44 protein-coding genes, 3 tRNA genes and 2 pseudogenes (2 of these 49 running past the window's edge) are annotated in these 57671 nt (G+C 55.4%); 15 read left to right on the forward strand and 34 right to left on the reverse strand.

Going from position 1 to position 57671, the window contains the following annotated elements; all coding sequences use genetic code 11:
* From mazG to rlmD, 3 genes are all read right to left on the reverse strand, one after another.
* Positions 1-495 carry the 5' portion of a nucleoside triphosphate pyrophosphohydrolase gene (gene mazG, locus N2K86_RS17330; protein WP_260659425.1) on the reverse strand. It extends 297 nt beyond the left edge of the window, so the window shows 495 of its 792 coding nt (coding positions 1-495); the start codon lies at positions 493-495; its stop codon lies beyond the left edge, outside the window.
* A 67-nt stretch (positions 496-562) separates the two neighbouring features.
* Positions 563-2794, reverse strand: coding sequence for a GTP diphosphokinase (gene relA, locus N2K86_RS17335; RefSeq protein ID WP_126544893.1), 2232 nt, complete (start codon positions 2792-2794; stop codon positions 563-565).
* 51 nt (positions 2795-2845) lie between these two features.
* Positions 2846-4144, reverse strand: a complete 1299-nt coding sequence (gene rlmD / locus N2K86_RS17340) for a 23S rRNA (uracil(1939)-C(5))-methyltransferase RlmD (protein ID WP_260659426.1) — start codon at positions 4142-4144, stop codon at positions 2846-2848.
* Positions 4145-4202: 58 nt separating this feature from the next.
* Between rlmD and barA the strand changes: the two genes are divergently transcribed.
* Positions 4203-6962, forward strand: coding sequence for a two-component sensor histidine kinase BarA (barA, locus tag N2K86_RS17345; RefSeq protein WP_260659427.1), 2760 nt, complete (start codon positions 4203-4205; stop codon positions 6960-6962).
* An 89-nt stretch (positions 6963-7051) separates the two neighbouring features.
* Here the strand turns inward: barA and N2K86_RS17350 are convergent.
* The 10 genes and pseudogenes from N2K86_RS17350 to syd form a co-directional block, all read right to left on the reverse strand.
* Positions 7052-7363 (reverse strand): annotated as a pseudogene (locus N2K86_RS17350) (glycerate kinase); the annotation flags it as partial.
* A 55-nt stretch (positions 7364-7418) separates the two neighbouring features.
* A complete protein-coding gene (locus N2K86_RS17355; RefSeq protein ID WP_260659428.1) occupies positions 7419-8552 on the reverse strand; it encodes a DDE-type integrase/transposase/recombinase in 1134 nt (377 codons plus the stop codon).
* Between the two features lie 102 nt (positions 8553-8654).
* Positions 8655-9488, reverse strand: a pseudogene (locus tag N2K86_RS17360) (glycerate kinase); the annotation flags it as partial.
* A 77-nt stretch (positions 9489-9565) separates the two neighbouring features.
* Positions 9566-10903, reverse strand: coding sequence for a glucarate dehydratase (gene gudD / locus N2K86_RS17365; protein WP_260659429.1), 1338 nt, complete (start codon positions 10901-10903; stop codon positions 9566-9568).
* A gap of 15 nt (positions 10904-10918) precedes the next feature.
* Entirely contained in the window at positions 10919-12259 is a 1341-nt protein-coding gene (locus tag N2K86_RS17370) for a glucarate dehydratase family protein (RefSeq protein ID WP_260661713.1), read from the reverse strand.
* Positions 12259-13614, reverse strand: a complete 1356-nt coding sequence (gene gudP / locus N2K86_RS17375) for a galactarate/glucarate/glycerate transporter GudP (protein WP_260659430.1) — start codon at positions 13612-13614, stop codon at positions 12259-12261. The genes N2K86_RS17370 and gudP overlap by 1 nt, the downstream gene beginning before the upstream one ends.
* Positions 13615-13950: 336 nt before the next feature.
* The gene (locus N2K86_RS17380; RefSeq protein ID WP_260659431.1) at positions 13951-14400 is read right to left on the reverse strand and encodes a flavodoxin; all 450 of its coding nucleotides are present in this window, start codon (positions 14398-14400) and stop codon (positions 13951-13953) included.
* 15 nt (positions 14401-14415) lie between these two features.
* Positions 14416-15201, reverse strand: a complete 786-nt coding sequence (truC, locus tag N2K86_RS17385; protein ID WP_260659432.1) for a tRNA pseudouridine(65) synthase TruC — start codon at positions 15199-15201, stop codon at positions 14416-14418.
* Positions 15198-15527, reverse strand: coding sequence for a YqcC family protein (locus N2K86_RS17390; protein ID WP_260659433.1), 330 nt, complete (start codon positions 15525-15527; stop codon positions 15198-15200). Before N2K86_RS17390 ends, truC begins: the two co-directional genes overlap by 4 nt.
* 632 nt (positions 15528-16159) lie before the next feature.
* On the reverse strand, positions 16160-16705 hold the full coding sequence (gene syd / locus N2K86_RS17395) for a SecY-interacting protein (protein WP_260659434.1): 546 nt from the start codon (positions 16703-16705) through the stop codon (positions 16160-16162).
* Positions 16706-16774: 69 nt separating this feature from the next.
* On the opposite strand from syd, the gene queF reads away from it, so the two are divergent.
* The 5 genes from queF to xni all read left to right on the forward strand — a co-directional run bounded on the left by queF (position 16775) and on the right by xni (position 23201).
* On the forward strand, positions 16775-17617 hold the full coding sequence (gene queF / locus N2K86_RS17400; RefSeq protein ID WP_260659435.1) for an NADPH-dependent 7-cyano-7-deazaguanine reductase QueF: 843 nt from the start codon (positions 16775-16777) through the stop codon (positions 17615-17617).
* A 116-nt stretch (positions 17618-17733) separates the two neighbouring features.
* The gene (ppnN, locus tag N2K86_RS17405; RefSeq protein WP_100166313.1) at positions 17734-19098 is read left to right on the forward strand and encodes a nucleotide 5'-monophosphate nucleosidase PpnN; all 1365 of its coding nucleotides are present in this window, start codon (positions 17734-17736) and stop codon (positions 19096-19098) included.
* Between the two features lie 514 nt (positions 19099-19612).
* Positions 19613-20902: an HAAAP family serine/threonine permease gene (locus N2K86_RS17410; RefSeq protein WP_260659436.1), complete on the forward strand. Its 1290-nt coding sequence runs from the start codon at positions 19613-19615 to the stop codon at positions 20900-20902.
* A 63-nt stretch (positions 20903-20965) separates the two neighbouring features.
* Positions 20966-22333, forward strand: a complete 1368-nt coding sequence (locus N2K86_RS17415; RefSeq protein WP_260659437.1) for an L-serine ammonia-lyase — start codon at positions 20966-20968, stop codon at positions 22331-22333.
* A gap of 112 nt (positions 22334-22445) precedes the next feature.
* Complete coding sequence (gene xni, locus N2K86_RS17420; RefSeq protein ID WP_260659438.1) at positions 22446-23201, forward strand: flap endonuclease Xni; 756 nt, start codon at positions 22446-22448, stop codon at positions 23199-23201.
* A 62-nt stretch (positions 23202-23263) separates the two neighbouring features.
* On the opposite strand, the gene rlmM is transcribed toward xni, so the two are convergent.
* The 4 genes from rlmM to N2K86_RS17440 form a co-directional block, all read right to left on the reverse strand.
* Complete coding sequence (gene rlmM, locus N2K86_RS17425) at positions 23264-24364, reverse strand: 23S rRNA (cytidine(2498)-2'-O)-methyltransferase RlmM (protein ID WP_260659439.1); 1101 nt, start codon at positions 24362-24364, stop codon at positions 23264-23266.
* On the reverse strand, positions 24357-24752 hold the full coding sequence (locus tag N2K86_RS17430; protein WP_260659440.1) for a DUF423 domain-containing protein: 396 nt from the start codon (positions 24750-24752) through the stop codon (positions 24357-24359). Before N2K86_RS17430 ends, rlmM begins: the two co-directional genes overlap by 8 nt.
* A gap of 39 nt (positions 24753-24791) precedes the next feature.
* The gene (gene gcvA / locus N2K86_RS17435; protein ID WP_010435102.1) at positions 24792-25709 is read right to left on the reverse strand and encodes a glycine cleavage system transcriptional regulator GcvA; all 918 of its coding nucleotides are present in this window, start codon (positions 25707-25709) and stop codon (positions 24792-24794) included.
* Positions 25710-26058: 349 nt separating this feature from the next.
* Positions 26059-26286: a YgdI/YgdR family lipoprotein gene (locus N2K86_RS17440; RefSeq protein WP_010435104.1), complete on the reverse strand. Its 228-nt coding sequence runs from the start codon at positions 26284-26286 to the stop codon at positions 26059-26061.
* Between the two features lie 192 nt (positions 26287-26478).
* Here N2K86_RS17440 and csdA point away from each other — a divergent pair, with 192 nt between their 5' ends.
* Positions 26479-27684: a cysteine desulfurase CsdA gene (gene csdA, locus N2K86_RS17445; RefSeq protein WP_260661714.1), complete on the forward strand. Its 1206-nt coding sequence runs from the start codon at positions 26479-26481 to the stop codon at positions 27682-27684.
* Positions 27684-28130, forward strand: coding sequence for a cysteine desulfurase sulfur acceptor subunit CsdE (gene csdE / locus N2K86_RS17450; RefSeq protein ID WP_260659441.1), 447 nt, complete (start codon positions 27684-27686; stop codon positions 28128-28130). The genes csdA and csdE overlap by 1 nt, the downstream gene beginning before the upstream one ends.
* On the opposite strand, the gene tcdA is transcribed toward csdE, so the two are convergent.
* A complete protein-coding gene (tcdA, locus tag N2K86_RS17455; RefSeq protein WP_006811804.1) occupies positions 28121-28927 on the reverse strand; it encodes a tRNA cyclic N6-threonylcarbamoyladenosine(37) synthase TcdA in 807 nt (268 codons plus the stop codon). The two genes, csdE and tcdA, sit on opposite strands and share 10 nt — an antisense overlap.
* A gap of 75 nt (positions 28928-29002) precedes the next feature.
* The gene (gene mltA, locus N2K86_RS17460) at positions 29003-30100 is read right to left on the reverse strand and encodes a murein transglycosylase A (RefSeq protein ID WP_010435113.1); all 1098 of its coding nucleotides are present in this window, start codon (positions 30098-30100) and stop codon (positions 29003-29005) included.
* A gap of 208 nt (positions 30101-30308) precedes the next feature.
* Here mltA and N2K86_RS17465 point away from each other — a divergent pair.
* The 3 genes from N2K86_RS17465 (at position 30309) to N2K86_RS17475 (ending at position 30627) form a co-directional block, all read left to right on the forward strand.
* Positions 30309-30385 (forward strand) — tRNA-Met (locus N2K86_RS17465).
* A 44-nt stretch (positions 30386-30429) separates the two neighbouring features.
* Positions 30430-30506, forward strand: a tRNA-Met gene (locus N2K86_RS17470).
* A gap of 44 nt (positions 30507-30550) precedes the next feature.
* Positions 30551-30627 (forward strand) — tRNA-Met (locus N2K86_RS17475).
* Positions 30628-30714: 87 nt separating this feature from the next.
* Here N2K86_RS17475 and amiC read toward each other — a convergent pair.
* On the reverse strand, positions 30715-31968 hold the full coding sequence (amiC, locus tag N2K86_RS17480) for an N-acetylmuramoyl-L-alanine amidase AmiC (protein ID WP_089601161.1): 1254 nt from the start codon (positions 31966-31968) through the stop codon (positions 30715-30717).
* Between the two features lie 227 nt (positions 31969-32195).
* Here amiC and argA point away from each other — a divergent pair, with 227 nt between their 5' ends.
* Positions 32196-33527, forward strand: coding sequence for an amino-acid N-acetyltransferase (argA, locus tag N2K86_RS17485; RefSeq protein ID WP_260659442.1), 1332 nt, complete (start codon positions 32196-32198; stop codon positions 33525-33527).
* Positions 33528-33562: 35 nt separating this feature from the next.
* Here argA and recD read toward each other — a convergent pair whose 3' ends face one another.
* The 12 genes from recD to rppH all read right to left on the reverse strand — a co-directional run bounded on the left by recD (position 33563) and on the right by rppH (position 51906).
* A complete protein-coding gene (gene recD / locus N2K86_RS17490; protein WP_260659443.1) occupies positions 33563-35383 on the reverse strand; it encodes an exodeoxyribonuclease V subunit alpha in 1821 nt (606 codons plus the stop codon).
* Complete coding sequence (gene recB / locus N2K86_RS17495; RefSeq protein ID WP_260659444.1) at positions 35380-38922, reverse strand: exodeoxyribonuclease V subunit beta; 3543 nt, start codon at positions 38920-38922, stop codon at positions 35380-35382. Before recB ends, recD begins: the two co-directional genes overlap by 4 nt.
* Positions 38919-41801: a pitrilysin gene (gene ptrA, locus N2K86_RS17500; RefSeq protein WP_260659445.1), complete on the reverse strand. Its 2883-nt coding sequence runs from the start codon at positions 41799-41801 to the stop codon at positions 38919-38921. Before ptrA ends, recB begins: the two co-directional genes overlap by 4 nt.
* Before the next feature lie 139 nt (positions 41802-41940).
* Entirely contained in the window at positions 41941-45315 is a 3375-nt protein-coding gene (recC, locus tag N2K86_RS17505; RefSeq protein ID WP_260659446.1) for an exodeoxyribonuclease V subunit gamma, read from the reverse strand.
* A gap of 12 nt (positions 45316-45327) precedes the next feature.
* Entirely contained in the window at positions 45328-45651 is a 324-nt protein-coding gene (locus tag N2K86_RS17510; protein ID WP_260659447.1) for a prepilin-type N-terminal cleavage/methylation domain-containing protein, read from the reverse strand.
* On the reverse strand, positions 45636-46037 hold the full coding sequence (locus tag N2K86_RS17515; protein WP_260659448.1) for a DUF2509 family protein: 402 nt from the start codon (positions 46035-46037) through the stop codon (positions 45636-45638). Before N2K86_RS17515 ends, N2K86_RS17510 begins: the two co-directional genes overlap by 16 nt.
* A complete protein-coding gene (locus N2K86_RS17520; protein ID WP_260659449.1) occupies positions 46034-46594 on the reverse strand; it encodes a prepilin peptidase-dependent protein in 561 nt (186 codons plus the stop codon). The genes N2K86_RS17515 and N2K86_RS17520 overlap by 4 nt, the downstream gene beginning before the upstream one ends.
* Positions 46585-47049 carry a prepilin peptidase-dependent protein gene (locus N2K86_RS17525; RefSeq protein WP_260659450.1) on the reverse strand — a complete coding sequence of 155 codons (465 nt, stop codon included), beginning with the start codon at positions 47047-47049 and terminating at the stop codon, positions 46585-46587. The genes N2K86_RS17520 and N2K86_RS17525 overlap by 10 nt, the downstream gene beginning before the upstream one ends.
* 184 nt (positions 47050-47233) lie before the next feature.
* A complete protein-coding gene (thyA, locus tag N2K86_RS17530) occupies positions 47234-48028 on the reverse strand; it encodes a thymidylate synthase (RefSeq protein WP_042715869.1) in 795 nt (264 codons plus the stop codon).
* A 6-nt stretch (positions 48029-48034) separates the two neighbouring features.
* Complete coding sequence (lgt, locus tag N2K86_RS17535) at positions 48035-48910, reverse strand: prolipoprotein diacylglyceryl transferase (RefSeq protein ID WP_010435139.1); 876 nt, start codon at positions 48908-48910, stop codon at positions 48035-48037.
* A 206-nt stretch (positions 48911-49116) separates the two neighbouring features.
* Entirely contained in the window at positions 49117-51363 is a 2247-nt protein-coding gene (gene ptsP / locus N2K86_RS17540; RefSeq protein ID WP_108416347.1) for a phosphoenolpyruvate--protein phosphotransferase, read from the reverse strand.
* Positions 51364-51375: 12 nt separating this feature from the next.
* Complete coding sequence (rppH, locus tag N2K86_RS17545) at positions 51376-51906, reverse strand: RNA pyrophosphohydrolase (RefSeq protein ID WP_089601146.1); 531 nt, start codon at positions 51904-51906, stop codon at positions 51376-51378.
* A 684-nt stretch (positions 51907-52590) separates the two neighbouring features.
* On the opposite strand from rppH, the gene mutH reads away from it, so the two are divergent.
* From mutH to N2K86_RS17565, 3 genes are all read left to right on the forward strand, one after another.
* On the forward strand, positions 52591-53283 hold the full coding sequence (gene mutH, locus N2K86_RS17555) for a DNA mismatch repair endonuclease MutH (protein WP_260659451.1): 693 nt from the start codon (positions 52591-52593) through the stop codon (positions 53281-53283).
* Between the two features lie 129 nt (positions 53284-53412).
* Positions 53413-53631, forward strand: a complete 219-nt coding sequence (locus N2K86_RS17560) for a YgdI/YgdR family lipoprotein (RefSeq protein ID WP_010435144.1) — start codon at positions 53413-53415, stop codon at positions 53629-53631.
* Positions 53632-53763: 132 nt separating this feature from the next.
* A complete protein-coding gene (locus N2K86_RS17565) occupies positions 53764-54804 on the forward strand; it encodes an NADP(H)-dependent aldo-keto reductase (RefSeq protein ID WP_010435145.1) in 1041 nt (346 codons plus the stop codon).
* Positions 54805-54898: 94 nt separating this feature from the next.
* Here N2K86_RS17565 and lplT read toward each other — a convergent pair whose 3' ends face one another.
* Both lplT and aas read right to left on the reverse strand, forming a co-directional pair.
* Entirely contained in the window at positions 54899-56092 is a 1194-nt protein-coding gene (lplT, locus tag N2K86_RS17570) for a lysophospholipid transporter LplT (RefSeq protein ID WP_260659452.1), read from the reverse strand.
* Positions 56085-57671, reverse strand: the 3' portion of a protein-coding gene (gene aas, locus N2K86_RS17575) for a bifunctional acyl-ACP--phospholipid O-acyltransferase/long-chain-fatty-acid--ACP ligase (RefSeq protein WP_260659453.1). It continues 573 nt past the right edge of the window; 1587 of the gene's 2160 nt are visible here — the last part of the coding sequence; its start codon lies beyond the right edge, outside the window; the stop codon is at positions 56085-56087. Before aas ends, lplT begins: the two co-directional genes overlap by 8 nt.

Below are 57671 nucleotides of genomic sequence, written 5' to 3' on the forward strand. Positions count from 1 at the left end.
CACCGGTCCCAGGGAGTCCCAGTCAAAACCCACGGCGGAGCAGCGTTTCTGGATTTTATGCGCGCGCATCAGCGCGGGCAGACTTAACGGAATATCATCCAGCGCCGAGTGCTGGGATTTTTCGGCCCGCTCGGCGCTTTTTATCTGCTCCCAGCGAGCCAGCACTTCGGCGCTGTTGCCTGCGGTGGCATCGCCAAAAATATGCGGATGGCGGCGCTCAAGCTTGTCGCTGATGGCAGCGCAGATGTCGTCAAAGTTAAAGCGCCCTTCTTCCTGCGCCATCTGCGCATAAAATACCACCTGGAATAACAGGTCGCCCAGCTCGCCGCGCAGGTCGTCAAAATCCTCGCGTGAAATGGCGTCCAGCACTTCATAGGTTTCTTCGAGGGTGTACGGGGCGATGGTGGCGAAAGTCTGCTCCTTGTCCCACGGGCAGCCGTTTTCCGGGTCGCGCAGGCGTTTCATGATGCCGAGCAGGCGGTCGATTTGAGTCATAGTTCTGTCCTGATGAAAAAAACGCCGGGTGGCGACGAAGCCTTACCCGGCCTACAGAAGAGTGTGTTTAACCGCCGTGCAGACGTCGCGCGTCTATCACATCCGGCACCTGGTTCAGTTTACCGAGCACGCGGCCCAGCACCTGCAGGTTGTAGATTTCGATGGTCATATCGATGGTGGCAAGCTGCTCGCGGGTATCGCTGCGGCTGGCTACGCCCAGCACGTTGACCTTCTCGTTAGCAAGAATGGTGGTGATGTCGCGCAGCAGACCGCTGCGGTCATTGGCGGTGACGCGCACCACCAGCGAGTAACCTGCGGAGTAACTTTCGCCCCAGACCGCTTCTACGATACGCTCCGGCGCATGTGACTGCAGCTCTGCAAGCTGGTCACAGTCTGAACGGTGGATCGAAATCCCCCGCCCCTGAGTGATAAAGCCGACGATATCGTCACCGGGGATCGGCTGGCAGCAGCGGGCAATGTGGTGCATCAGATTGCCCACACCTTCCACGACCACGCGGCCGTTATCTTTGCTGCGCTGCTGCGGCACATGGGTTTTCTGCTGCAGCTGCTTCAGCGCTGCCGCATCCTGCTCCGCCGCACTTGGCTTGTTGAACTGCGCCTGCAGGAAGTTCACCATCTGATTCAGACGGATATCTCCGCCGCCAATGGCCGCTAACAGTTCGTCAAGCTCGTTGAAGTTGTAGCGTGGCAGCAGGAATTTCTCCGCCTCTTTCAGGCTGATCCCCACATGCTCCAGTTCGTCATCCAGGATCTGGCGACCGGCAAGGATGTTTTTATCGCGATCCTGCTTGCGGAACCAGGCGTGGATCTTGGAGCGCCCGCGGCTGGTGGTGACGTAGCCCAGGTTCGGGTTCAGCCAGTCACGGCTCGGGTTGGGCTGCTTCTGGGTGATGATCTCAATCTGGTCACCCATCTGCAGTTGATAGGTGAACGGCACGATTCGTCCACCGATTTTCGCCCCGATGCAGCGGTGCCCCACATCACTGTGGATGTGGTAGGCGAAGTCGAGCGGCGTGGAGCCCGCGGGCAGGTCAACAACGTCCCCTTTCGGAGTAAAGACATAGACCCGGTCGTCGAAGACCTGGCTGCGCACTTCGTCGAGCATTTCGCCGGAATCAGCCATCTCTTCCTGCCACGCAATCAGCTTACGCAGCCAGGCGATACGGTCTTCATGTCCTGAACGCGCGCCGCCAGAGGTACCCTCTTTGTATTTCCAGTGCGCGGCCACACCCAGCTCGGCGTCTTCGTGCATCTGTTTGGTACGGATCTGGATCTCAACCGTTTTGCCGCCAGGGCCAAGCACCACGGTATGAATAGACTGGTAGCCGTTTGGTTTCGGGTTCGCCACATAGTCGTCGAACTCGTCCGGCAAGTGGCGGAAGTGAGTATGTACAATCCCCAGTGCGGCGTAGCAGTCCTGCAGACGCTCCGCCACAATACGCACGGCGCGCACGTCAAACAGCTCGTCAAAGGCGAGGTGTTTCTTCTGCATTTTGCGCCAGATACTGTAGATGTGCTTAGGTCGACCGTAGACTTCGGCGCGCACATTCTCTTCTTTCATTGACTGACGCAGCCCGCTGACAAACTCGTCGATGTAGTGTTCACGATCGATACGGCGTTCATGCAGAAGTTTGGCAATGCGCTTGTATTCCGCCGGGTGCAAATAGCGGAAGCAGTAATCTTCCAGCTCCCATTTCAGCTGACCGATACCTAAGCGGTTCGCCAGCGGCGCATAGATATTTGTACACTCTTTGGCGGCAAGGACGCGCTCGTCTTCCGGCGCATCCTTCACTTCGCGCAGGTGCGCAATACGTTCGGCAAGCTTGATGACCACACAGCGGAAGTCATCCACCATAGCCAACAGCATTCGCCGGACGTTATCAACCTGTTCTGAGGAGACGGAATCGGTATGGGCAGCTTTAAGCTGGCGGATGGCCGCCATATCGCGCACGCCGTGGATCAGCGCGACGACGGAGGTCCCGACGCTGTCACGCAGCACGTCTTCGCTGACCACGTCAGCATCGGCGAGCGGGAACAGAAGCGCGGCCTGCAGCGTTTCGATATCCATGTTCAGCATGGAGAGAATTTCGACCATCTCGATGCCGCGCCACAGCAGCAGCTCAGCGTCAGGATGCCCCTGCGTAGTGCGCAGACAATAGGCCCAGGTTTCGGTTAAGCGTTCACACGACTGCTGGCTGGAAATCCCCAGACTTGCGATCCATTTTTGAGGGTCAAACTCACCAGCTTTATTAAGATGTGCACTTCTTACCGCAACCATCGTCCTCTCCTTTAGGGACCAGGGCCTGTCGAAGTCGACAAGCCAAACAAATTAGATGTGCTCAAACAACGCCATCGATTCCAGATGTCCAGTGTGCGGGAACATGTCCAGCATTGCCAGACGCTGAATCTGGTAACCCGCACTGATTAATGCCTCGCTGTCTCGGGCAAGCGTCGCCGGGTTACAGGAAACATAGACCACACGCTTCGGCGCGAGTTTAATAATATGTGCCATTACGCCCGGAGCACCGGCACGTGCCGGGTCGAGCAAAATTTTATCAAAGCCCTGTTTTGCCCACGGCTGTTGAGTCACATCGTCCTCAAGGTTTTGATGAAAAAATGTCACATTTTGCAAGCCATTCTGTCGGGCGTTTTCCTGTCCTTTGGCGACCAGCGCCTCAACGCCTTCCACACCCACCACGTTTGCCGCTTTCAGAGCCAGAGGGAGCGTGAAATTACCCATACCGCAGAAGAGATCGAGCACCCGGTCGGTCGGCTGGATATCAAGCCAGTCCAGCGCTTTTTCAATCATCTGCTGATTCACGCCGTCATTAACCTGGATGAAATCCCGCGGGCTGAACGTTAAGCGTAGCCCGTTTGACGCATACCAGGGAGCCTCTCCCGTAACCTGCTCAAGTATCTCGCTTTGTGGCGCCAGGAAAAGCGCAAGCTTGTGGGAATGCGAAAAGCGTTCCAGTTTTTCGCGGTCTTTTTCAGACAGCGGCGCAGTATGGCGCAGCACCATCAGCGGGCCGTTGTTAGCCAGAACCAGTTCCACATGCCCGAGATGGCGAACACCCTCAAGCCCGGACAGACACTGGTGCACATCAGGGAGCAATGCTTCAAGTTGGGGCGCCAAAACAGGGCACTGCTTTATATCCACGGTATCGCTGGCGCTGGCTTTACGAAATCCCATCTCCAGCCGCTCGGTTTTGGGGTGATAACTGAGGCTCAGGCGCGCGCGCCGACGGTAGCCCCAGGGCTGCCCGGCGATAATCTCGTTTACCTCATGCTTAAGCTGACGCGCCAGCGCGCTGCTTTTACTTTTTTGCTGTAAAACTACGCTGGCATGCTGTTGCTGGCAGCCCCCGCAGACACCAAAATGGGGGCAGCGAGGCACTTCGCGTTCCGGGCTGTCACTCAGTCGGCGCTTCACCTGGCCGCGCGCGTACTGGCGTTTATCTTCCGTCAGCGTAATTTCTGCTCGTTCTGATGGCAGCAAACCTGTTATAAACAGTGTCTTACCGTTGTGTCGCGCCACCCCCTGACCAAAGGGATCGAGGTCCGTGGCTTCAACAGTTATGATCTGACGCGTCGTCACGCGTCGCTTTGCAGAGTAGAATTGCGCCATCGCTGAGATTTTTCTCACATATAAACATAATTGTCTAATTGTCCCATAACGGAACGCCATGACCAACTACAGCCTGCGTGCACGCATGATGATTTTGATCCTCGCCCCCACCGTATTGATCGGTTTACTGCTGAGTATCTTCTTTGTGGTGCATCGCTATAACGATTTGCAGCGACAGCTGGAAGACGCCGGAGCCAGCATCATCGAACCGCTGGCGGTCTCCAGCGAATACGGGATGAACCTGCAAAACCGGGAATCCATTGGTCAGTTAATTAGCGTCCTGCATCGTCGTCACTCGGACATCGTGCGGGCTATCTCCGTTTATGATGAAAACAACCGTCTGTTTGTTACCTCGAATTTTCACCTTGACCCGACATCCCTGAAAATTCCTGACGGCACGCCATTCCCGCGCCATCTCACCGTATTGCGGCGAGGGGATATTATGATCCTGCGCACACCGATCATCTCCGAGAGTTATTCTCCCGATGAATCCGCTCAGTCTGAAGCCAAATCCAGCAACAACATGCTGGGATATGTGGCGCTGGAGTTGGATCTCAAGTCAGTCCGGCTGCAGCAGTACAAAGAAATATTTATCTCCGGCGTGATGATGCTCTTCTGTATCGGCATTGCGCTGATTTTCGGCTGGCGACTGATGCGTGATGTGACGGGGCCAATTCGAAACATGGTCAACACCGTTGACCGTATCCGTCGCGGCCAGCTCGACAGCCGCGTGGAAGGGTTTATGTTGGGCGAGCTGGATATGCTGAAAAACGGCATCAACTCGATGGCGATGTCGCTGGCGGCGTATCATGAAGAGATGCAGCACAACGTTGACCAGGCCACCTCCGACCTGCGCGAAACGCTGGAGCAAATGGAAATTCAGAACGTCGAGCTGGATCTGGCGAAAAAACGCGCTCAGGAGGCTGCGCGCATTAAATCCGAATTCCTTGCCAATATGTCACACGAACTGCGTACGCCGCTGAACGGCGTGATCGGCTTTACCCGTCTGACGCTGAAAAGCGAGCTTAACCCCACCCAGCGCGACCATCTGCATACTATCGAACGTTCGGCCAACAACCTGCTGGCGATCATTAACGACGTGCTGGACTTCTCGAAGCTGGAAGCGGGCAAGCTGATCCTGGAAAGTATCCCGTTCCCGCTGCGCAGTACGCTGGATGAAGTGGTGACGTTGCTCGCGCACTCGTCGCACGACAAGGGCCTTGAGCTGACGCTCAATATCAAGAACGACGTACCGGATAACGTCATTGGTGATCCGCTGCGTCTGCAGCAGGTCATCACCAATCTGGTGGGTAACGCGATCAAGTTTACCGAGAGCGGCAATATCGACATTCTTGTCGAAAAACGGGCGCTCAGTAATAACAAGGTACAGATTGAGGTGCAGATCCGCGATACCGGTATCGGCATACCGGAGCGCGATCAGTCGCGTCTGTTCCAGGCATTCCGTCAGGCGGACGCCAGTATTTCCCGCCGCCACGGGGGGACCGGCCTGGGGCTGGTGATCACCCAAAAACTGGTAAAAGAGATGGGCGGCGATATCTCCTTCCACAGCCAGCCTAACCGGGGTTCGACCTTCTGGTTCCATATCAATCTCGATCTCAACCCCAACGTCATGACCGATGGGCCAGTGACCGACTGCCTGAAAGGGATGCGTCTGGCCTACGTTGAGCCAAATGCCGCAGCGGCACAGTGCACGCTGGACGTGCTAAGCACCACGCCGCTGGAGGTTGTCTACAGCCCGACCTTCTCTGCACTTACCGTTGAGCACTACGATATCCTGCTGATGGGGATCCCGGTGACCTTTACGGGCGAACTGACCATGCAGCAGGAGCGCCTGGCGAAAGCGGCATCAATGACCGATTACCTGCTGCTGGCTCTGCCTTGCCATGCACAAATTAAAGCCGAAGAGTTGAAAAACGACGGGGCAGCCGCCTGCCTGCTCAAACCGCTCACGGCCACACGCTTGCTACCTGCGCTCACCGAATATTGTCGCCTGAGCCAGCACGCGCTGCCGCTCATCAGCGACGAGCAAAAGCTGCCGATGAGCGTGATGGCGGTGGACGATAACCCGGCAAACCTGAAGCTGATTGGCGTGCTGCTGGAGGATCAGGTTCAGCATGTGGAACTGTGTACCAGCGGTGCGCAGGCAGTGGAACAGGCTAAACAGATGCAGTTCGATTTGATCCTGATGGATATTCAGATGCCGGGTATGGACGGCATTCGCGCCTGCGAGCTTATCCGCCAGCTCCCGCATCAGCAGCAAACGCCGGTTATTGCAGTGACCGCGCACGCCATGGCCGGACAGAAAGAAAAATTGCTGAGCGCCGGGATGAATGATTATCTGGCCAAGCCTATCGACGAAGAGAAACTGCATAGCCTGCTGGTGCGCTACAAACCGGGGCACATTGGCGGGACATACACGGTTTCAGCAGAATCGCCGGAAATTAGCGTCAACCAGAATGCCACCTTCGACTGGTCGCTGGCGCTGCGCCAGGCGGCAGGGAAAACCGATTTAGCCCGCGACATGTTGCAGATGCTGGTCGCATTCCTGCCGGAAATCCGTAATAAAGTTGAAGAACAGCTGGTGGGAGAAAACCCTGAAGAACTGCTGGAAGCTATCCACAAGCTGCACGGCAGCTGCGGCTACAGCGGGGTGCCGCGGTTGAAGAACCTTTGTCAGTTGCTGGAGCAACAGTTACGCGCCGGTACGCCAGAATCCGAGCTTGAACCCGAGTTCCTGGAGTTGCTTGATGAGATGGATAATGTGACAAGGGAAGCAATGAAGGTGTTGGGGAGCTGATATAAAAGCCCAGTGGCGCTACGCTTACCGGGCCTACAGGAGCACGAACGTAGGCCGGGTAAGGCGAAGCCGCCACCCGGCAATCACAGTTAAAATTCCTTCCCTACTTTCAGCGCCGCCGCGATATTCCTCGCGGCCATCTGCACATTCTTGCTGGCATTTTCAAGCGCGTCTTCCAGTGAGCAGATCGTGTAGATCACGCTAAACACCGCATCAATGCCGTGATCGTGTACCACACCAACGTCCGCCGTCAGGCTTCCTGCAATACCGATAACGGGTTTGTTAAAGCGTTTCGCCACTTTCGCCACGCCCACAGGGACTTTGCCGTGGATCGTCTGGCTGTCGATGCGACCTTCACCCGTGATCACCAAATCCGCATCGGCCACCTGGTCGGCCAGGTGTTGTATGACCGGATACATAGGTGACAGATCAGACCGGGAACATAGGTAACACTTTTCAGTCTATCCGGTGCACACTCTCGGTTTTTCGGTCGTAGTACGCAAGCGTTATTCCATTAAAGATGATGGCCTCCAGGCCATCATCCTTTTCTTCCAGCATGATGTATTCGCCAGTCAGTGCTTCACTCAGGAACACCGTCCCCTTTTTCCCCATATAGAGTGTCCCCCTCGATTTCACCCTGTAGACCGCACCTCCTTCCGGGTAAACATATTCAGGAACACGGCCATCCCAGCGTCGGTTCGAGGGTTGCCATACCGTTCCGGGCGTTGCACCCGCCAGGGCTTCATGTGGCCTTTCGTAATTAAATTCTTTCCGGTAGTCACTGAACCACCGCTGTTGTTCTTCCATCGTCATGAAGGTGTTGCCCTGTTTCACCGCACTTTTCAGGGTGCGGTGCATTCGCTCATGGCGGCCATTTTCTTCCGGATGACCCTTTCTGATACGCTCCGGCCTGATGCCCAGCTTGATTAGCCAGACGGCAAGACGACTTAGTCCGGCTATCCCTGTTCCCGCGAAGGGCTGACCGTTATCGGTTCTGAGTACTTCCGGCAGACCGTATTCCAGAAACGCATCTGTCAGGCACTTTCTGACGAAGGGCTCGCTCTCCCGGTCCGTTCCCCGGCAGCTCAGAAGATACCGGCTGTGATTGTCGGTCAGGGTGAAGGGATGGCAGTACTCTCTGCTCAGCAGCCTGAACTTGCCTTTAAAATCAGCGCTCCAGACCTGGTTATTCTCGCTGATGGTCGTCAGGGGCTGGCGATTGCCCGGGGTTCTGCGTTTTCGCTTTTTATCCGGAACCAGGCCTTCACGCTTGAGGATATCGCCGATAGTGCTGGCAGCAGGTACGGTAAAATCGACATGATGGTTGAGCATCCACATCCGCAGTTTTTTGGGGCCCCAGTCAGGGTGTTTTTGCCTCAGGGCCGTAAGTTGTGCGGCGATATCATCAGGAACTGTCCGGGAGTGGGAGTGCGGAGCGCGCGACCGGTCAGAAAGAGATGACAGGTCAGAGGGGTCAAAACGCTGAAGCCATTTGTAGCCGGTTTTTCGACTGATGCCGAAGAGACGGCAAAGAGCGGAGAAGGAGTCCGTACCTGCATGGCAGGCACGGATAAAATCAAGGCGTTGCATAGGTCGGGTCTCAGTCCAGGGCATAGCGAGTCTCCTCTTCTATGCCAGTTATAACTGTTACCCATGTATCCGGTCTAAAGTGTTACCCATGTTTCCGGTTCATACCTGTAGCGCATCGGTCACAATCTCAATACCCTGGCGCAGCTGCGCGCCGCAAAAGGCGTACAGCGCCGCCCCCATGCCACCCGCCGCGCCGCCGCCAGCAAGGTTTAGCACATCGATATCCAGATCCCGGGCAATGACTCTCGCATACTGTGCCAGCGCGTTGTCCAGGGTAACGATCATCTCGGGTGTGGCCCCTTTTTGCGGGCCAAATACGGCTGACGCACCATCCTTTCCGGTGAGCGGATTCGTCACATCACAGGCAACTTCTATCCGGCACTCCGCCAGACGGCTGTCCAGCCCGCTCAGGTCGATACGCGCGAGTTTTCCCAGCTCGCCCCCGCCCTGCCCAAGAGGCTGCCCGCTGTCGTCCAGCAGCTTTGCGCCCAGCGCCTGCACCATGCCCGCGCCGCCGTCATTCGTCGCGCTACCGCCAATGCCGATAATAATATGCTTAACGCCCGCATCCAGCGCATGGCGGATGAGCTCACCCGTTCCCCACGAGGTAGTGAGCAGCGGGTTACGCCTGGAAGGCGTGACAAGTTCCAGACCGCTCGCCGCCGCCATCTCAATAAACGCGCTCTGCTCGTCACCGGAAAGCCCGTAAAAACCGTCTACGCGCTCACCCAACGGGCCGGTGACGGATACGGGGACAATACGCCCATGAGTGGCCGCGACCATGGCTTCCACGGTCCCTTCTCCACCATCCGCAACCGGAAGTTTGACGTACTCTGCCGTCGGAAAAATTTCGCGAAAACCGTTTTCAATCGCCGTCGCGACCTCAAGCGCGCTCAAACTTTCCTTATACGAGTCCGGTGCGATAACAATTTTCATAAGCCATCCTTACGCATGTTGATTACGTTAAGCATACACCACGTAAATGACCGCCCATGGGAGCGGTCCCAGTACGTTTATCGTACCATGCATGGACGCTTGTTGTCGAATGTCCAGTCAGGGATCAGATATTGCATCGCCAGCGCATCGTCACGCGCGCCCAGCCCGTGTTTCTGATAGAGCTCATGCGCTTTCATCACCTGGTCCATATCCAGCTCAACGCCCAGCCCCGGCGTGGCTGGCACCTGCACCATACCGCCTTTGATTTCAAGTGGCTGCTTAGTAAGACGCTGATTGCCCTCCTGCCAGATCCAGTGGGTATCGATGGCGGTGATCGTGCCCGGCGCGGCAGCGGCGACGTGAGTGAACATCGCCAGCGACACGTCGAAGTGGTTGTTGGAATGTGAGCCCCAGGTCAGGCCGAACTCGTGACACATCTGCGCCACGCGCACCGAACCCTGCATCGTCCAGAAGTGCGGGTCCGCCAGAGGAATATCGACGGACTGAAGGGATAAGGTATGCCCCATCTGGCGCCAGTCGGTAGCGATCATATTGGTTGCCGTTGGCAAACCGGTGGCGCGGCGAAACTCGGCCATCACCTCGCGCCCGGAGAAGCCCTGCTCGGCCCCACACGGATCTTCCGCATAGGCCAGCACGCCTTTGAGCTGCTTACCGATTTTAATCGCTTCATCAAGCGACCATGCGCCGTTCGGATCCAGCGTCACGCGCGCCTGCGGGAAACGTTTTGCCAGCGCGGTAATGGCTTCTGCTTCTTCTTCCCCTGCCAGTACGCCGCCCTTCAGTTTGAAGTCGTTGAACCCATATTTTTCGTACGCGGCTTCGGCCAGACGCACGACCGCGTCAGGAGTCATCGCTTCATCGTGGCGAACGCGGTACCAGTCGCAGTGCTCATCCGGCTGGCTCTGGTATGGCAGCGGCGTCAGCTTGCGGTTGCCAACAAAGAACAGATAGCCCAGCATTTCCACTTCTGTGCGCTGCTGCCCCTCGCCCAGCAGGGACGCAACGTTCACGCCAAGATGCTGACCAAGCAGATCCAACATTGCTGCCTCAATACCGGTGACCACGTGAATGGTCGTACGCAGATCGAAGGTTTGCAGCCCGCGCCCGCCCGCATCGCGGTCCGCAAAGGCGCTACGCACGCTATTGAGAACATTTTTGTATTCGCCGAGGGTTTTCCCCACCACCAGCGGAATGGCGTCCTCCAGCGTTTTGCGGATCTTTTCCCCGCCCGGAATTTCGCCCACGCCCGTATGGCCGGAATTGTCTGTGATAATCACGATATTGCGGGTAAAGAACGGCGCATGTGCGCCGCTCAAATTCATCAGCATGCTGTCATGGCCCGCAACCGGAACGATCTGCATGGAAGTGACTACAGGGGTAGAAAATGTGCTCATGGTTCAATCCTTTTATCAGTGACGTCCAAAAACAGGGCGCTTACGGTCAAATGTCCAGCCGGGGATAAGATACTGCATCGGGCCCGCGTCGTTACGCGCGCCGCCAGGCAACCTCTTATACGCCTCATGCGCTTTGTGGATCTGATCCCAGTCAAGCTCCACGCCCAGCCCCGGCGCATCCGGTACGGCAATGCTGCCGTTTTTGATCTCCAGCGGATTTTTCGTCAGTCGGGCTTCCCCCTCCTGCCAAATCCAGTGGGTGTCGATGGCGGTCGGGTTACCCGGTGCCGCCGCGCCAACGTGAGTAAACATCGCCAGCGAAATGTCGAAATGGTTGTTGGAGTGACAGCCCCAGGTCAGCCCCCAGTCGTCACACAGCTGCGCCACGCGCACCGCGCCGGACAGCGTCCAGAAGTGCGGGTCAGCCAGCGGAATGTCCACCGAATTCAACATCACTGCGTGCCCCATTTCACGCCAGTTGGTCGCGATCATGTTAGTGGCAACCGGCAGCCCGGTGGCGCGACGAAACTCGGCCATCACTTCCCGACCAGAGAAGCCCTGTTCGGCACCGCACGGATCTTCTGCGTAGGTCAGTACATCGCCCAGACCTTTACAGAGCGAGATGGCCTCATCCAGTAACCATGCGCCGTTCGGGTCAACGGTGATCCGCGCATCGGGGAAACGCTTTTTCAGCGCGCGGGCAGTTTCAATTTCCTGCTCGCCAGGCAACACGCCGCCTTTCAGTTTGAAATCTTTAAAGCCGTAGCGGTCCTGTGCGGCTTGCGCCAAACGCACCACCGCCTCACCGTTGAGCGCCTCTTGATGGCGCAGGTGATACCAATCATGGTTGCCCGGCGAACGTTCCAGATATGGCAGATCGGTTTTATTACGGTCGCCTACGTAGAACAGGTAGCCCAACACCGTTACCGCATCGCGCTGCTTACCTGGCCCCAGCAGTTCGCAGACCGGGACATTCAGTGCCTTACCGAGCAAATCGAGCAGAGCGGCTTCCAGCGCGGCAACCGCATTGACGCGCAGTTCAAACGTCCAGGCACCTTTTCCGAAGGTATCAAAGTCAGCAGACTGGTTACCCTTATGCACCCGCTGAACCACTTTGTTCAGACGGGCCACTTCCTGGCCCACCACCTGTGGAATGGCATCAACCAGCGTCTGGTAAATCACCTCTCCTCCCGGTGCTTCGCCCACGCCGGTATTCCCCGCGCTGTCGGTCAGTACCACGATATTGCGGGTAAACCAGGCGTTATGCGCACCGCCAATATTGAGCAGCATGCTGTCCTGTCCGGCCACCGGGATGACCTTCATCTCAGTGACGATAGGACTTGATTGCGTTGTCATCATCCACGCTCCCCTACAGGTTTAAGTTCGACGCGTTTGATATCGCCGACAAGCACCAGGTAACTCAGCACCGCTACCAGCGCATGCACCCCTACGTAAATCAGCGCACCGTTAAAGGAACCGGTGGTGCCAACGATGTAGCCGATAGCGATTGGCGTGACAATCCCGGAAATATTGCCGAACATGTTGAACAGACCGCCGCTCAGGCCGCTGATCTCTTTTGGTGCCGTATCCGCCATCACCGCCCAGCCCAGCGCGCCAATCCCTTTGCCAAAGAAGGCCATCGCCATAAAGCCGATAATCATCCACTCTGCGCTGACGTAGTTACAGAACACCATGGTCATGGAGAGCAGCATACCGAGCACAATCGGCGTTTTACGGGCGATATTCAGCGAGCCGGTGCGGCGCATCAGCCAGTCGGAAATCACGCCGCCCAGCACACCACCGACGAATCCGCAGATCGCCGGAACCGAGGCGACAAACCCCGCTTTGAGGATCGACATGCCGCGAGCCTGCACGAGATAAACCGGGAACCAGGTGATGAAGAAGTAAGTTAAGGCGTTGATGCAATACTGGCCCAGATAGATACCGATCATCATGCGCGAGCCAACGAGCTGCTTGATCTGCGCCCATTTCTGGCTGAACGGGACTTTTGCTTTTGCGGATTTCTGATCCATGTTGATCAGCGCTCCGCCTTCCGCGATGTACTCCAGCTCCTTCTTGTTCACGCCCGGGTGTTGATTGGGTTCGTGGATCACTTTCAGCCAGATAAAGCTGATGATGATCCCAAGCCCACCCATAAAGAAGAAGACATGTGACCAGCCCACCTCATGCGTCAGCCAGCCCATGATTGGCGCGAAGATAACCGTGGCGAAGTATTGTGCAGAGTTGAAAATCGCGACCGCGGTTCCTCTCTCCTGCGCCGGGAACCAGGCTGCGACAATGCGGCTGTTCCCCGGGAATGACGGTGCTTCCGCTAAGCCTACCAGGAAGCGCAGCGTGAAGAGCGCCACGATAATGCCGAAGCCGCTGAAGATATCGACGAAACCCTGCAACAGGGTAAACATCGACCAGATAAAGATGGACCAGAAATAGACCCGTTTTGAGCCAAAGCGGTCAAGCAGCCAGCCGCCAGGAATTTGGCCGATGACATAGGCCCATGAAAATGCGGAGAAAACATACCCCATGCCCACGGGATCAAGCCCGATATCTTTCGCCATTTCAGAACCGGCAATCGACAGCGTGGCGCGGTCACCATAGTTAAAGGACGTGACGATAAACAGCATCACCACTATCCAGTAGCGGGCATTGGTGCGCTTTTCAGCGCTGCTCGCTGCGTGGCTTAATGTACTCATTGTTGCACTCCTGAAACATAGCTTTCGCCTGGTTCATTCTGTACAGCACCGGTAGGGTAATCAGAATGAGATTTGTGTTTTGTCGTTTTGGTACGGCCTGAAGCCGTTTTTATAGTGACCGGAAAAGTATATGAAGGAGTGACTCTTCTCCTCACCGTGCAAAAACACAGTATTGAAGGGTGTGCGAGAGGTTGTTTATGGCATAAGCCCAGGAGAGTGGAAGGTGGTTCACGGAATTGAGGTTTGGTGCGGGGTGTATTGCCGGGTGGCGGCTTCGCCTTACCCGGCCAGAAAAACCCGTAGGCCCGCGCAAGCGAAGCGCCGCCGGGCAGCGTGTTATTTAAGAAGTGAGGCCCAGTTCTCCACCCACGGGTTTGATTCGCTTTCTGGCTCCGGGTGCTCCCCGGCATCAATCAGCAGTATCTCGCCGACGCGCTGGGCGCTCTGTTCCTGCAGGAGCGCATCGAACTGCTTGCCGCCGCCGCAGAAGTTGGCGTAAGAGCTGTCGCCCAGGGCAATGATGCCGTAATGCACGTTCGGCTGATAGCCAAGCTGGTCTTTAATGCCCTGGAACAGCGGCACGATGCTGTCCGGCAGATCGCCCTGCCCGGTCGTGGAGGTCACCACCAGAATGTATTTATCTTGATACTTTTCCCAGTCGGCCAGTTCCGGGTCTTCATAGACCGTGGCTTTATGGCCCTGACTGGCGAGTATTGCCTCAGCCTCTTCCGCTACCAGCAGCGAGTTGCCGTACATTGTGCCGACAAAAATGCCTACTTCAGCCATGCTTTGCTCCCTTAATTATTGCGCTTGCTGTTCATCCTGAACGTTGCCCGGTACAAACTCAACCCTTTCATTTTCGGGGAGTTGTCCCAGCCAGCCAAATTGTGACAGCGCCTGCATCCAGACGTCGTCCAGCCCCGCGCGGATAGTCAGCGGTTCGCCGGTGAACGGATGCGTCAGGCTCAGCTCGCTGGCGTGCAGCATCAGGCGATGGCAGCCAAAATGCTCGGCCGCGCTGCGGTTCTGGCGCAAATCACCGTGCTTGCTGTCGCCAATAATCGGGTGGCGCAGGTGCGCAAGGTGGCGGCGAAGCTGGTGCTTGCGCCCGGTTTTAGGCAAAAGTTCAACCAGGCTGTAGCGTGTGGTCGGAAACTTGCTGGTCGCCACCGGCATTTCGGTCGTCGCCATGCCGCGATAATCCGTCACCGCTGGCTGCGGGCCTTTATCATCACGGGCAAATTTATCGGCGATTTTATCCAGTTCCTCCACCAGCGGATAGTCGAGCGTGGCGGCTTCCGTCAGCCAGCCGCGCACAATCGCGTGGTAGCGCTTTTGCATCTGGTGCTGTTCAAACTGCTGCGAAAGCAGACGTCCCGCCTCGCTGGAAAGCCCCATCAGCAGCACGCCGGAGGTTGGACGGTCCAGACGATGGGCGGTAAACACATGCTGACCAATCTGGTCGCGAACGGTCTGCATCACCACCACTTTCTCATCGCGATCGAGCCAGCTGCGGTGCACCAGCCAGCCCGACGGCTTGTTGACCGCCACCAGCCACTCGTCCTGATAGAGGATCTCAAGCGTCATGCATCGTCACCGGCAAAAAGCGCATCCAGACGTTCTAACTCAACCAGCATAACCTCGCGCGCGGGATGGGCCGCTTCCAGCGCCATTTCATAATAGGGAGAGACGGCAAAGGTCTGCGGCAGCGGATGGCCGCCGTCCAGCAGAGCGTGCATGCGCGGAATCAACACCCACTGCAGCCACTCAAACGGAGCCAGCGTATCCAGGCAGAATGGCTGGGTACTTGCGAATGCTTCTGGCTGCGGCGCGAGCTCCTGCCACAGCTGATGTTGGCGCAAGAGTGCTTCGATGGCGTGCAACTGGGCACGAACGCTATCGTGTTGCGTCATAGTCACCTCAACTGAAAAACTGAACGGCGCGCAGCATAGCATTGCAGAACGCAGAAATAAAAAAAGGGAGCACTGTAAAAACAGTGCTCCCGGTTCGTTCCGCAGCATTCCAGCTACAATTCGTGCTCCCTGCTCATCCGTGACAACTTTTCCTGATGCCCGAAGGCCTGGTCATCCGTCTACCTTTCGCATCCTGCTCACATCATCCTGACGTGATTGTTTCATCCTGAAACGTCCTGGCCTTCCTGACCCGCCGACCATCCTGACCGGCTCTCGTTCTCCTTCCTGGAGGTGTCCCTTACGCATCCTGCGTTATCCACTTTGCTTCATCCTGAAGCCTTCCTGCAGCGCCATCCTGACGAGTCCTGAGTAAGAAACGCCATCATCCTGATGTTCGTTTCTCGTGTCGGCTTCCTGTCGACGGAGATAGAATCCGCTATTCCGCTTCGTCTTACAACCCACCCCGCGAGCGCTGTAGGAGATCAGAAATCCCTAAAAACGATGCAATGAACAAGTAATCCATTGAAAAACAGCGTAATATTAATCTTAATTAAATGAGGTAATACTGAATGATCCAGCGATCTCTCACAAACCTTGTAAGAGATCTCTCACACGTGCCGTAGCATCATGGATTACAGAAGTGGCTCAAGTCGGGTGAGGAAATCCGCAAGAGAGGGGGCGAGAGTCTCGCGATTGCGGGTGCCGATCGTCTCTTTAACCACTTCACCTGACAGGTTACAGACGGAGATAACGTCAAGTTCGCTGTCCAGCGTGGCAATAAAGAGCGTCGGAGAAAGCTTAAGGCGCTTTTGCGTGACCAGGTGACCAATCAGGTTTTCCTGTACACGCCGCAGATCGTCTTCGCTCCAGGTCTGCAACAGCGTCAGCGTAATATCGGCAAAGCGCGCAGGCATATCCCCTGCGAACTGCGCGGTATAAAACGCGTGAACCGCTGGTTGTACCACAATGTCCATTGCCCGTTCAACCGCATTTACATTTTGCTCGCCTGCAAAGGGTTTCGGCTGCCAGATCACGTAATCGTCGATCGAAGAGATAATGCACGGCGAGGGTACGCCATATAAATCAGCGCTTTGCGGCCACGTCCCCTGTTTTTCATGCCATGCATCGCAATAGCGGGTCGTGAAGGTCGTCAGGGCATTTGCAGTTTCGATATCCACCGATTTCTCTCTTCTTGTAAGACAGGATAAACTCAGGCCATAAGTGTACCTGTAAAGTGGCTATGAAACATGTCTTACGAAAATCATCAGGCGTTAACCGGCTTAACGCTGGGTAAATCGACCGATTACCGCGACACCTACGATGCAAGCCTTCTGCAGGGCGTGCCCCGCAGCCTGAACCGCGACCCGCTTGGGTTACACGCGGACGCGCTGCCGTTTGTCGGCGGCGACATCTGGACGCTGTACGAACTCTCCTGGCTTAACGCGCGCGGGCTGCCGCAGGTGGCCGTGGGCCACGTCGAGCTGGATTACGCCAGCGTTAACCTCGTCGAGTCCAAAAGCTTCAAGCTTTATCTCAACAGTTTTAACCAGACAACATTCAACAGCTGGGAAGACGTCCAGACTACGCTGGAGCGGGATTTACGCGCCTGTGCACAAGGAGACGTTGCCGTATCGCTGTATCGCCTGAATGAGCTGGAAGGGCAGCCTATTGCCCACTTTAACGGTGCCTGCATTGACGATCAGGACATTGAAGTTGAAAGCTATGAGTTCAGTACCGACTACCTCGAAAATGCGGCAAGCGGAAAGGTGGTTGAAGAGACGCTGGTGAGCCATCTGCTGAAATCCAACTGTCTGATCACCCACCAGCCAGACTGGGGCTCGGTGCAGATCCAGTATCGCGGGCCGAAAATCGACCGTGAAAAACTGCTGCGCTACCTGGTGTCGTTCCGCCATCACAACGAATTCCACGAGCAGTGCGTGGAGCGCATCTTTAACGACATTATGCGTTTCTGCGAGCCAGAAAAGCTGAGCGTTTATGCGCGCTACACCCGCCGTGGCGGGCTGGACATCAACCCGTGGCGTACCAATACCGATTTTGTGCCTGCAACGGGCCGTCTGGTGCGTCAATAATATAAATATTTTCACAATATGCGCGGTATCTTCCGCGCTTTAGGTTGTGAAACGTCACGCGCCAGGGCTATTGTAATCAACAGGGAAAGACGATAATCGTCCCGTAAGGAGCTCACTTGATTACACATATTAGCCCGCTTGGCTCAATGGATATGTTGTCGCAGCTGGAAGTGGACATGCTTAAACGCACGGCCAGTAGCGATCTCTATCAACTGTTTCGTAACTGTTCACTTGCCGTACTGAACTCCGGAAGCCTGACCGACAACAGTAAAGAGCTGCTGTCTCGCTTCGAAAGCTTTGATATCAACGTGCTGCGCCGCGAGCGTGGCGTGAAGCTTGAAGTCATCAACCCGCCGGAAGACGCCTTTGTCGACGGGCGCATTATTCGCTCTCTGCAGGCCAACCTGTTTGCCGTGCTGCGCGACATTCTGTTTGTTAACGGGCAGATCCATAACGCTGGCCGCTTCCAGCATCTCGACCTGGAAAGCTCGGTCCATATCACCAACCTGGTGTTCTCGATTCTGCGTAACGCACGTGCCCTGCACGTGGGCGAAGCACCGAACATGGTCGTCTGCTGGGGCGGTCACTCCATTAACGAGACCGAATACCTTTATGCGCGTCGGGTGGGCACCCAGCTTGGCCTGCGCGAGCTGAATATCTGTACCGGCTGCGGTCCGGGCGCAATGGAAGCGCCAATGAAAGGTGCCGCAGTGGGACACGCGCAGCAACGCTATAAAGAAGGACGTTTTATCGGTATGACCGAGCCGTCCATCATCGCGGCTGAGCCGCCTAACCCGCTGGTTAACGAACTGATTATCATGCCGGATATCGAGAAACGTCTTGAGGCGTTTGTCCGTATCGCCCACGGCATTATCATCTTCCCGGGCGGCGTGGGCACGGCAGAAGAGCTGCTTTATCTGCTGGGTATTCTGATGAACCCGGCCAACAAAGATCAGGTTCTGCCGCTGATCCTGACCGGGCCGAAAGAGAGCGCAGATTACTTCCGCGTGCTGGACGAATTTATCGTGCACACGCTGGGTGAAGCGGCGCGTCGTCACTATCGCATCATCATTGACGATGCCGCAGAAGTGGCTCGCCAGATGAAGAAAGCGATGCCACTGGTGAAAGAGAACCGTCGTGATACCGGGGATGCTTACAGCTTTAACTGGTCAATCCGCATCGCGCCGGACCTGCAGATCCCGTTTGAACCTTCGCATGAAAATATGGCGAACCTGAAGCTCTACCCCGATCAGCCAGTGGAAGTGCTGGCAGCCGATCTGCGCCGCGCCTTCTCCGGTATTGTGGCGGGTAACGTGAAAGAGGTGGGGATCCGCGCCATTGAAGAATTTGGGCCGTATAAGATCCACGGTGACCCGGAGATGATGCGTCGCATGGATGACATGCTGCAGGGCTTTGTCGCCCAGCACCGCATGAAGCTGCCGGGCTCGGCCTATATTCCTTGCTACGAAATCATCAAATAAGATTTCAACCTGCGCTTTTAAAGCCGGATCCTGTCCATCAGGATCCGGCTTTTTTATTACTGATGCAATTCATAGACATCATTTATGGTATTTATATCTTTCACCCACACGCAAACGATTACCTCGTTTTCGGAACCGTAAAATATCAGCCTTAATCTAAATTACCTGCCAGAAAATCCTAAAAACCTATTTCTTTACAGCGTAACCCTCCTAACTCGCGGGCCAGCCTTTCAAGCCACATGTCGTTAATGGTAGCCTTCGCGCCCGTAAATTCTCTTTGACGTTTTTTTGACAGATAAATGGTCTAAACATGCCCACATAGAGAGTGGATTATTGCAATTGGGATCAGGATCACTGAAGGATTCATAACGAAAATGTATCTTTCCGCCCGCCAATAGTTACGGGTGAAAATTATTAAAAAACCGTCACTGAACGAATTTCATATTACCGTCAGGCACTTTTTCATCGGATTTGACTAAAAAACCTGACAATTTGCTTCCTCCAGGAGATACAGATGGAAACCACTCAAACCAGCACCGTTGCTTCGATTGATTCCCGAAGTGGTTGGCGCAAAACGGATACCATGTGGATGCTTGGCCTTTACGGCACAGCAATCGGCGCTGGTGTACTGTTCCTTCCTATCAACGCAGGCGTCGGCGGTCTGATTCCGCTGATCATCATGGCTATCATCGCTTTCCCGATGACCTTCTTTGCACACCGCGGCCTGACCCGCTTCGTGCTGTCCGGTAAAAACCCGGGCGAAGACATCACCGAAGTGGTTGAAGAGCATTTCGGCGTGGGCGCAGGTAAACTGATTACTCTGCTCTACTTCTTCGCGATTTACCCAATCCTGCTGGTTTACAGCGTGGCGATCACCAACACCGTTGGAAGCTTCATGGCGCACCAGCTGCACCTGACGCCGCCACCGCGTGCCATTCTGTCTCTGATCCTGATCGTGGGCATGATGACCATCGTGCGCTTCGGCGAACAGATGATTGTGAAAGCGATGAGCGTGCTGGTCTTCCCGTTCGTTATCGCTCTGATGGTGCTGGCCTGCTACCTGATCCCAAACTGGAACGGTGCGGCACTGGAAACCCTGTCCCTGAGCAGCGCATCTGCAACCGGTAACGGCCTGTGGATGACCCTGTGGCTGGCGATCCCGGTAATGGTGTTCTCCTTCAACCACTCTCCAATCATCTCCTCCTTCGCCGTAGCGAAGCGCGAAGAGTACGGTAATGGTGCAGAGAAGAAGTGCTCCAGCATCCTGGCTCGCGCTCACGTGATGATGGTGTTGACCGTGATGTTCTTCGTGTTCAGCTGCGTACTGAGCCTCTCCCCAGCCGATCTGGCTGCGGCGAAAGAGCAGAACATCTCCATCCTGTCTTACCTGGCAAACCACTTTAACGCACCGGTTATTGCATGGATGGCACCGATCATCGCGATGATCGCTATCACCAAATCCTTCCTCGGCCACTACCTGGGCGCGCGTGAAGGCTTTAACGGTATGGTGATTAAATCTCTGCGCGGTAAAGGCAAGAGCATTGAAATCAACAAGCTGAACAAAATCACTGCACTGTTCATGCTGCTCACCACCTGGGCGGTAGCGACCCTGAACCCAAGCATCCTGGGTATGATTGAAACCCTGGGCGGCCCGGTCATCGCGATGATTCTGTTCCTGATGCCGATGTACGCGATTCAGAAAGTCCCTGCGATGCGTAAATACAGCGGCCATATCAGCAACGTGTTCGTTGTGATTATGGGCCTGATTGCCATCTCCGCTATTTTCTACTCGCTGTTCAGCTAATACCTCCTGCGCCGTCCTCGGGCGGCGCACTCCTCCCCTCTGACTGATAGCAATGGACGCATCATGATTAGCGTATTCGATATTTTCAAAATCGGTATTGGTCCTTCCAGCTCTCACACCGTCGGACCAATGAAAGCCGGTAAACAATTCACGGATGACTTGATTGCACGCGGCATCTTGCACGACATCACCCGCGTGGTCGTCGATGTATACGGTTCCCTTTCCCTGACGGGTAAAGGCCACCATACCGATATCGCCATTATTATGGGCCTGGCGGGTAACCTGCCGGATACCGTTGATATTGACGCGATCCCTGGCTTCATCCAGGACGTAAACACCCACGGTCGTTTGCTGCTGGCGAACGGCGAGCACGAAGTTGAGTTCCCGGTTGATCACTGCATGAATTTCCATGCGGACAACCTGTCGCTGCACGAAAACGGCATGCGCATTACCGCGCTGGCTGGCGACAAAGCGGTGTACAGCCAGACGTATTACTCTATCGGTGGCGGTTTTATTGTCGACGAAGACCATTTTGGTCAAACCAACAATTCTGCTGTTGACGTGCCCTACCCCTACAAAAACGCGGCGGATTTGCAGCGTCACTGCCAGGAGACGGGCCTGTCCCTTTCCGGCCTGATGATGAAAAACGAACTGGCGCTGCATAGCAAAGAAGAGCTGGAACAGCACTTTGCAAACGTTTGGGACGTGATGCGCGGCGGTATCGAGCGCGGGATCACCACGGAAGGCGTTCTGCCGGGCAAGCTGCGCGTACCGCGCCGTGCGGCAGCGCTGCGCCGTATGCTGGTGAGTACCGACAAAACCACGACTGACCCGATGGCAGTGGTGGACTGGATCAACATGTTCGCGCTGGCGGTAAACGAAGAGAACGCCGCGGGCGGCCGTGTTGTTACCGCACCAACCAACGGTGCGTGCGGTATCGTTCCGGCGGTGCTGGCGTACTACGACAAGTTTATCCGCGAAGTGAATGCTAACTCTCTTGCGCGCTATCTGCTGGTCACCAGCGCGATTGGCTCACTGTACAAAATGAACGCCTCTATTTCCGGGGCGGAAGTGGGCTGTCAGGGTGAAGTTGGCGTAGCCTGCTCCATGGCGGCGGCGGGTCTGGCTGAGCTGCTTGGCGCAAGCCCGGCGCAGGTGTGCATTGCGGCAGAAATCGGTATGGAACATAACCTGGGGCTGACCTGTGACCCGGTTGCCGGACAGGTTCAGGTACCGTGCATCGAACGAAACGCGATTGCCTCCGTGAAGGCGGTGAACGCGGCACGTATGGCGCTGCGCCGCACCAGCGAACCGCGCGTCTGTCTCGATAAAGTTATCGAAACCATGTACGAAACCGGTAAAGATATGAACGCCAAATACCGCGAGACCTCCCGCGGTGGCCTGGCGATGAAGATCGTGACCTGCGATTAAGCCTCTCAGGAAGCCTCGTTTTGCGAGGCTTCTTCCTGTTTTCCCCACCATTCATAGTTTCATGCTGCTGACAGTGTTACCCTTCACGCATTAGATAGAAGGGAGATTATCTGTGGCCGTTCATTTACTTATCGTCGATGCACTCAACCTGATTCGCCGTATCCACGCGGTACAGGGCACGCCCTGTAAGGACACCTGCCTGCACGCGCTGGAACAGCTTATCCGCCACAGTGACCCCACCCACGTGGTCGCGGTATTTGATGACGAAGCCCGCAACACGGGCTGGCGACACCAGCGTCTGCCTGACTACAAAGCCGGACGCGCACCGATGCCGGACGATCTTCATGCAGAGTTACCTATGATACGCGCGGCATTTGAACAGCGCGGCGTTCCCTGCTGGGGCGCACAGGGAAATGAAGCCGACGATCTCGCGGCTACCCTGGCCGTAAAGGTCGCGAGCGCCGGGCATCAGGCCACTATCGTTTCAACTGACAAAGGCTACTGTCAGCTGCTCTCGCCGACTGTACGCATTCGTGACTATTTTCAAAAGCGCTGGTTGGACGCGCCGTTTATTGCCAGCGAGTTCGGCGTCTCGCCTGAGCAACTGCCGGATTACTGGGGGCTTGCAGGCATCAGCAGTTCTAAGGTTCCGGGTGTTGCCGGTATTGGGCCGAAGAGTGCCGCGCAGTTGCTGACGGATTTTCAAAGTCTGGAAGGGATTTACGCCCGTCTGGACGAGGTGCCAGAAAAATGGCGCAAGAAGCTGGAGGCGCATAAAGAGATGGCGTTTATCTGCCGGGAAATCGCAACGCTCCAGACGGATTTACAGCTGGACGGGAATTTACAGCAGTTGCGTTTAGAACGTTAAAACGACGACTCGGTTTTGTAGGCCCGGTAAGCGCAGCGCCACCGGGCAAAACAAAGCACGCACTATCGCTCGTCGCGACGCCCCCCCACGGCCGCCCACCAGCGACGAATATGCACCGTCACCTCTTCGCGGTCGTGATACAGCTGACGCGCCTGGATCTCCACGTTAATACCGTGTTCGTCCAGTTGCTCCTGAATGTAGGCCAGGTTCTGCGACACTTCCTCATAGCGCTTTTTCATCGGCAGCTTGAGGTTGAAAATGGTCTCACGACACCAGCCGTTCACCAGCCAGGAGGCCATGAGCGCGGCCACTTTCGCCGGTTTCTCAACCATGTCACACACCATCCAGGAGATGTTGTTGCGGGTTGGACGGTAGCGGAAACCATCTTCCCGCAGCCAGGTGACCTGTCCGGTATCCATCAGGCTTTGCGCCATTGGGCCGTTATCAACGGACGATACCCACATGTTGCGTTTCACCAGCTGATAGGTCCAGCCGCCCGGACACGCGCCCAGGTCGACGGCGTACATGCCGTTTGCCAGACGCTCATCCCACTCATCCGCCGGGATAAAGACGTGGAACGCCTCTTCCAGCTTGAGCGTGGAACGGCTTGGCGCATCGGACGGGAAGCGCAAACGCGGGATGCCCATAAAGAAGGGCGAGTTGTTGGTGGTATAGGAATAGCCGGTATAGCAGCAGCCAGGGGCGATAAAGAAGATATGCACCACCGGACGCTTCGGCGTTTCGTAGTTCGTCAGCACGCCCGCATCACGCAGCGCCGCGCGCAGCGGCACGGTAAATTTGCGGCAGAACTTCATCAGCTCTTTGCTTTCGTTGGTGTCAGCAACCTCAACGCGCAGATCGCCGCCCTTCTCCACCACGCCCTGCAGCATGCCGACAATCGGCGTAATGCGGTCTTCCGGCGGCAGATCTTTCAGCAGCTCGCCCGCGACAAACATCTGACGCGCGAAGATCAGCGAGCTAAACGGCAGCTCGCGTGCCAGCTTGTCTGCGTCTTCTGGCTGATAGCACTCGAATATCACATAACCCGCGTTCTCTTTTACGCGGGCAAAACCGAAGACTTCGCGCTTCGCGGCTTTATCCGTAATTTCCGCGGCGCACTCTTTCTCAAACCCCGGGCGACAATATAAAACAACCTTATTCATGAACAACGCCCTTGCGTTTCAGACGGATGGCTCCGATGAACATTAATACCCAACCCGCCAGGAAGCTAAAGCCGCCGACAGGTGTAACAAACGCCCACAGGCGCAAATGCGAGAGCGCAAGGCAGTACAGGCTACCGCTGAACAACACGGTACCCAGCGCCATAAATACGCTACTCCAGTAAAACCAGATGCTGATGCGGCGCTGCATTGCCACCGCCAGCCCAAAGATTGCCAGGGTGTGAAACGCCTGATATTCAAGGCCGGTCTGGATCCAGCCCATCTCTACCACCCCTAACGTTTTGCTTAACACATGCGCGCCAAAAGCACCCAGTGCCACAAAAATAAAGCCACTCACCGCGGCAAAAATCAGCATGAATCGGCTGGTCATGTTTCAGTCCTAAAGTGATGCGTGCACAGCACACAAAAGTTATTGTTCATACCTGAAGCGGAATTTTTCTTGCTCGTTTGCCGCTTTAGACAGGATCCACTGTCGGAAAGCGGCTATTTTACCCAGTTCTGCCTGACTGTCATGACAAACCAGATAAAACGCATTCTTGCTGACCAGAACATCATTAAACGGGCAGACCAGACGGCCAGCCTCAATTTCAGACTGTGCCATCACGTTGTTCGCCAACGCGACGCCCTGCCCGTGAATAGCAGCCTGTAACACCATCGCGCTGTGGCTAAAAATGGGTCCCTGCTGCACATTTATATGGTTAAGACCTAATTGGCGGGTATAAGTTTGCCAGTCACGGCGAGAAGCATCATGCAAAAGCGTATGTTGCGCCAAATCAGCGGGTGTTTTCAGCGCCTTGTCGCCTGTCAGCAGCAGCGGCGAACAAACAGGGAGCAGATATTCTGCGTATAATTTTTCAACACGCAAGCCCGGCCAGTTGCCACGACCATAAAAAATGGCGACATCCACATCGTCAGCCAGTTTGTCTTCCTGACGATCCACGGCCTGGATTCGAACGTCAATTCCCGGATAAGCTGAGTTAAAGCTTGAGAGTCTTGGCACCAGCCACTGAATGGCAAAACTGGGCAATAAACTGACCGTCAGCGCGCCTTTGGCACTCCTGGCCTGCAGTTTCCGAGTGGCTTCCGTCAGTTGGGAAAAAATCTCTTTAATATCCTGAAAATAGCTCTGACCTTCTTCAGTCAGAAGCAAGGAGCGGTTGCGTCGACGGAACAGCTTAAGCCCCAGAAAATCCTCCAGGGACTTGATTTGATGACTTACTGCGGCCTGAGTCACAAAAAGCTCATCTGCTGCGCGGGTGAAACTCAGATGACGTGCTGCTGCATCAAAAACACGTAATGCATTAAGAGGTGGCAATCGCTTCGACATGGTTATCTGGCTTAGATGTTAACAAGATTTAACATATAGGAAACAACGTTTAACCTATTAGTTTTTTTTATCTGAGCCATTATAATTTGTCCGTTGAGGAACTACCAGCAAATACCTATAGTGGCGGCACTTCCTGAGCCGGAACGAAAAGTTTTTTTGGAATGCGTGTTCTGAAGGGCTTTTGGCTTACGGTTGTGATGTTGTGTTGTTGTGTTTGCAATTGGTCTGCGATTCAGACCACGGTAGCAACGCTACCAATTTTTCACTTCCTGTACATTTACCCTGTCTGTCCATAGTGATTAATGTAGCACCGCCAACTTGCGGTGCTTTTTTTTCGCTTATCTTGCTGTTAATGCTCGATTTCTTTCATCTCTTTCACATCACTGCGATTGATTTGCTGTTTGTTCCCGTTTGCATCTTTATACGAAATCATCCCAGTATCATTATCGGTAGACGGTTTCCCTTCCGAAACGATAGATCGACCATCGTTGGTATGCATCACGTAGTTATTACCGGAACAAGCGCTCAGGGCAAAAGTAAACACACAGGCTGAGATGATTGCGGCTGTCTTTTTCATGATTATTCTCCTTTAGCAATTAATGCTATTCAAACCTCGATTTATAACAGGCTAAAACATCCACCTAACACTATTTAGCATAACCTGCTTTTCCGAGGTCGCCAGGATATGCAGACAAATCTTATAGATACCAACCTCCTTGCCCTGCCGATGAAATTGCGCGACGATCGCTCTATCGACATGAGGAATTCCATGAACGCTTTCAGTCCTGCGCACTTTCGCGCACAGTTTCCGGCGCTGGCCGATGCCGGTATTTACCTTGATAGCGCTGCCACGGCCCTGAAGCCTCAGGCGGTCATTGAAGCAACGCAGCAATTCTACAGCCTGAGTGCAGGCAATGTGCATCGCAGCCAGTTCGCTGAAGCGCAGCGTCTTACTGCGCGCTATGAGGCCGCTCGCGATCGGGTCGCACGGCTGATTAATGCCGAAAGCGGGAAAAATATCGTCTGGACGCGCGGCACCACCGAGGCCATCAATATGGTGGCCCAGTGCTACGCACGTCCACGGCTTCAGCCGGGCGATGAAATCATCGTCAGTGAGGCTGAACATCATGCCAACCTGGTGCCGTGGCTGATGGTGGCAGAGCAAACGGGCGCGCGAATGGTGAAGCTCCCGCTGGGTGCCGATTTACTGCCGGACGTGGCGCGTTTACCTGAGCTGATCACCCCCCGCAGCCGGATTCTGGCACTGGGGCAGATGTCTAACGTTACCGGTGGCTGTCCAGATCTGGCTAAAGCCGTTGCGATCGCCCATGCCAGCAATATGGTGGTGATGGTCGACGGCGCGCAGGGCGTGGTGCATTTTCCGGCGGATGTGCAAACGCTGGATATTGATTTCTATGCCTTCTCAGGGCACAAGCTGTACGGGCCAACCGGCATCGGAGCCTTGTACGGCAAGCCTGAACTGCTGGCGCAAATGACGCCATGGCTCGGCGGCGGAAAGATGATCGCCGAAGTCACCTTCGACGGCTTTAAAACCCAGGAGGTGCCTTACCGTCTGGAAGCCGGTACGCCGAACGTGGCGGGCGTGATTGGCTTAAGCGCGGCGCTTGAGTGGCTGGAAGAAACGGACGTGGCTCAGGCTGAAAGCTGGAGCCGGGGTCTGGCTACGCTTGCAGAAGAAGAGCTTAAAAAACGCCCCGGCTTCCGCTCGTTCCGCGTGCAGGATTCCAGCCTGCTCGCCTTTGATTTTGCAGGCGTGCATCACAGTGATATGGTCACGCTGCTGGCGGAATATGGCATTGCCCTGCGCGCCGGACAGCACTGTGCTCAGCCGCTGCTGGCGGCGCTTGGCGTTAGCGGTACGCTACGTGCTTCCTTCGCGCCTTATAACACACAAAGCGATGTTGACGCGCTGGTAGCCGCCGTTGACCGCGCCCTTGAACTACTGGTGGATTAATGACGAGTTCCTCTCTGGCCGGGCATCCGTTCGGCACCGCGATCACCGAAGAGACGTTAAAACAGACCTTCGCCCCGCTTGCACAGTGGGAAGATAAATATCGCCAGCTGATCCTGCTGGGTAAACAGCTCCCGGCTCTTTCAGACGATCTCAAAGCGCAGGCGAGAGAGATTGCAGGCTGTGAAAACCGCGTCTGGCTGGGGTATAGCGTCTCCGGCGAGAAGCTGCACTTCTTTGGCGACAGCGAAGGCCGTATCGTCAGAGGGCTGCTGGCGGTGCTGTTAACTGCCGTGGAAGGGAAAAGCGCGGCGGAATTGCTGGCACATTCGCCGCTGGCGTTATTTGATGAGCTTGGGCTGCGCGCGCAGCTCAGCGCCTCTCGCGGTCAGGGGTTGATCGCGCTCAGCGACGCGGTACTGGACGCAGCGCGTCAGGCTCAGGCCTGACGTTCCGCCTTCGCCATCATCTTCTTCAGGGCGTGTGAGACCGCCACAAAGCCAAAGGAGGCGGTCACCATGGTGGCCGCACCAAAGCCGGAGGCGCAATCCATTCGTTTTGGCCCTTCCGCCGTACTCTTCATCGCACAGACTGACCCATCAGCCTGGGGATAAACCAGCGCTTCAGTTGAGAACACACAGTCAACGCCCAGCTTGCCTTTGCTGTTCTTCACCACGTTGAAGTCGCTTTTCAGGCGTTCGCGCAGCTTGGCGGCCAGCGGGTCCTGAATGGTTTTCGCCAGATCGGCCACCTGGATCTGCGTCGGATCGATTTGCCCGCCCGCCCCGCCCGTCGTGACCAGCGGCACCTTGTAGCGACGGCAGTATGCGATCAGCGCCGCTTTTGGCCGCACGCTGTCGATGGCGTCAATCACGTAGCTGTAGCCTTTGCTCATGTACTCCGCGACGTTATCTGCCGTCACAAAGTCGTCGATCACCGTCACGCGGCACTCGGGGTTGATGAGACGAATACGCTCCGCCATCACCTCAGACTTCGCCAGCCCGACGTTATCACGCAGGGCGTGAATTTGACGGTTGGTGTTGGTCACGCAAACGTCATCCATGTCAATCAGCGTGATTGCGCCAATACCGGTTCTCGCCAGCGCTTCTGCCGCCCACGACCCTACACCACCAATGCCCACGACGCAGACATGCGCATCCGCAAACAGCTGCAGGGCTTTTTCACCATATAAACGTGCCGTACCGCCAAAACGCTGGCGCCAGGCGTCGCTGATTACCACAGACATAAAACCTCAGATGTAAAAAGGGTGAGGTTTTCCTCACCCTGAACAGTAATCCGTATTGCGCTCAGAATACCACAATCAGCCGCTGAATACGTTTCCGGCACCCGGTGCTGCCTTCAGCACCCATACGCGTCCGTAGTGGTTATACCAGCCCGCGCGATGGCCGGCATCCGGGCCAATGCCCTGATAGATGTCGAAGTGCTGGCCTTTGATTGCGCCGCCGACGTCCAGCGCCACCATCAGGCGTAACTCATACTTGCCGTTGAATTTGCCGTTATTATCCAGCAGAGGAACCTCAGCAAGCAGCGTGGTGCCCGCAGGAATAATCGACCGATCTGAGGCGACCGATGCGCGACCAATCAACGGTACCGCACTCGCCCCTTTCACCGGCGCGAAGTTTTGCGGTTTGAAGAAGACGAACGACGGGTTCTGCTCCAGCAGCTCACGCACTTCGGCTTCGCTGTGTTTCTCGCCCCACTCGCGGATCGCCTGCATCGACATATCTTCTTTCTTCACTTCGCCGCGGTCGATCAGCACCTTACCGATGCTGCGATAGGCATGGCCATTTTTGCCGGAATAGCTGAAGAAGTTAAGCGGCGAACCATCACCGAAATCAATGTACCCGCTGCCCTGAACATCCATGATGAAGTTATCCATCAGCGAGTTGCTGTAGGCCAGGATGTAATTTTCGCTCAGCGCCCCGGAGTAGATCTCTGCACGAGACGGCAAGCGGCCGCGTTTTGGCGGCATACGGTAGATAGGATACTGGAACTCGCCCTGGCGGGTGTGTCTCGCCTGAATCACCGGCGTGTAATACCCGGTGAACTGAACGTTGCCGTAGTTATCCGCCCCTTCCATCTGCCAGGCATCAATACCAAACTGGCGCATATTACGCGTATCACCGCCCGCACGCAGCCAGTCCTGTACCGCGCTATAGACATTATTCTGTGAGCCATACAGACGCGGTGACGCATTGCGGATCTGGTAGACCTGCTCGGAGAAATCTCCGGCATTGATCGGTGCGCCGACCGCATCAGGCTGATTAACTAAAGAGAAAGGCTGGGATAACTTCCCGTCTTTATACTGTTGACCGCGATCGGTCGGTTTGGAAGAACAGGCCGCAAGAATCGCTACCATTGCGCCCGTCATCAGATACTTCGCCCAACGTCCTTTCATTATATCTCGTCTTTAAGTTGCCCTTATCCGCGTGATGAAGATAACAAACCACCAGGGCTAATGAAATGCAATCACATGCCCTTTGGCAAATTTTGCGCAAAAAATAGTCCAAACAGTGCCATGTCGTTCAATTTGCATACAAAATCATGATTTATGTGAAAAAGGGGTTGCATCACAAACCTAACCGAGTATAGTGCGCATCCACGGACGCGGGGTGGAGCAGCCTGGTAGCTCGTCGGGCTCATAACCCGAAGGTCGTCGGTTCAAATCCGGCCCCCGCAACCAATTAAAATTTGATGAAGTATCTTCTACGACTGTAGAAAGACGGACGCGGGGTGGAGCAGCCTGGTAGCTCGTCGGGCTCATAACCCGAAGGTCGTCGGTTCAAATCCGGCCCCCGCAACCAATCAAATTTGAAGAAGTAAGTTTCTACGACTGTAGAAAGACGGACGCGGGGTGGAGCAGCCTGGTAGCTCGTCGGGCTCATAACCCGAAGGTCGTCGGTTCAAATCCGGCCCCCGCAACCAACACTTCTAAAACAATAAACACCCTTAAGGGTGTTTTTTTGTATCTGTCGTTTGTGAATTTGCCGGGCGAGTACCCGGCCAAAATTTCTACCCGCGCCGCGCCAGCGTCGCCCCGTCAGAGAAATACGCACGAATCCCTGCCAAAATCGACTCCGCCACTTCCTGCTGGAATTTAGCGGTCTTCAGCTTACGCTCTTCTTCCACGTTGCTGATAAATGCGGTTTCGACCAGGATGGATGGAATATCCGGCGCTTTCAGTACCGCAAACCCGGCCTGCTCTACGCTGTTTTTATGCAGCTTATTGATATTGCCCAGCTTGCCCAACACCGCTTTGCCAAATTTCAGGCTATCGGTGATGGTTAATGATTGCACCATATCGAACATGGTGTGGTCGACGTAGCGGTCGCCACTCTTGCCCACGCCACCAATTAAGTCCGAGGCGTTCTGCGTATCCGCAAGGTATCTTGCCGCAGTACTGGTCGCCCCTTTGGTCGAGAGCGCAAAAACCGATGAACCACTCGGTTGGCGACTGGTAAAGGCATCGGCATGGATGGAGACGAACAGATCCGCGCGCTGCTTCTGCGCTTTCGCCACGCGTACTTTCAGCGGAATAAACACATCCTCATTACGCGTCATGTAGGCGCGCATATTGCCTTCTTTATCAATCAATGCCTTCAGGCGACGGGCGATCTGCAGCACCACATCTTTTTCACGAGTGTGATATTTCCCGACGGCACCGGAGTCTTCCCCGCCATGGCCGGGATCGAGCATGATCACAATAGGACGATCTCGCCCGGCTTTACCCGGCTGTGGGCCGCTTTGCGCGGGCGGAACCTGACGTTCGAGATCGCCTTTGTTGTAATCCTCCAGAAGCGCCAGAAGCGGATCCTGGATGTCCGTTGCGTTGGCGGGATAAAGATCCATCACCAGACGCTCTTTAAACGTTGCTACCGGCGCAAGCGCAAACAGTTGCGGTTTCACGTTCTGCTTCAGTTCAAACACCATACGTACCGTCTGCGGATCAAACTGACCAACGCGCGCTGACTTGATAAAAGGATCGTCACCTCGGATCTGCGCTGCCATCCCCTTAAGCACGGAATTGAGGTTTACACCTTCGAGATCCACGACCACACGTTCAGGATTGCTGAGGGCAAATTGCTTATATTTCAGCACGCGATTGGATTCGACCGTCACGCGCGTATAGGTCGACGACGGCCAGACGCGCACCGCCACCACCTGGCTTGTGGCAGCAAGACCGACCTGACTGACGCTAAGCAACCACATTGCCCCGGCCCCTTTTAACAAACGGCGGCGGCTTATTGCTGAATTGGATCCCGACATGCTTCTCCCGAGCAAGAAAACGAACTGATATACAAAATGTCCAGATTGACCGAAAACTTTAACGAATGACGCATAAACTGTCATCTATAAAAGGGTAAACAATCATACGTTAACGCACGGATTACTTATTCTTTTCTGTGTGTCGCGGAAAATTTAGGCTTGCACACGCGGCCATAATCGAATAAAAATACAGAAATTACGAATAAGCATTCATTAAGGGTTGTGCCATGGTGAAGGAACGTAGAACCGAACTGGTCCAGGGATTCCGCCATTCTGTTCCTTATATCAACGCCCATCGGGGGAAAACGTTCGTCATCATGCTCGGCGGCGAAGCCATTGAGCATGAAAATTTTTCAAGTATAGTCAACGACATAGGCCTGCTGCACAGTCTCGGCATCCGTCTGGTTGTTGTGTATGGCGCACGCCCGCAGATCGATGCCAATCTGGCCTCTCATCAGCATGAGCCTATTTATCACAAACATACCCGCGTGACGGATGCAAAAACGCTTGAACTGGTGAAACAGGCTGCGGGTCTGCTGCAGCTGGACATTACCGCCCGCCTGTCGATGAGCCTGAACAATACGCCGCTGCAGGGTGCGCATATTAACGTCGTGAGCGGTAACTTCATCATCGCTCAGCCGCTTGGCGTGGACGATGGCGTGGATTATTGCCACAGCGGTCGTATTCGTCGTATCGATGAAGAGGCCATTCACCGTCAGTTGGACAGCGGTGCCATCGTGCTGATGGGCCCGGTCGCTGTTTCTGTAACGGGCGAAAGTTTTAACCTGACGTCTGAAGAGATTGCCACCCAGCTTGCTATCAAGCTGAAAGCGGAAAAAATGATTGGGTTTTGTTCCTCACAGGGTGTCGAAAACGATGAAGGGATGATTGTGCCTGAATTATTTCCCAACGAAGCGCAGGCGCGCGTTGAAGAGCTCGAGGAAGCGGGAGATTACCACTCAGGCACCGTGCGCTTTTTGCGCGGAGCAGTAAAGGCCTGCCGCAGCGGCGTGCGCCGTAGCCACCTCATCAGCTACCAGGAGGACGGCGCCCTGCTGCAGGAGCTGTTCTCCCGCGACGGTATTGGTACGCAGATTGTGATGGAGAGCGCCGAGCAGATCCGTCGAGCCACCATCAACGATATCGGCGGCATTCTGGAACTGATTCGTCCTCTGGAACAGCAGGGTATTCTGGTGCGTCGCTCACGCGAACAGCTGGAGATGGAGATTGATAAATTCACCATCATCCAGCGCGATAACCTGACCATCGCCTGTGCCGCGCTCTATCCGTTCCCGGAGGAGAAGATCGGCGAAATGGCCTGCGTTGCCGTGCATCCTGACTACCGCAGCTCTTCGCGCGGCGAGATGCTGCTGGAGCGTGTGGCAGCCCAGGCGCGCCAGATTGGGCTCAGCAAGCTGTTTGTTCTGACGACACGCAGCATTCACTGGTTCCAGGAACGCGGCTTTACGCCGGTCGACATTGATTCACTGCCGGAAAGCAAGAAAGAGATGTACAACTATCAGCGTCGTTCAAAAGTGCTGATGGCTGACCTGGGATAATATTGCGCCCTCACCGTCCGGTGAGGGCGTTTTACTTAGAGGGACTCGAAAATCGCGCTTAAGCCGCTTCGACGTTCCGTGCGTGCGGCAATCGCTTGTACCAGAACGCGTTCATCGGTATAAAGCGACAGCCGCTGACGCGCGCGGGTAATGGCGGTGTAAATCAGCTCTCGGGTGATGACGGGCGACAGCTGCGTAGGCAGGATCAGCGCCGCATGATTAAACTCAGAGCCCTGGGATTTGTGTACCGTCATCGCCCACGCCGTATCATGCTCGGGCAGGCGGCTTGGCTGTACGGACTTCACGCTTCCCTCCGGCATCATGAACCAGACGCGCAGCCCCTGACCGCGATCAAGCGCAATTCCGATATCCCCATTAAACAATCCCAGCGCGCTGTCATTGCGGGAGATCATTACCGGTCGCCCCTCGTACCAGCGCGAATGCGGTAAACGGTTGATTTTACGCTTCTGCGCCAGCAGCTGTTCCAGCCTGTCGTTTAGCCCACTGACGCCAAATGGCCCCTCCCTCAGCGCACACAGCAGCTGATATTCGCCGAACGCGGCAATGACCTGCTCCGGCGTATTATGCTGTTGTACACAGGTCAGGAAGTGCTGATATCCCTCCAGCGCGTCATCCAGCATCGTCTGATACTCTTCACTGTTTTGCAGCGATTTTTTCTCGATGTCGGTAAAGGAGCCGTCAAAAACCACGCGCGTGCTGTGCCGATCGCCACGGTTTACCGCAGCAGCCAACTGACCGATGCCGGAGTCGCTGCCGAAACGGTAACTTTTTTGCAGCAGACACAGGCTGTCGCGCAGCGCACCCGCTACCGGAGAGTTATCAGGTTCGAGCGCGCAGCCGGTCAGGCGTGCCAGCTCCTGAGCACGCGCTGCGGTATAGCCAAAACTGGCGTAGGTGCAAATATCCCCCAGCACTGCTCCGGCTTCCACAGAGGCAAGCTGATCGCGATCGCCAAGGAAAATAACCCGCGCGTGAGGCGGCAGCGCATCAATCAGCCGCGACATCATCGTCAGGTCGATCATTGAGGCTTCATCCACCACCAGCACGTCCAGATGCAGCGGGTTGCCGGCATGATATCGCAGCCGCTGGCTGCCCGGCTGTGCGCCAAGCAGACGGTGTAAGGTGCTGGCCTCATTGGGGAAAAGTGCAAGCTGCGCCTCGGTAAGCGGCAGTTTTTGCAGCGCCCCACCCAACGACTCCGTGAGTCGAGCCGCGGCTTTACCGGTAGGTGCGGCCAGCCGGATACGGCATTTCTGCTCGCCAGATAGCTGAATCAGCGCCGCGAGGAGTTTTGCTACCGTGGTGGTTTTCCCCGTGCCCGGTCCGCCAGAAATTACCGAAATCCGCCGCGTTAAGGCCACGGCCGCCGCCACTTTTTGCCAGTCGATGGCCTCGCCCGAGCTAAACAGGCCATCCAGCGTTTGTCGAAGCTGCGCTTCATCACACGGAAGCGGGGCATTCGTTTCGCTGAAAAAGCGCGCCACCGTCAACTCGTTGCGCCACAAGCGGTTGAGGTATAAACGCTCGCCGGTCAGGATCATCGGCGTTTGCGTTTCAGCCCCGCTGACGGCGGGAGAGCGGAGTAATACAGCCTGCCAGTCCACTGATTCCCCCAGCAGAACGAAACAGGACTGCAATACCGCAGGCATTTGTTCATTCAGCACCAGACGCGAAAGCGGCAGGCAAACGTGACCTTCTCCTGCGTCTTTGCTGAGGAGAGCGGCAGCGAGCATCACCTCCGGCTCTTCGCCCGCCACCATCATGGCGAACTGAACGTCAAGGTGGCGCAGCACGCGTTGCTCCACGGCTTCCAGCAATAGTTCCAGCATCCTCATGCCATCTCCTCCGTGGTTGTGGCAAACAACTCATCCATCTTTTCTATCAATGCCGCGTCCGGGCGTGTGCTGAAAATGCCGGAGTGGGGATCCGTAGCGTCCACCCCGCGCAGGAAGAGATAAATAACACCGCCGAAATGATCTTCATAACGGTAATCGGCAATGCGGTGGCGCAGATAGCGATGCAGCGCCAGAGTATAAAGCTGATACTGCAGATCGTAGCGATGCTGCTGCATGGCTGCTGCCATCGCGTCTTGCGTGTAGGCGTCGCTGCTGTCACCCAGCCAGTTCGATTTGTAATCCAGCAGGTAGTAACGCCCTTCGTGGCGGAAAACCAGGTCGATAAAACCTTTTAACATCCCCTGAACCTGGCGGAAGTTCAAGGGCGGGCAGCCAGCGGAAAGCGGATCGTACTCACGGATCAACGCATCAAGCGCATCGGCTTTAAGCGGGCTGGCGATAGGGAGATAAAACTCCATTTCCACCTGTTTGTCTTTGGCGGTCAACTGGCTGAGCGAAATCCTCTGCTGCGTGAGCGGTGCCTGCAAAATCGCAGTGACCCAGTCGGTGAGGACGGGCTGCCATTTCTCGTCAAAGCCGCCGCTCTGGAGCATTTTCAGCACCCACTCCGTAGAAACCGGCTGGGTGAAATCCAGTTCTTCAAACAGGCTGTGTAAAAAGGTGCCGGGTGACGCGCCGCGTGGGAACTGATGCGGAGTCAGGACAGGCTCAGGAAGGACCTCCCCCACTCCGGCGGCATCCACATCCAGCTTCGGCATCAGATCCTGCGCAATGCTCTGCCCGTGCTGCTGTAAACCGGAGTAACTGGTTACGCGCCAATCGTCAGCGAGAGTTCGCTGGATTTGCCGGGCATTCAGATCGGCAACAGGCTGCTCCGGCATCTGCCAGCGGCTGTTATCCGGCGATGAGGGAATAAGCAGAGCAATATGGTCACCACACAGCGCCTCAATGCACTGGCGCAGGCCTGCCGCATCTTTTGGCTCTCCGAGCTGAATAAGACGTCCCAGCGCGCTTAAATGGAAATCGGTCTCTCCTGACTTTTCACCACGGCGACGGAACAGCGGCGCAATGCCCAGACTGCAGTGCCAGACCGAGCGGGTCAGCGCCACGTAGAGCAGGCGTAAATCCTCTGCCAGACGCTCAGCCTCCGCCAGCTCAACGCTGGATTCCGCTTTACTGAGATCGAGCACGGCTTCAAATGAGTCACGGTCGTGGTAAAAGGCCTGGTCCTGCACGCGATAATTGGCGATAAACGGGAGCCAGACCAGCGGATACTCCAGGCCTTTAGATTTGTGAATGGTGACGATCTGCACCAGATGCTTATCGCTTTCGAGGCGCATCTGCTGACTGGATGAATTACTGTTCGGATCGGCAATCTGCTGTGACAGCCAGCGCACCAGCGCATGCTCGCTTTCGAGCTGCGTTCCCGCTTCCTGCAACAGCTCGCTGATATGCAGAATATCGGTCAGGCGGCGCTCACCGCCTGCCGTGGCGAGCATATTCTCCGCAATCTGACGCTTCGCCATCAGTTCGCGCAGCATGGCCATTACGCCGCGTTTTTGCCAGCGTTCCCGGTAGTGGGCAAACTCTTCCACGACGTTATCCCAGGCTTCCTCATCGTTGTTAAGCGCGTCAATATCACGGGCATTCAACCCCATCATTGCGCTGGCCAGGGCGCTGCGAAGCGTGCTTTCACGCTCGGGGGCCAACACGGCCTGCAGCAGCCATAGCATCTCCTGAGCTTCCAGAGTTTCAAAGACGCTGTCGCGATTCGAGAGATAGACGGACGGGATATTGAGCAAGGTCAGCGCATCGCGTACCAGCGCCGCCTCCTGGCGGCTGCGCACCAGCACCGTAATATCGGATGCCTTGACGGGGTTCGCCTGCTTCCCTCGCCATAACACGGCTTCGCCACGCGCTCCGGCACTCAGCCAGTCGCGGATCTGTGCGGCGCAGTGTTGCGCCATCGCACTTTGATAATCCCCAACGCCGCAGCCTTCACCGTCGAGCAGCCAAAGGTTCATGGCTGGCTGAGCCACGCCATTGAGCTCAAAGCGCAACGAGGCGTTTTTTTCAGCAAACTTAACCGGCTGGAAAGGAATTTCCCGGAACATAAACGCCGCGTCCATCTGCTTAAAGAGCGTGTTGACGCTTTCCACCATGCCCGGAGCGGATCGCCAGTTAGTCTCTAAGGTGTAATGGGCTGCAACTTCGCTACGAGCCTTCATGTAGGTAAAAATGTCGGCGCCACGGAAGGCGTAAATCGCCTGCTTCGGATCACCGATTAACAGCAGCGCGGTGTTGGGCTGCTGACGCCAGATACGGCGGAAAATGCGGTACTGCTGGGGGTCCGTATCCTGAAACTCATCGATCATCGCCACCGGAAAACGCGTGCGGATTGCCGCAGCAAGCGCTTCGCCATTTTCACTGCACAGCGCGGCATCCAGACGGCTTAGCATATCGTCGAAGCCCAGCTCACCCCGACGGCGTTTTTCACGCGCCACGGTTTCACGGATTTCCGTCATAGCGCGGGTAATCATTAAGTCGTTAAGCGTTAACGGCTCAGCCAGTAGACTCTCGATGGCAACAAAAAGAGGATGCTCTGGCACGATGCCATCGGCTTTCGTCCGCTCGGTCAAAAAACGCTGGGAGAACTTTTCCAGAGCATCCGGAAGCTGGTAGCCTCGCGTCTCTTCCTGTGCCCAGGCGCTGATCTTGTCGATCCATTTGCCCTGATTGCCGCGGTTAAATTTTTTCCTGTCGATACCGGAGTTTTCGAGGATCGAGACAATTTCACCGACGGACTCATTCCACTTTTGCTTCAAGGTCGCAATTTGCGTGACAATCTTTTCATGGCGTGATGCCAGCGTTTCGTCCGCTGGCGGCGGTGATTTGATGACGGGCGCTTCCCCCTGCAGATAGCGATCGATAGCGCGCAAAAGCTCTTCAGGGCCTTTCCACAACGCATGCACCGCTTCGGCGATGTCACGTTGCAGGGGGTAACAGTGGCGACGCCAGAAATCTGCACAGGCCTGATAGCGAAGCTCAGACTCGTCTTCAATGAGCTGCTGTTCAAACAGCATGCCGGACTCAAAGGCATTCAGGCTCAGCATGCGCTGACAAAAGCCGTGGATGGTGAAAACGGACGCTTCATCCATTTGCCTTTCCGCCAGCAGCAGCCACTGCGCTGCCTGCTGCTTATCGGCAATTTCTTTCAGAAGGCTGGCGTAAAGCGGGTTATCGGTGCTCTGTCGCAGGCAAGCGATGCGCAGCTCGTGAATATTGGCACGGATTCGGCCACGCAGCTCGGCGGTAGCCGCTTCGGTGAAGGTCACCACCAGCAGCTCCTCCACGCTTAACGGACGCGGAAAAGCGGCAGTACCGCCAAGCCCTAACAGCAGACGCAGATAGAGCGCGGCGATGGTGTAGGTTTTTCCCGTTCCCGCTGAGGCTTCAATCAATCGTTCGCCCTGTAGAGGTAAACGTAAGGGATCAAGGGGCTCAGCGGTATCGGTCATTCTTTCTTACTCCAGGGCATTGATTGCTGCAGTGCAGTGACGCTCTTCCAGACTTTCCAGCCTTTCGGGTTTACGTAATCCGTTTTGCCATTTTGGCTACCGGAAACCTGAGACAGAATGGCGATCCCCTGCGGTTTAATCACCGCCTGATGGAAGAAGTCGGCAACCTTCTGAGGCGTCAGCTGTTTTATTTCGGCCACTACTTTATCACGCGAATCAAACTTCAGATTACCACGATCAAAATCTTTGCTCAGTTGAGAAGCTTCCTCACCCAGCGTTTGCGGTGCCTGCATCACCTGCGCAATGACCGCCTGCTGGATCTGGGCAAACTCGTCCGGCTTCATGGCGCGCAGTTTTGCTTCCGCCTGCGGGAAGAAAGCCTGATAGCGCTGCCAGAGGTAGGCAGGCTGTTTATCACTGCTTTGCAGCAGGAAGCCAAGACCCCACTGGCGGCCCACGTTCATGGAAAAGGCGAAGACCGCATAGCCAAGCTGCTCTTCAGTACGCAACTGGTTGTAGAACCACGGCTGGATGATTTGTCCGAGAACAGCACTCTGCGCAGAGCTGGCAAACTCATCATAACCGGTCGGGACAAATACGGCGGCCAGCGCGGAATCGGTGCTGCTACCCGCTTTTTCGAAAATCACATTCTGCTTTTTCTCAACCAGCACGTCCTGGTTGCGACACCACTCGTCACCTTTTGAACCCAGCTGTGTACGGACATTTTGCGCCAGGGTTTTAGCCTGATCTTCGCTCATATTGCCCACGATCAGGAACTCCGGGCGCGTATTGACCTTCAGCGCATCACGGTATGCCAGCACATCTTTTAATGAGATAGATGGCAAGAGCGCGCGGCGCTCTTCACGCTGGAAGTAAGGGATCTGCGACAGCATTTGCGCAGGCATAATCGCCATATCGTAGGCTTTGCCCTTCTCTGCGGAATCCATCATTTGCGCATACCAGGACTTGGCCTGCTCAAGCTGCTCTTGCGTTGGCGTGTAGCTGAAGTAGCCTTCCAGGAGCGCCTGGAACAGCTGCGGCAAACGCTGAGTATAGCCGTTGGCATTGACCATCAAGCCGTTATTGGCGTTGGTCGAGAAGCTTATCCCCCCGACGGCGGCCTGGTTGCTGAGCTGATCGAGTGCAATACCGGCCAGATAGTCATTGAGTGCAAACATCACCTGATTTTTAGCGCTATCCATCGCTTTCGGGTTACGCAGAACCACGCTGACATCGGCTTTTGGCTCACTTGCGAAGTAGCGGCTTGGGGTATAGACCACGCGCAGCGTTGGCTCATCAACGATAAGTTCCGGATGCGGGTACGCTTTTGTTGTTTTAATCAGCGAAAAATCGTCCGGGATGTAGGGATTCAGCTCCGGCAGTTTCAACGCAATCTCACTGGCTTTTTTCTGCCAGTCTGCAAAAGTTGGTTCGCTGATTTTATCGACCTGATAAGGCGCATCCACGAAATAGGCCGTTTTATTATGCGGCTCGTTCGGGCTGATGTACCAGATACGGGCGTTCTGCGGCGTCATCATGGCCAGACGCGCTTTCACCGCATCTGCGTCATACCGATCGGCGATATTGACCGCATCCAGCGTGTGTTCCACCGGCACGCGGATCATGGTATCCGCCAGCCACTCAACGTAATCCATGTCGCGCGTAATGGACGGGTAACGGAAATCGAGATCCAGTACATGTGCCAGTTCGTCAAAGTAGCGTTTATCGACGCCTTTCTCACGCAGTAATGAGAGATAGCTAAAGATGGCCGCAACCACCTCGTCACGGTTAGCCAACCCTTTATCCGTCAGGGTCGCGGAAATGGCCAGCACGCCGCTGTTGCCGTTCACGACGGGATCGGAATCTGCGCGAATACCTTCCACCAGCCCCTGTTTTTGCAGCCAGTCAGAGAGCGTGCCTGGGCTACGATTACCGATAATATAGGTTACCAGCTCGTCAGTTTTGCTGCGGAATTGCGCGGTGTTGTTATCAATGCGGAACTCAACGCGCAGCACTTTGCGCGGCATGGCAGGAACATAGTGGATCACGATCCCTTTCTGCGCATCCGTGACAACCGGAACGCTAATCTCCGGGAGATCGATGTTCTTATTTGGCACACGACCAAACGTCTGCGCCGCCATGCTCGCCAGCTGTGGCAACGGCTTGTTGCTGTAGATAACCGCTTTCATCAGGTTAGCGGAGTAGTATTTATCGCGAAACGCGTGCAGCGCATCAAGCACCGGGCTACCCGGTTTATCGCTCAGGGTTTCCAGGTTGCCGCCCGAAAAACGCGAACCTGGGTGCGCCGGGTTGATGGTTTCGGCACTCACCTGTGCCATACGCATACCGTCGCGGGTGCGGGCCAGGGTCAGCTCGGCGTTAACGGCGTTGCGTTCACGGTCAGCGTATTTTTTATCCAGAAGCGGCGCAGCAATCGAATCCGCCAGGCGGTCGACAGCCCCTTCCAGCGCATCGTTTTCAACTTCGAGGTAAAACGCGGTGCGGTACGGTGCCGTACTGGCGTTGTGACTGCCACCGTGCATTTTCAGGAATTCGGACAGGCTATCTGGCTGCGGGTATTTTTTTGACCCCATCAGCGTCATGTGTTCCAGATAGTGTGCCAGCCCCGGATGGGCCTCGGGATCTTCAAGCGACCCGACCGGCACAACTAATGCCGAGAGCGATTTCACCGCTTGCGGATCGGAAACGAGCAGCACGGTCATACCATTATCAAGGCGGATGGCCTGATACTGGCGGGTGTCTTTTTCGCTCTTACGGATAGTTTCCTGAACGGGTTGCCAACCGGAATCTGCCTGAGTGAAGGGGGCCCAAAGGGCGACAAACAAAACCAACGCTTTAAACAAGGTGCTGCCTGGCATTACGACCTCTTTATCACGGCTACATCATTAACAAACTGCGTGCTGGACGCGCCAGCATCTCTTTCTTTGGGTACATCAGTCCGTGATAAGAAGTGCATCATAAATGAACACCTCATACTGCGCAATTTTTATACAGCACTCAGGACTGATTAAATTTGAACAACGGTAACAGGTAGCGCTGTGCTTCTTCAGTGATCATGTCGAAGTATTCTGGCTCAAGCGTTCGCCACAAACGTTGATACCAGACATCTTCCCCTTCGCCACGCACCATCATGTTACCTTCGTAGGCCTGCACAAATTTGTTCCGCGCTTTCTGCAGTGAAGCGTCATCCGTTAACATGGCATCATTCTGCGCGTCATAACAGGCTTTTATCCACGCCCCCCCGCTTTCCGGCAGCAGGAGCAGAGGTTTATTCATTCCCCGGCGGTAACCGTCGATATACAGCGACAAATAGCATAACGCCTGCTCAGCTTCCATCGGCGGAAAACGCCATTCGCCCTCTTTACGCACAAAAATTCGGCTTTCACCCGTATTGCCGCAAGCACTGTAGACAAGATGTTCGAGCCAGAGTTGCAAACCCTGTGAAACGCTGAGCATAGAGGGCCGCCAGCGCAGTAGCCCGTCCGGCTGAACCTGAGCCAGCCAGCCGGTCAAATGGACACCGTTGCAGTCAAGATCGATTTCGATGCTTTTACCGGGTTGTCTGCTCTCAATGACGCGTTCAGCAAGTGCCTCCATTTCCTGACACTGCGCCTCCCAGACAATCTCCCCGAAAGCACCATAAGGCAACTGCCCCGCGGCACGGTAGCGGCGAAATAGAGCGGCTGCATCTTCCTGTTCAACCAGGGCATTCAGGAGCTGGAGGTTCAGCTTGTAGCGCTCTAACCCATCCAGAATAAAGGGTTCGGCATCAGGAATTTCACTCTCTTCAGAACGGAAGTTGACCTGCAAACGCTGCTGGAAAAACGCCCGCACCGGATGTGCCCAAAAACGCTGAAGCTGTTCGAAGGTCAACGTTTCCAGTGGGAGCTCATCCAATTCCTGAATGAAATCGGTATGCGCCATCCCTTCTTTCTTCGCTGCCGGGAGCCACTCGCGCGCATAGCTCTGGTGTTCATTGGCGACATAGTTCACCGGATCAAAGGGCATACGGCTATGACAGCAGGTGATGTGTGCCTTCACCCGCTGCTCGCTCTCATCGCAATTACGCGCTTCGTCTCCCGGCAAATAGTGGCTCTGCCCGATATAGTCCACGAGCTCCTGCACAAGAACCGACGGGAAACGCTCGCTATTGTCCTGGATCGACCGGCCGATGTAGCTGATATACAGTTTGCTCTGCGCTGAAATGAGCGCTTCCAGGAACAGATAACGGTCGTCATCACGGCGGCTGCGGTCGCCCCGCTTCGGTTTAGGACTCATCAAGTCAAAGCCTAAAGGTGGTAATGCCCGAGGATAGATGCCGTCATTCATCCCGAGCAGACACACCACTTTGAACGGGATGGATCGCATCGGCATCAGGGTGCAAATATTGACCGGCCCTGCCAGGAAACGCTGGCTAATACGCTCCTGATCGAGACGCAGGGTCAACTCATCACGCAGAAGCGACAAAGGCACCGCCTCCTGATAGTGCGAATTCACCCCCTCATCCACGATGGCCTGCCACTGCTTTTCAATGAGCGCCATCGCCGCTTCAGTTTCACTGTCCGGCAGGAAGAAATCAGTGAGCATTTCCCGGCACACCGGCAGCCAGGCGTCCAGCGGGCGCGGCTGCATCAGCTCCCGTCGCCAGCGGTTGAGCTGCATCAGCAATGAGGCTAAATGCCCGACCAGCTCCGCGATGAGCCCGGTGGACTCGTCGTACGGCAGAACGTCATTCCATTCACCCTGGCTGCTCTCCATTGCGTACCCGAGCAGCATTCGCGTCAGGCCAAACTGCCAGGTGTGTTGCCCCGTTGGGGGGAGTTCAAACTCCTGCACGTTGTCGTCATCAATCCCCCAGCGAACGCCGGATTCGTTAACCCACTGGCGAAGATAGCGTAGCCCCTCTTCATTAATGTTGAAACGGGCAGCCAGAACAGGAACATCCAGCAGCGCCAGCACATCTTCAGAGATAAACCGGCTGTCCGGCAGCGAGAGCAGGGAGACAAATGCCTGCAAGGCCGGATGGGACTGACGAGCACGACGGTCAGAAATGGCGTAAGGAAGATATCGCTCCCCCGTCGCGCTGCCAAAAACGGCCTGAATAAAGGGGCTATAGCTGTCGATGTCTGCCACCATCACCACAATATCGCGCGGCGTGAGATCAGGATCGTCCTGTAGCATCGCCAGCAAGCGATCGTGCAGGATTTCCACCTCACGCTGTGGGCTATGGCAAACGTGAATGGTGATACTGCGATCGTCAGGATCCAGCTTCCGTTTCCTGTCGCTGCGTTCGAACTCTTTCTCCGTCACGCCCATGACCGCCCGGTTTTCCAGATCCAGAATATCTAACTGAATGTTGTGCAGCAGGCTGTCAGATTCGATTTCGACAAAGGCGTCCACGTCCCCCTCGCCAGATGACGTAATGTCAGAGAGCATGTGAATGTAGTCACGCCCCAGCTTGCCCCATGAGGCAAGCAACGGATTCGGCAGGTTCTGTATGCCCTCTTCGTCGAAAAGCTGCGCGGCTGTCGAGCTATCCTTGAACAAGGGCACGGAGCGGTCTTCAAAGAGGCGTCGACGCTGCCGCGTGACCAGCCGTGAAAGCCAGCGCGCATCCTGGATATCGCCCCAGTAGTGGCGACAGGGGTTGGTGAACAGAATATGGATATCAATGTGTTTACCCAGCGCTTTTAGCGCATCCAGATAGACCGGCGGCAAAGCCGAAATACCGCAGATAAACACGCGTGACGGCAGGCGAGCCGGTCGCTCCGACGCATTTTCGAGTATCGAGATAAACCGTTGGTAGAGGTTTGCACGGTGCCACCTTGGTTGACCGAGCGCCTCAGTATGTTCCACCAGTGCTTTCCATAGCGGCGCCTGCCAGACCTGTGCTTCCGGCAAGCCCTCCACCCGTTCACCCGCTTCCCAGACTGTCAGCCATTCAGGCCGGTACACTAAATACTGGTCGTAGAGATCGGCCGTACGCGACGCCAGCTGGAACAGCTTGCGCTTATCGGTATCGTCATTAAGGTAGTGGCGCAGCATGGCGAACGCATCGCCTGGCAGCATATCGGGCAGCAGGGTCATCAGCTTCCAGCTCATGCTCTGTTTGTTGAAGGCGCTCTGTTCAGGGATGTCGGGCAGTACGCGCACAAACATCTCCCAGATAAAACTCGCGGGCAGCGGGAAATCAATGTTTGCCGCTATGCCAAATTTCCGGGAAAGCGACATTTGCAGCCACTGCGCCATACCGGTGCTCTGCACCAGCACCATTTCAGGCTCAAAAGGATCGTCAAGCCGCTCGCGCTCAACGATAAATTCCATCAGTGCTTCCAGCACATCCAGACGATTTGAGTGGTAGACCCTTAACATAGACGCTCCCGACTACTGGCTAACCGGGCAATGCAGACGCGTCATCGCGCCGCGCCGCCCCAGAGGAGAAATAAGTGTAACCGTGATGCTGACACATCTGGCGTGCGTTGTCTGCCCCCGACTGGCCTGCCAGCCTTCGGGGAGAACGGTTGTTGAGAGCTGAGCCTGATTCCAGGCATAATGCCAGAGCTGACGATACTGATTAAACAGGGTAAATCGCGCCGCCAGTGCCCGATGATAACCCGACAGTGCCGTGACGATTATCACCAGCAGCATCATCGCCAGCAGAACCTCAACCAGGCTAAATCCTTTTTCTCTGTTTACGGTAACTGGCATAGCGCCCTCTCCTTAAGTGGACAAAAATCACTCCAGCCGTGTGGCAAAAAATGAATCTTCCCTTCGATTATCTCTCCTGCGCGCCAGAGCAAAAGGTCATTGTTTCCGGCAATGAGCAAAACGCGCGACTCGCTCAGACGCCGCAAGCATGCTCGCCACGTCGACGCCTTTTTGCATTGAACCTCTGGGGATACCAGCCAATCCTGAACGCGCCCCCACTCAAGCGCTGATTGCACAGATGCCTGCTGCTGGAGCGAACGGCTCTCGCCGCCAACGAGTGCGCTAAACGTAGCCAGTTGCTGATTAAGTCCCGTGAGGATCAGCGTGCCCAACACCAGTAAAAGCAGTACCAGCGCCAGCGAAGACATCCCGCGCTGACGGTTCACAAGTTATACCCCGTGACGCCATAAACAGCCTGGAAGGGCTCACCCTTTTCACCCTGGCGAATGACGGTCAGCTCGATATTAAGCTCAGGCGCGAAACCGGCGTGTTCCACTTTATCCACCCTAAAGTGCTGGATCACCAGCCTGTTCGGGTCAGTGAGCTTTTCCCATCCTTTGCCTTCACAGGATGTCGCCCCACGCAGCGTTTCTAGCGCACCAGACTCAAGACGAAACCCTGTGCTGTCATTTTCTGATGCAGAGTCATCCCAGATGCCGTTACTGTTTGCATCCCACTGCACAATGACGCAACTCCCCTGCCTTGCTGTCACCAGGCCTTGCCCTGGACAATTACCCGCGCAATATCCCGCTCTCTGCAGCTGTTTGCCGAGGGCGAAAAGCCTTTGCCAGACCTCTTCTTCCACCTCCCGCTGACCGAATTGCAGTAATACCGCCCGCTGTAAACCCGGTAAAAAACGCGATGCGCTTATAAGCAAAAGGCTGCTGATAGCCGTGGCAATCAAGACCTCTGTAAGTGAGAAACCGTGCTGGTTCATAAACATTCCCCTCCCTCTGAGGCATTGCACATCCTGATGCGCCCTCCATTTGAGACAATAATCAGCCATTCCCCAGCACGGCTTTTCACGCGTATCCGCCCTGCCCACGCCGTATCTCTTAATCCATAGAACCCTAATGAGGGTGTTAACTCACTTATGGTGACGTCAGCCCAAAGAGGAATCAGCACAAAGGCACTCTCTTTCACACAACCTTGTACGACAGAACTCAACAGACAAACGCCAGCGTCATCTCGCTGAAGCGTGATGTGGTGGTCACGATTGTGCCGATTCGCATCGTTGCGAAGAAACACCAGGTAGTCGCGTATCTGTACGGCGGTTTGCCAGAGCCGCTGCTGTCGTTGCCAACTGTCCCAGCCATAGAAACCCGTTGTGCTCAGGATCACGACCAGCGAAATGGCCACCAGGGTTTCGATAAGCGTAAAGCCGTTCTCTTTTTTCATGCCGGGAGTGTGGCGAAAGGCGGGAAAAGCAGCGAGGGGTAAATCAGATTTTTACGAGCTGTCATCCAGTGAATGTCGACTGTTGCAGCACGTTGCAGCGTCTCTGGAAAACGTCTCGTAAAACAAATTGAGAACGAAAAAAAACCGGCGCTAAAAAGCACCGGTTGTGTGAGTATCTGCCGTATCAGATAGCGACGGGCGCTTTGATGCCGGGATGCGGGTCGTAACCCTCAATCTCAAAATCATCAAAGCGGTAATCGAAGATCGAGTCCGGTTTACGTTTGATAATCAGCTTCGGCAACGCACGCGGTTCGCGAGTCAGCTGGAGATGCGTCTGCTCCATGTGGTTGCTGTAGAGATGAGTATCCCCACCTGTCCAGACGAAATCACCCACGTCGAGATCGCACTGCTGCGCCATCATGTGAACTAACAGCGCATAGCTGGCGATGTTAAACGGCAGGCCGAGGAACACGTCGCAAGAACGCTGATAAAGCTGGCAGGAGAGCTTTCCATCCGCCACATAGAACTGGAAGAACGCGTGGCAGGGTGCCAGGGCCATTTTGTCCAGTTCACCCACGTTCCAGGCGGAAACAATGATTCGGCGCGAATCAGGATCGTTTTTCAGCTGGTTCATCACGGTAGTGATTTGGTCAATATGGCGGCCGTCAGGCGTTGGCCATGCACGCCACTGCTTACCGTAAACCGGGCCCAGGTTGCCGTTTTCATCTGCCCATTCGTCCCAAATCGAGACGTTGTTTTCATGCAGATAGGCAACGTTGGTATCGCCTTGCAGGAACCAGAGCAGTTCATGAATGATCGAGCGCAGATGGCAGCGCTTCGTCGTCACCAGAGGGAAACCTTCCTGCAGGTTAAAGCGCATCTGGTGGCCAAAAATGGAGAGCGTACCGGTACCGGTGCGGTCATTTTTCGGCGTGCCCTCATCGAGCACTTTTTTCATCAATTCAAGATACTGTTTCATGGTTCCTCAGGAAATTTGTTGCTGTGGACGACGACGATACGCCCAAATCATCATAATGGCACCCGCGACAATCATCGGAATGGAGAGGATCTGCCCCATGCTGATGTACTGCACCCACTCACCGGTGAACTGCGCATCCGGCTGGCGGAAGAATTCAACGATGATGCGGAACGCACCGTAGCCAATCAGGAATAGACCGGAGACAGCCCCCATAGGACGCGGCTTGCGGATGAAGAGGTTCAGGATGATAAACAGCACCACCCCCTCAAGCGCCAGCTCATAAAGCTGAGACATATGGCGCGGCAGAACGCCGTAGGTATCGAAAATGGATTGCCACTCCGGATGCGATGGCAGCAGCGCGATATCTTCTGCACGAGAGCCCGGGAAGAGCATCGTATACGGCACGCTCGGGTCAACTCGGCCCCACAGTTCGCCGTTGATAAAGTTACCCAGGCGCCCCGCCCCCAGCCCGAATGGGATCAGTGGAGCAATAAAATCAGCCACCTGGAAGAAGTTGCGTTTGGTGCGTTTGGCGAAGATCACCATCACCAGGATCACACCAATCAGGCCACCGTGGAAGGACATTCCCCCATCCCAGACGCGGAACAGATAGAGCGGATCGTTGAGGAATACCGGGAAGTTATAGAACAGGACATAGCCAATACGCCCGCCCAGGAATACCCCGAGGAAGCCAGCATACAGCAGGTTCTCAACTTCGTTCTTCGTCCAGCCACTGCCGGGACGACCCGCGCGACGGCCCGCAAGCCACATCGCAAAAATGAAGCCCACCAGGTACATCAAACCGTACCAGTGCAGCGCGACAGGTCCTACTGAGAAAATAACCGGATCAAATTCCGGAAAATGCAGATAACCACTGTTCATCTGTCACCACAAGATGTTGTTATTCCGCTGAAAGTGGACAGCGGTAGAAATGCGCTTCTGCGTGTCGCAGAGGCTCCAAAGTTGCGAATCATAGCATAAGGCAGGCATGGAGGATGCGCCTGAGATGTAAAAGATGTGTATAGGGTATTGTGCGGCCTGATGCCCTCACCTCAACCCTCTCCCACGGGCAGAGGGAGAAATGCAAATTAGCGGCCGCCGCGGATTAGGCCACCCATGCCGCGTCGTTCCATAAACGCTGCAACCTGGTGCCGTACTTCGGCTGCCATCTGTGCGTCCAGACTGCGTTCCGCCAACTCGCGGGCATCTTCTATTTCAATATGACGTAACAGATACTTCACGCGCGCGACAGAACGGCCGTTCATGGACAGGTGACGGAAGCCCAGGCCAATCAGGATGGCGACGCACATCGAATCGCCCGCCATTTCACCACACAGACGCAAATCAAGACCGTGCTGCTCAGCTTCACGGGCAATCATAGCGAGTGCCCGCAGCATCGCCGGATGCAGGCTGTCATAGATACTCGCGACGCGCGTGTTATTACGATCAACAGCCAGTATGTACTGCGTTAAATCGTTGGTCCCGACGGAGATAAAATCAACGCGGTTTGCCAGCTGCGGCAGCATAAAGACCATCGATGGCACTTCGAGCATCACGCCAATACGTGGTTTAGGGATCGCATAGCCGATCATCTCTTCCACTTCACGGCCCGCACGTTCGATCAAGCGTTTTGCTTCGTCGATCTCGTCAATACTGGTGACCATCGGCAATAAAATGCTGAGGTTGCCCGTTGCCGCATTTGCACGCAGCATGGCACGAACCTGGATCAGGAAGATCTCCGGTTGGTCGAGCGTGATGCGGATCCCGCGCCAGCCCAGACACGGGTTTTCTTCACTGATTGGCATGTACGGCAGCTGTTTATCCGCCCCGACGTCAAGCGTTCGCAGCGTGACCGGTTTGTCATTAAACATCTGCAGCATCCCCTGATACTGCGCCACCTGCTCCTCTTCTGACGGGAAGCCGCTTTGCAGCATGAACGGGATTTCAGTGCGGTATAAGCCGATACCGTCGATGCGGCTGCCGAGCTTCTCTTCGTGCTCGGGGCTTAACCCGGCGTTGAGCATGACTTTGATCCGCTCACCGCTTTTAAGCTGCGCGGGCAGGTTGACGTCATCTTCCGCCAGCTTGCTTAATTCATTCTCTTCACTAATGAGACGCTGGTATTCCTGCAGCAGAACGGGCTCAGGATCGACCAGCAGTTCACCGCGATAGCCATCCACCACCAGCGTACGGCGGTGTAACACCGAGGGCTGGATATCGGCCCCCATGACGGTTGGAATACCGAGCGCACGCACCATGATGGCAGCATGGGAGTTGGCGGCACCATCGCGCACCACTACCCCGGCGAGCCTGTCCTGCGGTAGCTCTGCCAGCGTCGTCGCTGAAAGTTCATCTGCTACCAGCACAAACCGTTTTGGCCAGGCATTCGCGCCCTGAATGGTGTCATCAAGATGGAACAGCAAACGCTGCCCCAGCGCGCGTAAATCCCCGGCACGCTCCTTCAAATAACCATCGGTCAGTGCCGCAAACTGCTCAGCAAATTTTTCAATGACTTTTTTAACGGCCCATTCGGCCACCGAACCTTTATCCACTTCAGCGAAAAGCTCACGGCGCAGACGCGCATCGGAAAGCAGGTGCGAATAGAGGTCAAAGATTGCCGCCGTCTCTTTTTGCGCACCCGCAGCAAAGCGTTTGCTGTAGCGCCGAAATTCGTTGGAAGCCTCTTCCAGTGCAGCGGTAAGACGCTCGCGCTCGAGCGCTTCATCAAGCGTCGAGGCCTCGTAAACCTGCTCCATCAGCGGCAACGTAGCGTCCATCCAGCCTTCGGCGATTGCCACACCCGGTGACGCCGGGAGCGCACGAATGCGCGTGTGACGATACTGACCAAACAGGGCAGCAAGCTGAGACTGAGAGAGGATGGCGGCCATCTGCGTGGCGAGCGTCACAAGGAATGACTCTTCGCTTTCATCGTACTGGCGTAGTTCCCGCTGCTGAACAACGAGAACGCCAAGCAGCTGACGACGCTGGATAATTGGCACGCCCAGGAAGGCGCGGAAGCGTTCTTCTTTTACGGAAGGAATATATTTGAAGCTAGGGTGTTTTTGCGCATCAGCAAGGTTAATGGGTTCGGCCAGCCGACCAACCAGACCAACAATACCTTCATCAAAAGCGAGCGTAACGGTGCGGCCTCGTGGTTTTTTCAAACCACGAGTCGCCATCAGGTAATAGCAACGCCGGTCATGGTCGGCCAGATACACCGAACATACTTCGGTTTCCATCGCCAGACAGATATCAGTCACCAAAATATTCAGCGCCTCGTTCAGGCGAGGCGCGCTGGCGACCTTCTCGACTATTTCGCGCAAGCGGGTGAGCATGATTTGCGTAGCTTAACCTCTTTTACGTCGCCAGGCAGGTGCGCTTTGCGGCTTAGGCGGGATCTCCTGAAGCTGCATGACAACACTTGCGAACTCTTTCATCACCCTACGGTAAACATCGCGCTTAAATGACACGACCTGACGAACAGGATACCAATAGCTCACCCAACGCCAGCCATCAAACTCCGGCGTACTGCTGGTTTGCATATTGATATCTGAATCGTTGCCCACCAACTGCAGAAGAAACCACTTCTGTTTCTGGCCGATACAAACCGGCTTTGTGTCCCAACGCACCAAACGTTTCGGTAACTTGTAACGCAACCAGTTGCGGGTCGAAGCCAGGATGCGAACATCTTTTCGGCTTAAACCGACCTCTTCAAACAGCTCCCGGTACATCGCTTGTTCTGGGGACTCTCCTGGATTGATCCCGCCTTGCGGGAATTGCCAGGAGTGCTGACCATATCGACGGGCCCACATGACCTGACCCAGACGATTACAAATTACTATTCCTACGTTCGGGCGGTAGCCATCGTCATCAATCACCGGACTACCCCAAACTAAACCTTATATATGAATGATTGTTTCACACTACAGGGAGGCGGTAAACCACTCTCTTACAGGCTTGCAACCTAATAACATTTGAATAACTCACAAATATGTGGGGAGTTATAAACAGATTAGGGACCGTAAGGGCAATTTTATTCACCTTTTCTGTGGATATAGTTGTGAAGAAGTATGGAATTACCGATGAACAACCTGAATCTTCGTTTAGAGCCGATTACACCGCTCATTATAAAAAACACTATTTTTCATTATGTTAGACCTTTAATTATTGATACCAGAACGGATAACGTGACGATCATCACATCAGCGATCGTTGTACTGATGAAAGATCGAACAGCGTCGGTTTTATCCACAGATTGTGCCAATAAGTTAGGCACAATTTGTCTGAAAATTCGATTTTCGTCGCACGTCAAGGCTGTAAATCGAAACAGTAGTGTGGGTTATTCCCAGTTATCCCACTTTTCTGTGGATAACAGGGTGTAAGATCCTGTTTATTGTCAGTGACCAGATTTGAACAACCTGGTTTTTGCCGCGGGCATCATAATTTTTCAGTAGTAAAAAAAACCTATAAATCATACACATGGATTATTCGTACAGAAAACGGTAGACTCTATCCACAAGGGATAATTTCTTAGTTTATTTTTTAATCAGAAGGTTACCGTAATGCTTCCGCTTGCTCCCTTGCTTACTCCCCCCTCCAGCGAAACCGAGTTGCTGACTCAGGCGCAGCGCCTGGCAGGCTATTCGCTTGGCGAGCTGGCGGCAATGGCGGGTCTACCGATCCCTGACGATCTGAAAAGAGACAAGGGCTGGATCGGCATGCTGTTGGAACTGTGGTTAGGTGCCAGCGCGGGCAGTAAGCCAGAACAAGATTTCGCCGCGCTGGGCGTAGAGTTAAAAACGATCCCCATCGACCGGCAGGGAAGACCGCTGGAAACCACGTTTGTCTGCGTGGCGCCGTTGACCGGCAATACCGGCGTAACCTGGGAAACCAGCCACGTACGTCATAAACTGAAACGCGTACTGTGGGTTCCGGTAGAAGGTGAACGGCAGATCCCGCTAGCCGAACGGCGGGTGGGCGCGCCGCTGCTCTGGAGCCCTGATGAAGATGAAGAACAGCAGTTGCGTCTGGACTGGGAAGAGTTAATGGACATGATCGTCCTTGGGCAAGTTGAGCGCATCACCGCCCGTCATGGTGAGGTGTTGCAGCTGCGTCCGAAGGCGGCCAACAGCAAGGCCCTTACCGAAGCAATCGGCGCTCATGGCGAGCCGATCCTGACGTTGCCTCGCGGCTTTTATCTCAAAAAGAATTTCACAGGCACGCTGCTCGCACGCCATTTCTTACTAAAAACGTAGATTTTTAACGAATTTTGCGAGCTATCAAACATAATCACCTGGTTTTTAAGATTTTACTACTTCCTGCTTTCGTCATATCAGGTTATTACTACACTATGATTTAATACAAGCCAGGTGAGGACGATAACGATGAAAAAATGGGCAGTGTTAATTTCTGCAGTCGGGTTGGCGTTTGCGGTATCGGGCTGTAGCAGTGATTATGTTATGTCTACAAAAGATGGTCGGATGATCCTGACCGATGGTAAACCCGAAGTCGACGACGATACCGGGCTGGTGAGTTACCGCGACCCGGCAGGGAATAAAATGCAGATTAACCGCGACGAAGTCTCGCAAATTATCGAGCGCTAAACCCGTTAAAGGTCAGTCGCTTGCTGGCCTTTTTGATTTTTCCCTTCCCCTTTTGCTTCCCCTCTGCCATGTTTATATTCCTTTGTCGGGAAGTTCCTGACGCGTCTGTATGTTTAATAAAGGAAGCCGGCTATGCATTATCACCGTATCCCCCATAGCGCTCTGGAGATAAGCCAACTGGGGTTGGGCACGATGACATTTGGTGAACAAAACAGCGAAGCCGATGCCCATGCACAACTCGATTACGCCGTCAGCCAGGGCATTAACCTGATTGACGTTGCAGAGATGTACCCTGTTCCTCCCCGGCCGGAAACGCAGGGCCTCACTGAAACTTATGTGGGAAACTGGCTGGCAAAACGCGGCAATCGCGAAAAGCTCGTTATCGCCTCAAAAGTCAGCGGCCCTTCACGTAATAACGATGCCGGGATCCGCCCAAACCAGATCCTCGATCGTAAGAATATTCGCGCCGCGCTGGATGCCAGCCTGAAGCGTCTGCAAACAGACTATCTCGATCTCTACCAGGTACACTGGCCGCAGCGCCCGACTAACTGCTTTGGCAAGCTCGGCTACAGCTGGAACGAGAGCGCGCCCGCCGTTACGCTGCTGGAAACGCTGGAAGCGCTGACAGAGTGCCAGCGCGCGGGGAAAATCCGCTACATTGGCGTGTCTAACGAAACGGCATTTGGCGTGATGCGTTATCTGCACCTTGCCGATAAACACGATCTTCCGCGCATCGTCACCATTCAGAATCCGTACAGCCTGCTTAACCGCAGCTATGAGGTCGGTCTGGCGGAAGTGACGCAGTATGAAGAGGTGGAGCTGCTGGCCTATTCCTGTCTCGGCTTCGGCACGCTAACGGGCAAATACCTGAACGGCGCGAAGCCTGCCGGGGCACGTAACACGCTCTTCAGCCGCTTTACCCGCTACAGCGGTGAGCAAACGCAGAAAGCCGTAGCGGCCTATGTGGATATCGCGAAGCGTCACGGTCTTGACCCTGCTCAGATGGCGCTGGCCTTCGTGCGTCGACAGCCGTTTGTTGCCAGCACCCTGCTGGGCGCGACCACTATGGAACAGTTGAAAACCAATATTGAGAGTTTCAACCTGAACCTGAGTGAAGAGGTGTTAGCGGAGATTGAAGCGGTGCATCAGGTTTATACTTATCCTGCACCGTAGCCTGATGCTTTTGCCCGGTGGCGCTACGCTTACCGGGCCTACACGTATTCAAACGTAGGCCGGGTCAGGCGAAGCCGCCACCCGGCTATACTTATCAACACCGACGCTGCCAGATCCATAACCCCGCAATCGCCAGCGCAAACAGCGCGCCAAACCCAACGCCAATAGCCACTACCGGCACACCCACTTTCACCGCCAGAGAATAAAGCCCCAGCATCAGCAGCATCGCTACGTTTTCGCCAAGATTTTGCACGGCAATGGCATTTCCGGCCCCCACGGTCTGCTTTCCGCGCTCCTGCAAAAGCGCATTTAGCGGCACCACAAAGAAACCGCCCAGTATACCAATCAGGATAAGCAGCACGTACGCTGGCAATAACGCATGCTGGAGTGAGAAGAACAGCACGCCGACACCGATTAAAATCCCTGCTGGCATACAGCGCGCAACGGTCTCAAGCGTGACCAGTTTCGCCGCAGCCCCTGCCCCGACGACAATCCCCACAGCGACCATTGCATTCAGGTAGGTTGGCGTTGCGTTGTCGGTGATCCCCAGCGCCATCGGTACCCACAGCACCAGCAGGAAACGTAGCGTGACGCCCGCCCCCCAGAACATACTGGTTCCCATCAATGAGAAACGCGTTTCACCGTTGCGCCACAGTACGCTGCAGGCGTTAAAGAAGCTGCCGGTCATCGGCCCAAAACGCCAGGACTGACCCGGACGCGCCACCGGCAGTCCGGGAATAAACAGGTTCGCGACAACCGCCCCGCCGTATACCACCGCACAAACGCCCAGTGCCGCCAGCACATGCCAGTCCGCCAGTACACCGCCCGCCACGGACCCGAGCAGAATCGCCGCGATAGTAGAGGACTCCATCAGACCGTTGGCTTTCACCAGCTTATCGCCCGTCGTCAGCTCGCCCAGGATGCCATACTTCGCCGGAGAGTAAGATGCCGCGCCAATGCCTACCAGCGTATAGCCGATAAACGGGTTGATACCAAAGCAGATACTTGCCGCGCCCAACAGCTTCAGTCCGTTGGCGAACATCATCACCCGACCTTTAGGGAAGCTGTCCGCCACCTGCCCCACAAACGGCGCGAAAATAATGTAAGCACCCACAAACACCATCTGGAGGATCGGCTGGCTCCAGTCGGGGTAAAACTCGGCCTTGAGCAACGCCAGCGTGGCAAACAACAGTGCGTTATCACCGAACGCAGAAAGAAACTGCGCGGCGATAACCGCTATCATGCCCTTCGACCGGAGTGAGTAGTTAGTGTGTGCTGACTCATGCATTTTGCTGTTCCGCCTCTTCCACCATGCCCTTGAGGGTCACGAAATCGGGCTTACCGCTACCCAGCACCGGAAGCTGTTTGAGGTAGCGAATATCACGCGGCACGGCCAGTTCAGGGATACCATGCTCGCGCGCATGCTTAAGCAACGCGTCACGCTTAAGCTCACTGTCAGTGGTGAAGAGCACCAGCGCCTCACCTTTGCTGACATCGTTCTTCACGACCGTGGCGTGCAGTTTGTCAGCGGAGACCGCTGTTGCCAGCGTCTCCACCATTTCAAGGGAGACCATTTCGCCCGCAATTTTAGCGAAGCGTTTTGCACGTCCCTGGATCTGCACAAAGCCCTGCTCGTCGAAGCGAACAATATCACCCGTGTCATACCAGCCGGTCTCAACGTCCCCGTTGACGTTTTCCGCCGTTGGCGCTTCGAGCACGCCTGGGTTTTCTACGCGGAGATAGCCGTTCATCACGTTGGGTCCTTTCAGCTGCAGGCGACCGCCCTCTTCAATCCCCGGTACCGCAAGCAGGCGCGCATCCATCCCCGGCAGAATACGGCCAACCGTCCCCGGTTTCGCCGCCATCGGCACGTTGATAGAGACCACCGGCGCGCACTCCGTGACGCCGTAGCCTTCCAGGATACGCAGGCCAAACTTGTCCTGCCAAATCTGCCGCGTGCTGTCCTGCAGTTTTTCCGCACCGGCAACCACATAGCGCACGCGGAAGAAATCATACGGATTGGCAAAGCGCGCATAGTGGCCAAGGAACGTTGACGTGCCGAACAGCACGGTACAGTTACGGTCATAAACCAGCTCCGGCACAATGCGGTAGTGGAGCGGGCTTGGGTAAAGGAACACTTCGGCACCGGTCAGCAGCGGCGTAAAGAGACCGACGGTCAGGCCGAAAGAGTGGAACAGCGGCAGCGCGGACATAAAGCGATCGTTAGCGGTAAAGTCGGCAATCGTTTTGATCTGCTCTACGTTCGCCAGAATGCTTTTGTGACTGTGAACAACGCCTTTCGGGTTGCCCTCAGAGCCGGAGGTAAAAAGGATAATCGCATCATCTTCCGGCTGCTGTTTGACCTGCGCCAGGCGCGGCGCGAGCAGGTGAGCAAAAATCCACAGCTTGTCGAGCGTCGTGACGTCCGCTTTCAAATCTTCCAGGAAGACCCAGCGCACCTGGGTAAGCTGCTCCGGCAGGTGCCAGAGCTTGCCTTTGTCCAGGAACTGACGGGAAGTGAAGACGGTATTAATCTGGGCGGCAGTGATGGCGCTGGTAAGCCCTTTCACACCCGCCGTGTAGTTCATCATCGCCGGAATACGCCCGCGAGATACGGCACCAAAGATCACCGCGGCGCTGATCCCGGCGTTAGGCAGCATCAGGCCGATTTTTTCGCCCCGCTTGCTGTACTTCTCAAGAATACGGCCCACGAACAGGGTTTTGGTCAGCAGTTTGCGATAGGTGTCCGGGGTGAAGTTGATGTCTTCAATGCAGTTTTTCTTCGCGCCGTAGCGGTACTGCGCCGAGAGCAGAGATTCGTACAACGTCTCGCGCGGACGGACGGCCATGCGCGCTTCCATCATTAT

Source organism: Enterobacter mori, assembly GCF_025244905.1.
GTDB lineage: Bacteria > Pseudomonadota > Gammaproteobacteria > Enterobacterales > Enterobacteriaceae > Enterobacter > Enterobacter mori_A.

Coding starts and splice junctions, on each gene's coding strand:
- recB (WP_260659444.1), bottom strand. CDS start 38,922: ATGACCGATACCGCTGAGCCCCTTGATCCCTTACGTTTACCTCTACAG.
- lgt (WP_010435139.1), bottom strand. CDS start 48,910: ATGAACAGTGGTTATCTGCATTTTCCGGAATTTGATCCGGTTATTTTC.
- ptsP (WP_108416347.1), bottom strand. CDS start 51,363: ATGCTCACCCGCTTGCGCGAAATAGTCGAGAAGGTCGCCAGCGCGCCT.
- ptrA (WP_260659445.1), bottom strand. CDS start 41,801: ATGCCAGGCAGCACCTTGTTTAAAGCGTTGGTTTTGTTTGTCGCCCTT.
- csdE (WP_260659441.1), top strand. CDS start 27,684: ATGACGAGTTCCTCTCTGGCCGGGCATCCGTTCGGCACCGCGATCACC.
- N2K86_RS17440 (WP_010435104.1), bottom strand. CDS start 26,286: ATGAAAAAGACAGCCGCAATCATCTCAGCCTGTGTGTTTACTTTTGCC.
- gudP (WP_260659430.1), bottom strand. CDS start 13,614: ATGAGTACATTAAGCCACGCAGCGAGCAGCGCTGAAAAGCGCACCAAT.
- N2K86_RS17430 (WP_260659440.1), bottom strand. CDS start 24,752: ATGACCAGCCGATTCATGCTGATTTTTGCCGCGGTGAGTGGCTTTATT.
- relA (WP_126544893.1), bottom strand. CDS start 2,794: ATGGTTGCGGTAAGAAGTGCACATCTTAATAAAGCTGGTGAGTTTGAC.
- recC (WP_260659446.1), bottom strand. CDS start 45,315: ATGTTAAGGGTCTACCACTCAAATCGTCTGGATGTGCTGGAAGCACTG.
- N2K86_RS17560 (WP_010435144.1), top strand. CDS start 53,413: ATGAAAAAATGGGCAGTGTTAATTTCTGCAGTCGGGTTGGCGTTTGCG.
- mutH (WP_260659451.1), top strand. CDS start 52,591: ATGCTTCCGCTTGCTCCCTTGCTTACTCCCCCCTCCAGCGAAACCGAG.
- N2K86_RS17410 (WP_260659436.1), top strand. CDS start 19,613: ATGGAAACCACTCAAACCAGCACCGTTGCTTCGATTGATTCCCGAAGT.
- N2K86_RS17565 (WP_010435145.1), top strand. CDS start 53,764: ATGCATTATCACCGTATCCCCCATAGCGCTCTGGAGATAAGCCAACTG.
- lplT (WP_260659452.1), bottom strand. CDS start 56,092: ATGCATGAGTCAGCACACACTAACTACTCACTCCGGTCGAAGGGCATG.
- mltA (WP_010435113.1), bottom strand. CDS start 30,100: ATGAAAGGACGTTGGGCGAAGTATCTGATGACGGGCGCAATGGTAGCG.
- N2K86_RS17525 (WP_260659450.1), bottom strand. CDS start 47,049: ATGAAAAAAGAGAACGGCTTTACGCTTATCGAAACCCTGGTGGCCATT.
- N2K86_RS17370 (WP_260661713.1), bottom strand. CDS start 12,259: ATGACAACGCAATCAAGTCCTATCGTCACTGAGATGAAGGTCATCCCG.
- barA (WP_260659427.1), top strand. CDS start 4,203: ATGACCAACTACAGCCTGCGTGCACGCATGATGATTTTGATCCTCGCC.
- amiC (WP_089601161.1), bottom strand. CDS start 31,968: ATGTCGGGATCCAATTCAGCAATAAGCCGCCGCCGTTTGTTAAAAGGG.
- N2K86_RS17510 (WP_260659447.1), bottom strand. CDS start 45,651: ATGCCAGTTACCGTAAACAGAGAAAAAGGATTTAGCCTGGTTGAGGTT.
- argA (WP_260659442.1), top strand. CDS start 32,196: ATGGTGAAGGAACGTAGAACCGAACTGGTCCAGGGATTCCGCCATTCT.
- N2K86_RS17355 (WP_260659428.1), bottom strand. CDS start 8,552: ATGCAACGCCTTGATTTTATCCGTGCCTGCCATGCAGGTACGGACTCC.
- tcdA (WP_006811804.1), bottom strand. CDS start 28,927: ATGTCTGTGGTAATCAGCGACGCCTGGCGCCAGCGTTTTGGCGGTACG.
- N2K86_RS17390 (WP_260659433.1), bottom strand. CDS start 15,527: ATGACGCAACACGATAGCGTTCGTGCCCAGTTGCACGCCATCGAAGCA.
- thyA (WP_042715869.1), bottom strand. CDS start 48,028: ATGAAACAGTATCTTGAATTGATGAAAAAAGTGCTCGATGAGGGCACG.
- rlmD (WP_260659426.1), bottom strand. CDS start 4,144: ATGGCGCAATTCTACTCTGCAAAGCGACGCGTGACGACGCGTCAGATC.
- recD (WP_260659443.1), bottom strand. CDS start 35,383: ATGAGGATGCTGGAACTATTGCTGGAAGCCGTGGAGCAACGCGTGCTG.
- truC (WP_260659432.1), bottom strand. CDS start 15,201: ATGACGCTTGAGATCCTCTATCAGGACGAGTGGCTGGTGGCGGTCAAC.
- gcvA (WP_010435102.1), bottom strand. CDS start 25,709: ATGTCGAAGCGATTGCCACCTCTTAATGCATTACGTGTTTTTGATGCA.
- rlmM (WP_260659439.1), bottom strand. CDS start 24,364: ATGAATAAGGTTGTTTTATATTGTCGCCCGGGGTTTGAGAAAGAGTGC.
- csdA (WP_260661714.1), top strand. CDS start 26,479: ATGAACGCTTTCAGTCCTGCGCACTTTCGCGCACAGTTTCCGGCGCTG.
- queF (WP_260659435.1), top strand. CDS start 16,775: ATGTCTTACGAAAATCATCAGGCGTTAACCGGCTTAACGCTGGGTAAA.
- gudD (WP_260659429.1), bottom strand. CDS start 10,903: ATGAGCACATTTTCTACCCCTGTAGTCACTTCCATGCAGATCGTTCCG.
- N2K86_RS17380 (WP_260659431.1), bottom strand. CDS start 14,400: ATGGCTGAAGTAGGCATTTTTGTCGGCACAATGTACGGCAACTCGCTG.
- N2K86_RS17415 (WP_260659437.1), top strand. CDS start 20,966: ATGATTAGCGTATTCGATATTTTCAAAATCGGTATTGGTCCTTCCAGC.
- N2K86_RS17520 (WP_260659449.1), bottom strand. CDS start 46,594: ATGTTTATGAACCAGCACGGTTTCTCACTTACAGAGGTCTTGATTGCC.